General features: G+C 45.1%; 28 protein-coding genes. 13 read left to right on the top strand and 15 right to left on the bottom strand.

Annotated elements, in window-relative coordinates; all coding sequences use genetic code 11:
• The first annotated feature begins 75 nt into the window (after window positions 1–75).
• Window positions 76–912, top strand: coding sequence for an AraC family transcriptional regulator (locus AACX38_RS00140; protein WP_228862774.1), 837 nt, complete (start codon window positions 76–78; stop codon window positions 910–912).
• 133 nt (window positions 913–1,045) lie between these two features.
• Here AACX38_RS00140 and AACX38_RS00135 read toward each other — a convergent pair whose 3' ends face one another.
• A complete protein-coding gene (locus tag AACX38_RS00135) occupies window positions 1,046–1,657 on the bottom strand; it encodes a LysE family translocator (protein ID WP_228862773.1) in 612 nt (203 codons plus the stop codon).
• A gap of 68 nt (window positions 1,658–1,725) precedes the next feature.
• On the bottom strand, window positions 1,726–2,133 hold the full coding sequence (locus AACX38_RS00130) for a DUF2000 domain-containing protein (RefSeq protein WP_228862772.1): 408 nt from the start codon (window positions 2,131–2,133) through the stop codon (window positions 1,726–1,728).
• Window positions 2,134–2,527: 394 nt separating this feature from the next.
• Between AACX38_RS00130 and AACX38_RS00125 the strand changes: the two genes are divergently transcribed.
• On the top strand, window positions 2,528–5,221 hold the full coding sequence (locus tag AACX38_RS00125; RefSeq protein ID WP_228862771.1) for a beta-N-acetylhexosaminidase: 2,694 nt from the start codon (window positions 2,528–2,530) through the stop codon (window positions 5,219–5,221).
• Window positions 5,222–5,338: 117 nt separating this feature from the next.
• Here the strand turns inward: AACX38_RS00125 and fur are convergent, their stop codons facing one another.
• From fur to AACX38_RS00090, 7 genes are all read right to left on the bottom strand, one after another.
• Window positions 5,339–5,791 carry a ferric iron uptake transcriptional regulator gene (gene fur, locus AACX38_RS00120; RefSeq protein WP_099111135.1) on the bottom strand — a complete coding sequence of 151 codons (453 nt, stop codon included), beginning with the start codon at window positions 5,789–5,791 and terminating at the stop codon, window positions 5,339–5,341.
• 329 nt (window positions 5,792–6,120) lie between these two features.
• Window positions 6,121–6,654, bottom strand: a complete 534-nt coding sequence (gene fldA, locus AACX38_RS00115) for a flavodoxin FldA (RefSeq protein WP_086956021.1) — start codon at window positions 6,652–6,654, stop codon at window positions 6,121–6,123.
• Between the two features lie 174 nt (window positions 6,655–6,828).
• Entirely contained in the window at window positions 6,829–7,119 is a 291-nt protein-coding gene (gene ybfE / locus AACX38_RS00110) for a LexA regulated protein (protein WP_099121713.1), read from the bottom strand.
• Window positions 7,120–7,326: 207 nt separating this feature from the next.
• The gene (locus AACX38_RS00105; RefSeq protein WP_099121714.1) at window positions 7,327–7,917 is read right to left on the bottom strand and encodes a TetR/AcrR family transcriptional regulator; all 591 of its coding nucleotides are present in this window, start codon (window positions 7,915–7,917) and stop codon (window positions 7,327–7,329) included.
• Between the two features lie 45 nt (window positions 7,918–7,962).
• Entirely contained in the window at window positions 7,963–11,076 is a 3,114-nt protein-coding gene (locus AACX38_RS00100; protein ID WP_228862770.1) for an efflux RND transporter permease subunit, read from the bottom strand.
• Between the two features lies 1 nt (window position 11,077).
• Window positions 11,078–12,184, bottom strand: a complete 1,107-nt coding sequence (locus tag AACX38_RS00095) for an efflux RND transporter periplasmic adaptor subunit (protein ID WP_228862769.1) — start codon at window positions 12,182–12,184, stop codon at window positions 11,078–11,080.
• Between the two features lie 196 nt (window positions 12,185–12,380).
• The gene (locus AACX38_RS00090) at window positions 12,381–13,637 is read right to left on the bottom strand and encodes an MFS transporter (RefSeq protein ID WP_228862768.1); all 1,257 of its coding nucleotides are present in this window, start codon (window positions 13,635–13,637) and stop codon (window positions 12,381–12,383) included.
• A 358-nt stretch (window positions 13,638–13,995) separates the two neighbouring features.
• On the opposite strand from AACX38_RS00090, the gene AACX38_RS00085 reads away from it, so the two are divergent.
• From AACX38_RS00085 to AACX38_RS00065, 5 genes are all read left to right on the top strand, one after another.
• The gene (locus AACX38_RS00085) at window positions 13,996–14,844 is read left to right on the top strand and encodes a dihydroorotate dehydrogenase electron transfer subunit (protein WP_228862767.1); all 849 of its coding nucleotides are present in this window, start codon (window positions 13,996–13,998) and stop codon (window positions 14,842–14,844) included.
• A complete protein-coding gene (locus AACX38_RS00080; RefSeq protein WP_228862766.1) occupies window positions 14,837–15,778 on the top strand; it encodes a dihydroorotate dehydrogenase in 942 nt (313 codons plus the stop codon). The genes AACX38_RS00085 and AACX38_RS00080 overlap by 8 nt, the downstream gene beginning before the upstream one ends.
• Before the next feature lie 36 nt (window positions 15,779–15,814).
• Window positions 15,815–17,071, top strand: coding sequence for a Zn-dependent hydrolase (locus AACX38_RS00075; RefSeq protein ID WP_228862765.1), 1,257 nt, complete (start codon window positions 15,815–15,817; stop codon window positions 17,069–17,071).
• Window positions 17,072–17,310: 239 nt separating this feature from the next.
• On the top strand, window positions 17,311–18,204 hold the full coding sequence (locus AACX38_RS00070; RefSeq protein WP_228862764.1) for a helix-turn-helix domain-containing protein: 894 nt from the start codon (window positions 17,311–17,313) through the stop codon (window positions 18,202–18,204).
• Between the two features lie 83 nt (window positions 18,205–18,287).
• Window positions 18,288–18,614 carry a hypothetical protein gene (locus AACX38_RS00065; protein WP_228862763.1) on the top strand — a complete coding sequence of 109 codons (327 nt, stop codon included), beginning with the start codon at window positions 18,288–18,290 and terminating at the stop codon, window positions 18,612–18,614.
• 147 nt (window positions 18,615–18,761) lie between these two features.
• Here AACX38_RS00065 and AACX38_RS00060 read toward each other — a convergent pair whose 3' ends face one another.
• The 4 genes from AACX38_RS00060 to AACX38_RS00045 form a co-directional block, all read right to left on the bottom strand.
• Entirely contained in the window at window positions 18,762–19,754 is a 993-nt protein-coding gene (locus AACX38_RS00060; protein WP_228862762.1) for a GlxA family transcriptional regulator, read from the bottom strand.
• A 109-nt stretch (window positions 19,755–19,863) separates the two neighbouring features.
• Window positions 19,864–22,008 carry a type I secretion system permease/ATPase gene (locus AACX38_RS00055; protein WP_228862761.1) on the bottom strand — a complete coding sequence of 715 codons (2,145 nt, stop codon included), beginning with the start codon at window positions 22,006–22,008 and terminating at the stop codon, window positions 19,864–19,866.
• Between the two features lie 2 nt (window positions 22,009–22,010).
• Window positions 22,011–23,366, bottom strand: a complete 1,356-nt coding sequence (locus AACX38_RS00050) for an HlyD family type I secretion periplasmic adaptor subunit (protein ID WP_228862760.1) — start codon at window positions 23,364–23,366, stop codon at window positions 22,011–22,013.
• Window positions 23,359–25,515 carry a peptidase domain-containing ABC transporter gene (locus AACX38_RS00045; RefSeq protein ID WP_304957104.1) on the bottom strand — a complete coding sequence of 719 codons (2,157 nt, stop codon included), beginning with the start codon at window positions 25,513–25,515 and terminating at the stop codon, window positions 23,359–23,361. The genes AACX38_RS00050 and AACX38_RS00045 overlap by 8 nt, the downstream gene beginning before the upstream one ends.
• A 509-nt stretch (window positions 25,516–26,024) precedes the next feature.
• On the opposite strand from AACX38_RS00045, the gene rtxH (AACX38_RS00040) reads away from it, so the two are divergent.
• Genes rtxH (AACX38_RS00040) through rtxA (AACX38_RS00030) form a run of 3 tightly spaced genes read left to right on the top strand, consistent with a single transcriptional unit; the run spans window position 26,025 to window position 39,754 of the window.
• Entirely contained in the window at window positions 26,025–26,384 is a 360-nt protein-coding gene (gene rtxH, locus AACX38_RS00040; RefSeq protein ID WP_228862759.1) for a protein RtxH, read from the top strand.
• A gap of 30 nt (window positions 26,385–26,414) precedes the next feature.
• On the top strand, window positions 26,415–26,876 hold the full coding sequence (gene rtxC, locus AACX38_RS00035; protein WP_099109068.1) for an RTX toxin-activating lysine-acyltransferase RtxC: 462 nt from the start codon (window positions 26,415–26,417) through the stop codon (window positions 26,874–26,876).
• A gap of 26 nt (window positions 26,877–26,902) precedes the next feature.
• On the top strand, window positions 26,903–39,754 hold the full coding sequence (gene rtxA / locus AACX38_RS00030; RefSeq protein ID WP_228862758.1) for an MARTX multifunctional-autoprocessing repeats-in-toxin holotoxin RtxA: 12,852 nt from the start codon (window positions 26,903–26,905) through the stop codon (window positions 39,752–39,754).
• Between the two features lie 201 nt (window positions 39,755–39,955).
• Here rtxA (AACX38_RS00030) and AACX38_RS00025 read toward each other — a convergent pair whose 3' ends face one another.
• Both AACX38_RS00025 and AACX38_RS00020 read right to left on the bottom strand, forming a co-directional pair.
• Window positions 39,956–40,828, bottom strand: coding sequence for a hypothetical protein (locus AACX38_RS00025; protein WP_228862757.1), 873 nt, complete (start codon window positions 40,826–40,828; stop codon window positions 39,956–39,958).
• 279 nt (window positions 40,829–41,107) lie between these two features.
• Window positions 41,108–42,514: a porin family protein gene (locus tag AACX38_RS00020; protein WP_228862756.1), complete on the bottom strand. Its 1,407-nt coding sequence runs from the start codon at window positions 42,512–42,514 to the stop codon at window positions 41,108–41,110.
• Window positions 42,515–42,946: 432 nt separating this feature from the next.
• Between AACX38_RS00020 and AACX38_RS00015 the strand changes: the two genes are divergently transcribed.
• From AACX38_RS00015 to rtxA (AACX38_RS00005), 3 genes are all read left to right on the top strand, one after another.
• Complete coding sequence (locus tag AACX38_RS00015) at window positions 42,947–43,111, top strand: hypothetical protein (protein WP_228862755.1); 165 nt, start codon at window positions 42,947–42,949, stop codon at window positions 43,109–43,111.
• Between the two features lie 511 nt (window positions 43,112–43,622).
• Entirely contained in the window at window positions 43,623–43,943 is a 321-nt protein-coding gene (gene rtxH / locus AACX38_RS00010; protein WP_099121728.1) for a protein RtxH, read from the top strand.
• A gap of 135 nt (window positions 43,944–44,078) precedes the next feature.
• Entirely contained in the window at window positions 44,079–57,488 is a 13,410-nt protein-coding gene (rtxA, locus tag AACX38_RS00005; RefSeq protein ID WP_228862754.1) for an MARTX multifunctional-autoprocessing repeats-in-toxin holotoxin RtxA, read from the top strand.
• The last annotated feature ends 183 nt before the right edge of the window (window positions 57,489–57,671 follow it).

The following is a 57,671-nucleotide window of genomic DNA, read 5'->3' as shown; positions in this document are numbered from 1 at the left end:
GTACATTGCAATTAGAATAGGGTTCTATTAAGAAATAATAATTATTTTAAAATATCATGGTCATATGGAGTTAATATGCATGGATTAGCTACATCGCGAGATTGGGTATATAGAGCACCTGAAACAAGGAAAGTCGAAAGAATAGAGGCTTATTTTTTAAATCACGGTTATGATCCTCATAGACATGATACTTATGCAATTGGGAAGACTTTGTTTGGAGTTCAGAGTTTTCACTATCGTGGTAAGATGCAACACAGTCTTCCTGGCAATACGATGGTATTACACCCTGATGAAGTTCATGATGGCGAGGCTGGAACGAGTGCTGGTTTCCACTATCAAATGATATATATCGAACCATCAATGATACAAGAAATAATAAAAGGAAAACCATTACCATTTATAAAAAATGGCATCACCAGTGATCCCAATATTTTTAGGGCAACGAATGCTATTTTACAAAATATGGATTGCAGAATAGATCCTCTGGAAGAAGATGATGCTCTTTATGATTTAGCTGTCTCATTAGTTGAAGCAAGTGGATCTGCTTTAAATAAAAAAAGAAATTTTGATTATTTTGCTGCGGAAAAAGCAAGAGAGTATATTCACTCAAATTTAGATAAAAATATAACATTAGGAGAGCTTGAACGTAACGTAAATCGTGATCGCTGGAGTCTTTCGAGAGATTTTAGGTTATTATTCGGAACAAGCCCTCATCGTTATATGACAATGCGCAGGTTAGATATAGTAAAATCCTGTTTAATTGTTGGAGATTCTATTACTGATGCTGCGTTGATAGCAGGCTTTTTCGATCAAAGCCATATGGCAAGACATTTCACAAAAACGTTTGGCTTAGCACCAGCACACTGGAGAAATATAAACAGAAATAATCACCATAAAAACTTTATATGTTAATACAAACGATATAACGAAGTGCCTCCACCTTCAAATGTAAAATAAATAATTCCAAGTAGAATGTTTTATTATCACCGAAAGGTGAAATCTATTTTTCGCATTATTTAAAGATGGAGGGAATGACGAGCGTGTCTTATATTAAGTTAATGCCAGCAAAAAAATCATAAGCCATAAAAATGGCAACAATAGCCAGCATAGTTCCCATTACTTTATTTAGATGATTAAGCCATGAGGTATTTTTTATCTGTTTGCCAATAATTGCGCCAAAAAATGCATAAAGCCCTGGCGCGCCAGCTCCACCAATTGAAATCAGTACCGATACTAAAAATATCATTGGTCCTGTAATATGAGCAGCAGGAAACATAATCGTAGTGACAGGTAAGACGACAAGTGCACCCTTGGGATTTAATGCCTGAATTAAAAAACCATTCCAAAATGTAAGAGTTTTATCAGGTGTCGCTATTACCTCTTTCTTATCTAACTGCATATTAGATGTTACCATTTTAAATGAAAGATAAAATGTATATAAGGATCCAAGTAATGAAATATAGGGAAGATGTTTATGAGAGATAATAGCTTCTCCTGCATACCCTAAAAATATAAATAATATAAGCATTGCACAGCCTACACCAATAAAAAAGCCAATCGTTTTTTTAAATTGACCGGTTAAACCAGAGTTCATGCCCATAAAGTTAACAGGGCCGGGGCTATACATTACGCCAAGGGTATAAAGAAATATTTCCATACAATCTCTCTAAATAAATTTTAAATTTTTATAATCTTGAAATAGACCGCTATCCAATCAACATTGAATCATTTGTGAAGAGATAATCCTTTTATTGCTTTATCTACCGATTTCTTTGGACCATGCACAGCGAGGCCGACTAAATTCATGTTATCCGCATTTTCAGCTAAAAAAATTTCTCGGTTCGCTGCATCGTGACTTGTTGAAAACATAGTATAGACGTAAGGAACTAGAAGGAGTGAACGTTCCAAGCCTTTCCTATGAACACGTTGAAGTTCATCAAGTTCAGCACCAAAAATAAGCATAGGTTGACCACACATACTTCCATATTTATGGCCAGAAGAGTCAATATAGGGGGTACCTATAATCTCCGATGCAGATGAGGCAATGCCTGTTGCGAGGAATGCAACCACATTCATTTTTTGCCAGATATGTAAGTCATCCCGCACTATGAAAGCAATTTTCGTATCAAACATTTTAAGTCATTCTCCATACGTTGTTATGTGAACAATATATTTAATTAACGGCAGCATATTTGTCTTGTACGTTTGTGCATGGATGCATACCACACCTGATGAATATTAAAAATGCGTGGTTCCAAAGAGAGATTAAGTATGATTTTCATCACTTTTTTTATATACAAAAGAATCGTAATGAAAATTAAGCCCTTCTACCAAGATTAAAAATTGCCTTATAGTCACATGTTGTGTAGGGTTATTTTGTGTTGATGCCATGTCATTTAAATCGTGTTATTGAAGCCATATTGCTTAAATGATGTTGTTCATAACATGTTGTTTAAACGCATTTTAATATGTCAGAAACAGCCTTTTGTTCTGGGCGAAAAAATAAACTCGGACGAGGTCATTATTAATGAAAAGCATTAAATTACATACTTTGGCAGCATTTCTCATGGCGGCAGGGTTCACTGCGGGTGCTTGTGCAGAAAATATTCGTACGGAAATGACATCACAGCAGGTAGTGGATTCACTTAGCAAATTAAATGTGAATTTCAGTATCGTAGATAATCAGGCCGGAGCACATGGGACTAATTGCGCCATTTTAGGTGCAGACTGGGCAGCGTGTAATCGGGTTAATATCATATTGACCAATGGTGATCAGAATATTGATTCCGCGGATTGGTCACTCTATTTCCACAGTATCCGCCAAATCCTCAGAATTGATCATGAGCAATATAAAATCACTCACATCACAGGGGATCTGCATAGGCTGGAACCGACTGAAAAATTCAGGGGCATCAGAGCGAATGAAAAAATCATACTGCCAATTATTGGAGGATACTGGCAGGTTTATAGCACTGATTTTATGCCGCGCTGGTATGCCACATCCGGTGATGCCATCCCTAAGGTATTGGTAAATACGGATACTGAAGATCTGAGCGCATTTTTATCTCCTTTTCAGGGAGAGCAGTGGAAACGCACCACAACGGATCATAATATCCTGATGACACCTGAAAACCGTTTTGAGAAAAATCGGCAGATGGTGCTAATTAGTGAAGATAAATTACGTGGGAAGATTATTCCGACACCTAAAAAGGTGACGATTCACTCACAGGATGTCAATTTGTCCCGCGGAGTAAAACTGGAACTGGGAGGATTGAGCGGCCAATCAGTCAGGGTGATTCGGGATCGTTTTGCTGCTCACAAGATTAAATTAACCGATAACGGTTACCTGATTACAACGCAAATTAATACCGACAAATTTTCGGGTGACTCGCGGGTGAAAGGTGCTTATTCGCTGGATATCACCCCCAAGGGAGCACATATAGTTGCTTTTGATCAGTCCGGCGTGTTTTACGGGCTGCAATCGCTGTTTTCCCTGATCCCGGCTGATGGCGTACCGAAAATTGCCACACTAACAGCACAAGATGCACCTAGGTTTGAGTATCGTGGCACGTTCCTTGATGTCGGGCGTAATTTCCATAGTAAAGAAGCTGTATTGCGCCTGTTGGATCAAATGGCTGCTTATAAGCTGAATAAATTCCATTTCCATTTAAGTGATGATGAAGGCTGGCGTCTGGAAATTCCCGGTTTACCGGAGCTAACAGAAATCGGCAGTAAACGCTGTCATGATTTAAGTGAGACAAAGTGCCTGCTACCACAGTTAGGTTCAGGGCCGGATAGCAATAATATGGGAAGTGGTTACTTCAGCCGTCAGGATTACATTGATATTCTGGAATATGCTAAAGCTCGTCAGATAGAGGTGATCCCGGAGATTGATATTCCGGCTCATGCCCGTGCAGCGGTGGTGTCAATGGAAGCCCGTTATAAGAAACTGATGGCAGAAGGAAAAGAGCAGGCAGCTAATGAATATCGTCTGCTCGATCCAACAGATACCTCAAATACAACATCTTCACAATTTTATGATCGCCATAGCTATCTGAATCCATGTATGGACTCTTCCAAACGTTTTATTGACAAAGTTATCAGTGAAATTGCCGAGATGCATAAAGAAGCCGGCTCACCGCTGACAACATGGCACTATGGGGGGGATGAAGCGAAAAATATTCGTTTAGGTGCGGGATATCAGGATAAAGATGGCCCGATTGAACCGGGTAAAGGGATCATCAATAAAAAAATTGAAGATAAGCCGTGGGCAAAATCTCAGGCTTGCCAAAAAATAATTGCGAAGGGCATTATCAAAGATGTTGATGAACTGTCCAGTTATTTTGCGGTTGAAGTCAGTAAAATCGTTAATAAACATGGCATTGATACGATGCAATCATGGCAGGACGGACTGAAACATGCGAAATCAGCAAAAGACTTTGCTACACGACATGTCGCGGTAAACTTCTGGGATACGCTTTATTCGGGCGGCGCGGATTCTGTTAATGACTGGGCCAATAAAGGCTATCAGGTCATTATTTCCAGTCCTGATTATGTTTATCTGGATATGCCCTACGAGGTCAATCCGAAAGAGCGGGGTTACTACTGGGCTTCCCGTTTTAATGATGAAGCGAAAATCTTCAGTTTTGCACCCAATAATATGCCACAAAATGCTGAAACTTCGTTGGATATCAACGGAAACCATTTTAATGCAAACAGCGGCAAACGGTGGCCGGGAGCATATGGGTTGTCAGGGCTGTCATGGAGTGAGACTGTGCGCACTGATGAGCAGATGGAATATATGATTTATCCACGCTTATTACCGTTGGCGGAACGGGCATGGCATCAGGCTGAGTGGGAGCAGAATTACCAGCAGGGAAGGGAATATAAAGGCGGAATTACACGGTATGTAGACACCGATAAGCTTAATAAGGACTGGCTGCATTTTGCTAATCTGGTGGGACAGCGCGAAATGGCTAAACTGGATAAAGCTCATATTGCGTACCGTCTGCCGATACCCGGTGCAAGAATTATCTCCGGGACACTGGAAGCTAATATCGCCTTGCCGGGTCTGACTATTCAGTATTCATTAGATGATGGAAAAACATGGGAAACTTATGATGACAGACAGCGGCCGCATGTTAATGGTCATGTGAAAATTCGTTCTGTCAACACTGACGGCAAGCGTTTCAGCCGGGTGGAAGAGGTATCCTCTGAATAATCTTACAGTTGCTCCTTAATAGGATATTCAAAAGCAACCTGCCGATTAGTCTTAGCTAATCGGCAGTAGCTTCTCTGACAGGATCAGACACTAGAAGTAGCAGTAAATGCTGACTCCTTATCGTGCTTTCTCATCATGTAACGAACCGTCTTTGCGACAATCGCCTGTAGTGCAGTGACCATACAGGTATAGACTATGATTTGACAGCTTGATTCCATAACGTGTTGCGATATCTTTCTGACGTTCTTCAATGGATTCATCGCTGAATTCAATCACTTTACCGCAGTCGAGACATATTAGATGGTCATGGTGATGTTGTTGAGTGAGTTCGAAAACCGATTTACCGCCTTCAAAATTGTGGCGTGTAACAATGCCGGCATCATCGAACTGGTTCAACACGCGATAGACAGTGGCGAGGCCAATCTCTTCACCGATATCAATCAGTTTTTTGTAGAGATCCTCCGCACTGACATGATGGCATTCTGGGTCCTGTAGCACTTCCAGAATTTTCAGGCGAGGAAGTGTTACTTTAAGTCCAGCATTTTTCAATGCTTTATTGTTGTCGGTCATGCGGATTCAGTCCTGTAGCTTGAGTTTAGTGAACTTAACAATACATACCCATCGTTTTCCAAATCGCCTTTTTGTTGGCTGTACTCATTGATTTCTGTCACATAGTGACCTATGTTCCGGAGGGTGAGTACCCTTGCCATCGTGATGCGACTCAAAATCCATAAGTTATGGGTGTTATTGTGAGAGAATCATGATTTAGTTTCACGTTGTAGATTATAGGCATGGATATTGAAAATGAAAACCATGCCTATCGCGTTATCATGACACATTATTCAGGAATTATCCTGTGCAAAAGACGTTTCTTATGTCTATCAGACGCCAGAACAATTTTATGCGCCAAGGATTTCTGACAGGCTCATTTCAGCCGTGATCTGTTTTACCCAAGTTTCAACACGTTCATCAGTCAGTTCTGGCTGGCGATCTTCATCAATGGTGAGCCCAATGAAGTGTTTATCGTCTGCCATTCCTTTTGATTCTTCATGGTGATACCCTTCGATTGGCCAGTGACCAACGATAATTGCACCACGAGGTTCGATGACATCGCGAATGGTGCCCATGGCATCACAGAAATACTCTGCATAATCTTCCTGATCACCGCAGCCGAACAAGGCAACCAATTTTCCTTCAAAATTGATTTCTTCCAGTGTCGGGAGAAAGTCATCCCAGTCACATTGAGTTTCGCCGTAATACCAGGTTGGAATGCCTAGCAGCAGGATATCGAAAGCTTCAAGATCTTCTTTGCTGCTTTTGGCAATATCGTGGACTTCCGCAACATCAGCACCGCCCAGTTTTTCTTGGATCATTTTGGCAATGTTCTCTGTGTTGCCAGTGTCGCTGCCGAAGAATATACCTATTATTGCCATAAAGTGGATTAACCTCTTGTTTTATGTGTAGTTAAGTTATACACGTCACGCTGAAATCAGCAGGAGAAAAATATCAGTTTTAATAAACGAAAAAACTTTATTTTGACCAAACATCAGTGACAAGTCTGTCAGATTTGTGTGGTAGCGCCGTATCACGCTGTTGAATTAAAGCCGTTAATTGGTAAGGTTATTTTCTGTTGCTAACTGAGCCAGCAACATCTGTTCAATCAATTCACTGCGGCTGATATTGCGCTGTTTTGCCAGATGATTCAGTGCATCGACAGCTTCTTCATTAAGTTTTAGCTCCACCCGGCGAAGTCCTTTGACTTTATCCCGGCGCAGCTGATTACGTTTATTGATCCTAAGCTGTTCATCTCTGGACAGCGGACTTGTTTTAGGTCGCCCAGGCCTGCGTTCATCTGCGAACAAATCCAGTGTGGTGCGATCAGTTTGTTCTTTTGCCATAAATTCAATTGATAAAGGGCGTGTACCAATAATATAGCCGGCAATGATACCTTAGCTGGGCGCGTGTCGCTACTGGTTGATAGGAGAGATTATCAGGATTGGGTATAACAATAGTGGTTAATAAAGTATCGTGAAACAGATAAAGCAGAAAAGGAACCATTTGTACTGATTAAGGTCATTCCCTTAATCAGTACATGGATACGGGGATTACGGCATAAAAACCTTTCGTATCATATAGGTAAAAGAATCAAGACGTTGCTGCCATGCAAAATCAGGTTCCATGATTTGTCTGCCGATGGAACCATCAACGGTGATCATCAGCCAGGAAGCGGCCTGTTCAGCATTAATCTGTTTATCAATTTCCCCATTTTCAATGCCTTTGCTGATTAGCCGGGTTAAATGTTCGCGGACTTTTTTTTCATTTTCGATAAATATCTTATTAATAGCCGGATTCCGGCTGGCCTCAGCAATAATTTCGATACTGAGCCGGGCATAGCCGGGTTCGTTATAGAGTTCTACCAGCTTTGCTAACAACTTTTCGATAGTCACGGTCACTGAATTTTCATCATAACAGGCAGCCAGAATCTCATCGTAGTCATGGCTATCTTCTTCTGCAATAGCTTCAATAATGGCATTTTTGGTCGGGTAATAATGAAACAGGTTTCCGGGACTCATACCAGCCGTTTTGCAAATTTCTGCTGTCGATGTTGCATGAAATCCTTTTTCGATAAAACAGGAGATGGCTGCATCAAGAATATGCTTACGTTTTTCCCGCTGTTTTTCGGTCTGTTTTTTCACCTTATATTCCTCCACAGGCTGGGTACAGAATCAGATCGATTCCTATCAGTGATAATTAAGATCGTCTTTTGTTACCGATGACAATTTCCTGAGACGTGGAATGATATAATTTTTAAAATCATCCATATAACTATAAATAACGGGCACAAACAGCAAACTGAGTAAAGTTGAGCTGAGTAACCCGCCAATGACGGCGATAGCCATGGGAGCACGGAAATTGGTATCCGCACCGCTGGTCAGAACCAAAGGGATCATGCCGGCAATCATGGCAATTGTTGTCATGATGATCGGCCTGACGCGCTCTTTCCCTGCCTGAATGATGGCATCATTGCGTGACATGCCAGAGCGGGATTTTTCGAGAATAAACTCAACGAGTAAGATTGAGTTTTTACTGACAATACCCATCAACATTAAAATACCGATAATAACGGGCATATCAATCGTGGCATTATAAAGAAGCAAAGCAATAATGGCACCACCGATAGCGAACGGCAGGGCAACCAGAATGGTGATAGGCTGTAAGAAATCTTTGAACAGAATAATCAGGATAGCCAAAACCATCAGGATACTGAGCATTATGGTGGTGAAGAAGCGTTCGAACATCTCATTCATGTATTCAACATCACCATACTCAATCCTTTTGACTTCCGGTGGTAATTTCTCCAGCGTGGATAACTGATTAATCTGCTCTAATGCGGTTCCGATAGCAATGCCGTCAAGGTCTGCTTCAATCACGGCCTTACGTTCTCTGGAGATGCGTTCTATGGCATCAGGCCCTGAGCTGAAGGTAATATCTGCAACAGATTTAATCGGGACATTAACGCCTGATGTACTGCTGACATACATATTACGCAGCACGGCCAGATTATCCCTGTCCTCTTTAGCCAATAAAACGCGGAGCGGCACCTGCCTGTCAGGTAAATTAAATTTTGCAGTATTGGCACTGGTTTCACCAATGGTGGCGGTTTTAATGACAGCGCCAATCGCATCGGTTGTTACACCTGCTCTGGCTGCTTCCGCAATATTGGGGGTGATGATAATTTCTCGTCTGGGTAACGGTTGTAGGATCTGAACATTTTTCAATCCGTTTAACTGCATCATTTCCTGACGTAGCTGCTGTATTGTCTGAGAAAGAATATCCGGATAGTCGCTGGCTAAAACAATTGAAACATCCCTATTGCCGCTACCGCTGCCAAAGTTATATCGAATATCTGGCGTTGCACTCAGAATAGGTGCTAATGATTCTTCAAACTCTTTTTGTGACAATTTCCGATCATTAATCGGCACTAAATTAATAATAATAGTGCTTTTACTCTGACTGATATCCCCGGCTGTCCCTTCAACACCTGCGATAGAAAAGATATCTACAATTTCTGGTCGGTCTTTAAACTGCCTAATAATCTTCTGTAAAAGTTCATCACTTTTGGCTACCTGTGTTCCGGGAGGTACTTCAATATCTACTTTAGCGATACTGATATCTGATTTGGGTAAAAAACCGGAGGGCAATAGCTCAAGCAGGCTTAATGAGCCAAAAAGGAAAACAAGGGCTAAGGCCAAAGCTGTTTTACGAAATCTGAGTGTTTTATCGAGAATGGCAACATATTTGTTGATCCATTCAGGTGTCCTGACTTTATCTGCTTCGTTATGTTTTTCCGATAATGTTTTTTTAGCCGATGCCTTTTTCGGTAATAACAGGTAGGCAGACATCAGGGGAGTAACCAGTCTGGCAACTAACAAAGATGATAAAACAGCGGCTGAAACAGTAACGCCGAAAGGCACAAAATACTGGCCGACAAAACCACCGACAAAACTGACCGGCAGAAAAACGGCAACAATCGTAATCGTAATCGCGATGATGGCAAACCCGATAGCATTGGATGCTTTGATAGCGGCAATATAGGGTCTTTCACCTCTTTCAATATATTTTTCTATATTCTCTATTTCGACTATCGCATCATCCACTAAAATCCCGATCACCAGTGTTAATGCTAATAGTGTGATGCTGTTTAATGTGTAGCCAAATAAATGCAGAATAATAAAAGTAGGCAAGATAGATAACGGCAGGGCAATTGCAGCAATTAATGTTGCCCGCCAGCTTTTCAGAAAGAAGAACACAACAATGACCGTTAATATTGCACCTTCGATCAGTGTTTGCATAGTGGCATTATAACTGGCTACGGTGTATTTCACATTAGATGAAACGAGTTTGATATTAATATCAGGGTACTCTTTTTCAATTTTTTTTAATGCCTGTGTGACTCCTTTTTCAACTACGGTATCACTTGAGCCTTTGGTACGGAAGATGGCAAAACCAATAACAGGTTCACCATTCAGGCGTGCAATAGTATTTGTTTCTGCATGTGAATCTTTAATTGTGGCAATATCGCCCAGTGTTACCCAGTTATTATTATCTAATGGGAATTTTAATTGACGTAAATAATCGATTTGATTTTTAGCACCTAAAATACGGATAGCATGATTCTGACCGGCGATAACCATTTTTCCGCCGGGGATATTGACATTACTTTGGAGTAATAACCGGTTAATATCTGCAACACTGATTTTTAATGCGGCCAATTTTACTGGATCAGGTTCAACTAATATTTCTCTGCTTGTGCCTCCAGAGCGGCTGACCTTCTGTACGCCGGGAATCGTTAATAAATGCTTACTTAGTTTGTCATCCACAAACCAGGATAATTCAGTCAGACTTTTATCCTTTGACTGAACAGCGTAATTCAGAATAGAGCCTCCCTCTACATCAATACGGTTTATCAGAGGCTCATCTATAGTTTGTGGTAATTCTGCCCGTATTTGGGTGATTTGTTCCCGAATATCATTAACGGCGACATTGGGATCAACGGTCAAATTAAATTCAACAATAGTAATAGAGACACCATCAGTAATGGTTGAGTTAATATGCCGGATACCGGGTAAACCAGAAACTGCCCGTTCAATAGGCTTGGTAACGGCATTCTCCATTTCGGAAGGAGAAGCCCCATTTTGTGCAGCAGTGACCGTCACTATCGGGAAATTAATCACCGGATTGGCATTAATGGGTAACTCAGAGAAAGAGAATAACCCGGCAATTGTCAGAGCCAGGAAAATAACAATGGTGGGAATTGGCTTTCTGATGGCCCATTCTGATAATTGAAACTTCATTTTATTTTCCCTGTGGCTTAATAGAAACGGTATCCATCTCCTGTAAGAATGGAGATGCAGAAATAACAACTTTATCGTTTGCTGATAATCCTGATTTTATTTCCACCCAATTACCAAAAATACGTCCTATATTAAGTTGTTTCTTTTCGACCACATTTTTTTTACCAACAATAAAGGCACTGGCTTTATTTCCGTTGGTAATATTAACTGCACTATAAGGAATGGCATTAATATTTTCAGGCTTAAACTGAAAGAAAGCATAACCGAAATCACCCGGCCTGATATCTGCGGGAACATTTTCAAGAGCGATCCTGATAGTTCCTATCTGAGTGACAGGATTAATTTTGGGCGAAATATACCTGACTTTACCCGTTATTTTTTCACCTTCAGTGAGCGTTATTGTTGTGGGGAAACCGACCCGGATCTGTTTTAATTCAGTGATATAGGCTTCAGCAGAAAATTCGTACTGGTTATCAGCGATAAGTTTAAACAGGTAATTATTATCGGTGGTCATCCCCACTGTAGCGATGCGTTCACTGATAACTCCGTCATTAGGGGCAAGGATCGTTGTTTTGGCCCGCTGGCTTTTTTCTTCCTGCAATAGAGCCTGTAACTGTCGATACTCAGCTTTTGCTGCATTCAGGGCGGCCAGTGCGGAGTTTGCTTCCATTTTATATTTTTCAAATTCACTGGCTGAAATTACGCCTGTGCTGATCAGCGGTTTTACTCGCCTCAGTTCAGATTGTGCCTGATTGTTTATAGCTTCGTTCTGTTTTATCAGGGACAGTGATTGTTCGAGTTTAGCGCTGGCCTGCCTGACTTTCTCATCCTGAATGGGCGTTTCCAGCATAGCCAGAACATCCCCTTGTTTGACATGATCACCTTCTTCGACCAAAACATGCGTAATGATAAGTTGAGTCAGCGTAGGGCTGATGACAACCTCATTTTTGGCGACGATAGACCCTAATATATTGACGGTGGGAACAAAGGGAACAGACTGAATTGTTGTGGTTGAAACATACATCTGTTCCGTGGATGTCTGGGCGTTTGTATTGAAAATGAGAATAGAAAAACAAAAGCCAAGAAGGGGTAACAAATTTCTTGCCATTTATCGTCCTTACTAATGAGCAGAATGCCTAAATTAGCGCCTATATTTTTAGATAGATTAGTCTATCTAAAAATCGAGCGCAAACATTTTAACCACATTCTAATCTAAATTGCTTCGTACGAAATTAACTATAAGTTGTGTATGGGATTGGTGTTTTTGTTTTATGTCTGAGCATTTATGAGGCCTTGATTCAAAGCTAGTTCAATTCATTACCTTTTAGCTCAGGGATGAGATATATCGTCGCAATAATATCCATGATATAAATGGATGCCAGCAAGGTAATAGCCAGATGGAAAGAATAAAATGTCGCTATTGTTCCGATTAAAATAGGGCCAAACCCACCAATCCCACGCCCGATATTGAATAATACATTCTGCGCAGTTGCGCGAGCCGCAGTAGGATAAGCTTCGGAAATTAGTGCACCATATCCGCCAAGCATGCCATTGACAAATATACCTAGCAGGGCTCCTGCCCATAACATGGTGATGGGAACGGTTAGCTGTGAATAAAAAACGATTGACACAGCGGCCCCCATTTGGAAAAGAATAAATGAAGGTTTTCTTCCTATACGGTCTGCTATCTGGCCGAATATCCAGATCCCTGCCATCATTCCGAGAATAGTGACTGTGGTCCATATGGCTGATGTGGTCAGGTTAAATCCCAGCTGTTTTGCGAGATAGCTGGGCATCCATATTATTATTCCGTAATAGCCCAAGTTCTGCACTGAGGTCAATACAATGATACCTAAACTAATTTTGGCTGTTACTTTATCTTTTACGAGTAAACGAAATGATTCTAGTATTGACGGTTTGTGAACGATATTGTGATACACAAATACATCGGGTTCATGTAGACGGTGGCGGATAAACCAGGCAATAAACGCAGGAATTATCCCTACAATAAACATCCCACGCCAGCCGATTACTGGAAGTAAAAGCGGGGTAAGCAACGCAGCGAGAAGCACGCCTGTCTGCCAGCCCATCGCTACATAAGAAGATACACGCGAACGGTGACGTGCTGGCCAAGATTCAGCAGCTAAAGTCATACCGATACCAAACTCACCACCAAGGCCGACCCCAGCAATAGTGCGGTAAATAAGCAGTTCCCAGTAACCTCTGGCGAAGGCACATAAACCTGTAAATACAGCAAACAGCACTATCGTCCAAGTGAGTATCCGTACGCGACCAAAGCGATCGCTTAGGGCACCAAAAATGACTCCCCCCACAACGGCACCAATCAGTGTCCATGTAATCAGAGAACCAGATTGTGTTGGAGTCAGGTTAAGGTCAGCAGAAATGGTGTGTAGCATAAATCCCAGGATCAGAAGATCAAATCCATCCATTGCATAACCTACAGCTGAACCTAGTAGTGCTTTCCAGCTGTAGCTGTCAATTTCCCTTTCGGAGCTACCCTGTCCATTTTCTGTCGTACTAACATTGTTCATTGAATCCATAATTTTTCTCCTGACGATCATTATTGGTGCATGCAACACAACGCATTGAACCATCACAGTGCAAAATATGATCATCTGTGATATCAGTCTAATTTTTGATACTTGGCTGTGGTAATTTGAGTACCAAAAATTAGATGTAAAATATGAAATTGATAAAGCTAGTATAAATAAATTTAATTTTTTTATTAAAATCAATTAATTAATTGTTTTATTTTACTGTGGTGAAAACATGTGAATAGACTTTTTCAGCTGAAAACCGGATATCTTCAGTTGTTAAAAAAATACGTGTATCTTTTTTGATATTTGTGTCATATATAATACTCAACATTTTATTTACAACGATGATGGGTATCACAAAATGAGTGACATAGTCTGTTTCGAACGTAATGCCGAGCAGGTAGCCTCATATCGTTGCCTGGTTTCAGAACATCACTGGGTTAATAAACGTTATAAATATCTGCGTTTGAGCGCGAATGCTGACTTGAATGGCTCAACTCATCCGGGGCAGTTCTACATGCTTAAATGTCCTGATGTAGGGGAATTACATCCCTTTCTGCTCAGACCAATGAGTGTATATGGCACTGGGCCTGAGCCGGGAACAATCGAGTTTTTATACAATGTCTCAGGAGTAGGCACGAAGGCGCTTGCTGACCTGTCGTCAGGAAATGAAATGGAAATTGTCGGGCCACTCGGTAATACCTTTACGCTCAGGGCTGGGTTTCATCGGGTAATGATGGTTGCCCGTGGCGTGGGCCTGGCTACGATGGCCCCTTTGATACAGAAGGCTGCCTGTGTCGGTATAGAACTCACGGTGGTGATGTCTGCCAGAACCCCGGAAGACCTTATGCGGGATGCTTTTTTGCGTGGTGTAGATGCTGATGTGTACTGCCTTTATGACAATGATGGAACCTCTGCAGTAAGCTCTCTGGATAAGCTGCTGCGCGAAATACTCAGCAAAAATCATCATGACATGGTTTATACATGTGGTTCGCATCGTATACTTCGGCTACTTCAATCTGTTCTTACTGACTTTTCTGAAACTGAAGGTGAAGTCGCGCTAGAACAGCGTATGGCTTGTGGTATGGGCGTTTGTTTATCCTGTGTGAGGCCTATCCTACAGAACGGACAAATTGATTTTTTGCGTGTCTGTCGTGAAGGACCGGTGTTTCCCATTCGCTCAGTCATCGGGGAGGTGGAATTTGCCTGAACTTAATGTGAGTCTTGGAGCACTCGAACTTAAAAATCCAGTCATGCCGGCTTCTGGCTGTTTTGCTATTGAGTACAGTGAATCACTTGATTTTAACCAGCTCGGAGCACTGGTGCTTAAGAGTGTTTCTCCGGTAAAACGTTCTGGTAATCCCATTCCACGTGTGTGTGAGACTCGCGGGGGGATGATGAATGCCATCGGTATCCCAAGTCAGGGACTCGAATATTATCGAGAGAAAGTTATTCCAGCATATTCAATATATTCCACTCCACTGGTCGTATCTATTTCTGCTGACACAAAGGAATCATTTGCCAGCGCAGTAGCTGAGATGGCATTACCTTCTGTAGCGGCGATTGAAGTAAACATTTCCTGCCCGAATCTTGAAGCGGACGGGATGGCCTTCGCGATGTCCCCAGACACGACGTTTGACGTAGTTAGCGCTATTAGAAAAAAAAGTGATTTTCCGCTCTGGGCTAAACTGACACCTAATGCGGGGAATGTCGTGGAAGTCGCTTTGGCTGCAGAAGCTGCGGGTGTGGATGCAATTGTTATGGGTAATACTTTTCTTGCCATGTCGATAGATATTTACACACGTAAACCTCGCCTTGGAAATGTTATGGGGGGGCTATCAGGACCAGCGATCAAACCTATCTCACTACGTATGGTTCATCAATGTTATCGCGCATTAAAAATCCCGGTAATTGGTTGTGGAGGTATCTCCAGCTCAGATGATGCAATCGAGTTCATGCTGGCTGGAGCAACTGCCATTCAGGTCGGTACCGCGTCCTTTATTGATCCGGGCATCATGCAGAAAATTATAAATGGCATCGATGATTATTGTGTGAAGTACGGCGTCAGTCATATCAGGGACATAGTTGGTCAAGTCAATATTGATGAGCAGATTTTCTCCCGCTGGAATAGGTTTGCTCAGTAATCCGATAACACACCCATTAAAGGTTGCAAGCTGAAAATGTCTATTTTTGATTACAGGCAGTTAGCAGAAGTTTTATTTTCTGATATTTATCAGTTGAGCTTCGATGGTGTTGGAGTAAGCCGGGCTAGCTTTGGGTTGGGCGAGTCTGCTGCTGGTGAATATCTTAGCCGGTTCGCCAAAAATGAGGGGCTTATAGTCCACACTGACCGTGCGGCAAATATAATTTTTAGTCAGACATATGTCGGTGAGAACACCCCAGCGATTTGGGTCGGTTCTCACATCGATTCTGTTCCTCAGGGGGGGAATTTCGATGGTCTGGCGGGTGTTATCGCCGGACTCATTATTCTCGTAGCCAGCCAGCGGGAGAATCGAAAACTGTCTGTACCGATGAAAGTCGTCGCTTTAAGAGGAGAAGAAAGTGCCTGGTTTGGCAGGGCTTATATGGGATCCAGTGCGATATTTGGTCGTTTGACACCTGAGGATCTGGAGCGTAAACAGCGTGTAACCGGCGAGACACTAGGCAGGAGTCTGGAGAAGTTGGGCGCTGATGTTACTGCAATCCGCAACCAACAGGTATTGGTCGAGAAAAAAAATATTCTTGGCTGGCTTGAATTGCATATTGAACAAGGGCCGGTGCTGGTTGAAAAGGCATTACCTCTTGCCGTTGTCAGCGGTATTCGGGGAAATATTCGCTATAACCACATTCATTGTATTGGTGATGCCCAGCATTCAGGGGCTGTGCCACGTGAGCTACGCCACGATGCGGTTTACGGGGTGTCCGATTTAATCATGCGTTTGGATGTTCGCTGGAAGTCTCGGTTGTCAGCTGGAGAAGATCTTGTCGTTACCACCGGGATATTTCAGACTGATTCAGAAGAACATGCTGTGTCCAGAATTCCTGGACATGTTAGCTTTAGTCTTGAAGCGAGAAGCCTTAATACAGATATCTTAAAAGCATTCTCCGAGGATATTTTCACTGAAGTTCAGGCGGTAAGTCAGGCACGCGGAGTAAAATTTATATTTGACAGTCCGGTCTTTACGGCCCCGGCGACTCTTGATGATACAGTGCTTGCTGCGATTAAGCGAAGCTGTCACTCTCTGTCTGTTAAACACCTTGAGTTAGCTAGTGGAGCAGGCCATGATTCGGCTAATTTTGCAAATCAAGGAATCCCGACCGGAATGCTGTTTGTCCGTAATCAGAATGGTTCACACAATCCCCATGAAGCTATGAATATGGATGATTTCATTCAGGGAATACGGGTTATTAAGCAGACAATTGAGAACTGGGTATGAAAGCGTGTGTGACACTCGGCTCGACGTTAACATACATGACAGGACTCTGTGTTTTTTATTGAAGAGACAGTATCAGTCTCAGACGTGATTATCCGCAGTTGAAAATTGCACTGGAACATATCACGACTGAGAGGGCTGTCCAGAATTGTTATACCACAACAGTTTATAGCTCAGACAGTTGTTATTCTTGAAATGGTCTGTATTCTCTTTTTTAATACTAAAGACCTGAATTAAGAAAAATGGCTGATAACTGGAATTCATCGATTGATTATACTGCTATAGGGGATCGCCTCAAGGCGTACCGGATTGGCGCGTCCCTCCAAGCAGAAGATATTGCGCAGCAACTGGGTGTATCTCGGGCGGTGATCTACCGTATTGAGCGGGGTGAAATTGTCAAAATTGAGACGTTGGATCGCCTAGCTCATTTACTTGAAACCTCACTGGCTTCATTGCTGGGGGTGGAGTCAGAATACTATCCAACCGCACTGGGGTTATTTGAAAGAATGCGTCAGCTTGAAAGCGTGAGTGATCGGATTCTTGCACACTTCGAGCCTGTTTCGTTATTGCTTACTTCGGATAGCTATCTTGAAGTGCTCACGGAAATGCTAAAAGAGGCTAATAGCAATAAAAGTAATGCAGAATCTGAACAGCGGAATATAGACTCCATCATCAACATCCTTATTGAACGCCGTGCTTACTTTGAGCGGCGTAAGCCCCATATCATCAGTCTGGTCGGATTACGGGAACTGGAACGTTTCGTTCATACCGGTATGGTTGGACGGCTAGATTTACCCAGTGATGTCTATTCGCGGCGGATAAAAGCTGCACGTCATGAGGTGCTGAAACTGGCAGAGCTGATGGAAAGTGAACCACTTGATATTCAAGTCGGTATTATTGACGAGGCAATGCCGTCCTCAACGTTTCAGGTATTGTCTGGTGTATCTCACAGTGTACTCGTAACAAGCCCGTTCAGACTGGGAGAGATGCCTAATATTTCAAATGGGATAGGGACTGTGACATATGCACCGGAAGCAGTAAAAAAACATGAGGATCTCATGGTTAGACTGTGGCGAAAAGCTCATAAAGGACAGGAAGGTGCTGATTTATTGAGAAGAATGCTAAAGAATATCTGATGTAAAATAAGGAGTAAGTCCTCTCAGACAGGGTTGCAGACCTGCATTCATGTCAAATAAAAAATTATAGTATTGGAGGAATTATGATATTTGATGAAATTAAAGACCGTTTTGCGAGTGCGGGAATTGGCACTGATGCTTTTAGAGAGTTATATAGAGAAACTTTCGACCTGATGAATGAAGATAAGGATAATGCAGTCATCTATTTTTTGGTCGGAGTGGCGGCTAGATCGTATGTTCTCAGGTATGATGATCAGGAGGTAGATCCTGATTTTGCGGAGCAGTCCAAGATATTGATGGAAGGCTTCGTAGAAAAAATCGCTCTATCACTGAAACAATCCTTTGAAAAAAGAATAAAAATAGCCAGTGAAGTTGCCTCTGACTATCATTGGAAAACATCCAGCTTCTGAATTAATGGATATAATGTCGCTTTATTAAAACATTATATGTATTAGTGTGATTACTGAACAACAATACTGAAACAACAAAGCCCTTCGGTAATTAATCTGCCAGTCTGACTCGGTAATCACACTACTACGGATAAAGAGAGAAAACTATCACTCAACCGAAAATCGGCCGGTATGATGGTGATACTTCTGTCGATACTCTTTGGGCGTCAGTCCATTACAGCGTTTAAATAATTCCCTGAAATAACGGGTATCTTCATAACCCACTTCATGGCTGATCTCTTCAATGGTTTTTTGTGACTTTTCCAGCCAGTGTTTGGCCTGTGACAACCGTATTTTCTGAATATACTGGATGGGGGTTTGCCCTGTGGCAATTTTGAATCTGCGTTTCATCTGCCGTTCACAAAGGTGAATTTTACTGGCTAAATCAGCGACGGATAAAATCTCAGAAGGGAAAGAGTGCATCCAGTCCTGTAATTTGTGGATGAGCAGATCAGAATGCTGGCGGTAAGGAACAAAGCTGACTGAATCATACGAACTTTGGTTTTCGTTTTCCCCGAACAGAAAGTGCGCGCAATGCTCTCTGGCACATTTACCATAGAGTAGCTCGACAATATTCATCATGGCGCTGGCGGTGCCATAAGCGCTGGAAATACAAAAACGGTTATTGTCACAAGTGATTTTTTTATCCATATACAGGGGAATATGGGGAAATAATGCCTTAAATTCAGCAGAAAAATGGGGATGAATGGTTGCACTTGTTTTCAGTAGACCGGCTTTTGCCAGCATGAACGTGCCAGAACATACGGAAACGATAGGAATATGTTTTTCATCCATCGCTTTAAGCCAGTCTATTATTTCCGGTGAGCAGTGTTGTGGTTGCCATTTTGGAAAACCCAGCGAGCCTATCAGGATGAGATCGGGATACTCTACCTGATAAAGGCTGCTGTGAGATACCGGGATAGATTCAATCAGCCTATCATGGATTTCATCCATTTTCTGAAGGGAGGGGGAAATAACATGAACGTAAGGAGTGGGGCCGCCAATAGCATTGGCGGCGATAGTCAGTATTTCAATCGGCATGGTAACCGATGTGACTGATGAATGTGAAAAAACCAGGGCTGTGATAGAGATTTGTTTCATAGTCGTATTCTCTTCCTTAAGAACATCTTACAATGCTGTGTTAATTTCGTTATGAAATTAATTTTAAGATGAAACAATCCACATCTTCAATGAATTCCTGCCGTAATAATCACTCAGTTTGCTGATGCCAGAGTTGAGCATAAAGCCCATTTTGTTGTAACAGGTCGGCATGTGAACCGGATTCAATAATTCTTCCCTGATCTAAGACGAATATTTTATCTGCATGACGAAGCGTATTCAGCCGGTGGGCAATACTAATAATAGTCCTGTTCTGGCGGATCTCATCCATATTACTCATAATGGCGGCTTCGGATTCATAATCCAGTGCAGAGGTTGCTTCATCCAGGATCAGGATCTTGGGATCATTCAGTAATGCCCTTGCCAGAGCGATACGTTGCCGCTGTCCGCCGGACAGGTTACCGCCTTTTTCCCCGACCGGATGGGCGAATTTATGGGGAAACTGATTGATGAAATCGATGGCACCGGCCAGAGTCGCAGCGTGATACAGTTCTTCATCGGTGGCATTGGGTTTACACAGGCGGATATTGTCAGCAATGCTGCCGGAAAACAGGATGCTTTCCTGTAAAACCACGCTCATGTTACGTCGCAGCGATACCGGATCTGCAATAGCCAAATCCATACCATCCACCAGAACCTGACCATGTTGTGGTATATAGAGGCGCTGTAATAAACGGGTCAGAGTGCTTTTCCCTGAGCCGGATGGCCCGGTAATCCCGATAAATTCCCCCGCGCTGATTGATAGTGACAGGTTCGCCAGTACTTCAGGGGTATCCTCATGATAGCGGAAGCGAATATTTTTAAATTCAATCTGTCCGGCCAGTTCAGGGGAAGAAACTAACCCTTGTTTACTGTTTTCCATCGGCTCATCAAGAATATCGCCGACACGTCTCAGGGCGATCAGGGTATGCTGAAAATCCTGCCATACCTGTGCCAGACGCAGGATTGGCTGGGTGACATGCCCGGCCAGCATATTAAAGGCAATCAGTTCTCCGGGAGAGAGTTCTCCGGCCAGCACACTTTTGACACCCCACCACAATAATAATGCGGCCACAATTTTCTGGATCAGTGTAATCCCTTGCCCAGCCGCAAGCCCGCTTTTCTGGGCGGAAAAACGCTGAATTAACTGTCGGCTGAGTACGGCCTGCCACTGGTGCAGAAAGCGCTTTTCTGTTGCTGTGGTTTTGATGGTTTCGATACCGGTAACCGCTTCAGTCAGGAAACTGGTTGCTTGAGCATCTGCTTCATATTCGGCTTCCACTTTATGCCGGATAATCGGGCCGACGGTTACCCAGAGCAGGAAATAGAGAACCAGTGATCCGGTTACAATCCATGTCAGCAGGCTGGAGTAATGGAACATGACGCCGAGAAACAGCACAATGAAGATCAGGTCGAGCAATAACATCAGGGTAGAACCGGTCAGAAACTGGCGGATCTGGGCCATTTCTCTGACGCGGGCGATGATTTGCCCTGTCTGACGCTGTTTGAAATAGGGCAGTGGCAGTCCTACCAGATGACGGTAAAGCCGACCGGAAAGTTCAGCATTGATTTGGCTTGCCATATGCCCGAATACGGTATTACGCATAAACCCGTACAGAGGTTCCGCAATGGCGAGCGCCAGCATCGCCAGACCGAGAACATGCAGGCTGGAAAGGCTGCGTCCGACTAATACCTTATCAATGATATTTTCAAACAGTAAAGGTGCAGCCAGTGCAAAAAGCTGCAATACAATAGCCAGCAGGAAAATATCCTTTAACTGTTTTTTCTGCCTGAAAATGGAAGGATAAAACCAGCTTAGGCCAAATTCGACGTGTTTTTTAGTCAGGCTTTTTTCGGCAACCAGCAGGATCTTATATTGATCGCACAGACCGTGTGCTTTTTGTTCTCCCGTAATGGGATTAAGTACGGTGAAACGGTCTGCATTAATACTCAGCAATACCCACCAGCACTGCTCCAGCTCAATCAATGCAGGCAGTGGCAGAGTCGATGCAGTTTCTGCTGACAGGGAATCAAACTTACTGTGCAGCCCGATGGCATCCACCGCTTCCCGTAGCTGCCAGTCAGTCAGTTCCAGCGAATCCAGCCCCAGCGCATGATGCAGTTGCCCGGCATCGGCAACTTTATGAAATTTTTTCCCCAGCCAGACGGTACACTCAATAGCTTGATTATTTAAGCGATTTTCTGTATCAGTGCCGTTTGTACCTGAAAAACGTTTATCGGAAAAAACATTTACCATGATTATTTTTCCCTCAGCGCTTCAGACTGATATTCGCGAATCGGGCTGAGCAGGTAATCAATCACTCGTCGCTGGTCAGTTTTGATATCCGCAACAATTGACATCCCGGCTGTCAGTTCAACCGGTTTGCCGTCAACCATAATATTGTTCTGGTTGAGACTGATTTGTGCCGGAAACACCAGCCCCAGCCGTTCATCTACCGTGGAATCGCGGGAAACACTTAACAATCGGCCTTCAATGGTGCCATAGCGGGTATAAGGGAATGCATCGACTTTTACGGTGACCTGCTGCCCCGGACGGATAAAACCAACGTCTTTATTCAGGATCTGGACTTCAGCCAGCTGTATATGGTCGTCAGGAACAATCACCATCAGATTTTGTGCCGGTTGCAACACTGCCCCCAGCGTATGGACGCTCAACTGCTGGACGGTACCTGTTACCGGAGAGCGAACGACTGAAAGCTCTTCCCGTTCTTTCATTTTTGACAGCTCCTGTTTCAGTACAGAGAGCTGCATATCCGCCTGCTTGATTTTTTCAAACCATTCGCGATCTTTTTGCGTTTTCAGGCTCTTCAGCCGTTCTTCCAGACTCTTGTTCTGCGTCATCAGGACGCCAAGTTCCGCCCTTTGTTGCGTCAGCAGACGTTCTGTCTCCAGAAACTCTTTTTCTTGCTCCAGATATTCCACCCGGCTGATAACCTGCTGCTGGCTTAATGTTTTTCTGGCTTGTAAGCGCTGGCTGATATTCTGGCGCAGGTTGCTCAGTGCCTGAATATCATTCTCTTTGGCTTTCTGTGAAGAGAGATTGACATTCATTTCAGCATAAATATTGGTTACAACCGCATCGAATTCCTGCTTTTCATGCTGGTAATGTGTCAGAATTTTTTTCTGACTAACAGCGGATTGTTGCTGAAAAAGTTCGGATGATTCAGGGGCGTGATTATCTAACAATGCCTGATAACGGATCTTTTCTTCGGTGAGATATTCACGCTGTTCAAGCATACGGGTAATGTCCTGATTGACACCAAGTGTGTTCAGTGTCAGCAGTTCTGCGCCTTTTTCAACGTGTTGCCCGTTGGCGACATGAATAATCGCCAGACGGCTCTGCTCATAGGCCTGAATCACCTGTGAACGACCGGATACTATCAGGCGTCCGGTTGCCGTGGCTTGTACATCCAGTTTTCCCAGATACGCCCACAGCAGAAGCACCAGTACACCGATACTGAGCGCGATTGCGGTATAGCGGGCAAACGGCGAAGGCGGACGTTGCGATAATGCCAGATGCGTGGGTAAAAAATCGTAATGTTGAGAAGGAGAACGCAGGCGTTTCAGCCCTTTACGCAAAATGGCCTTAAACATGGGAAGAACCCTCCTGTTCCTGTTTTAGTTCCTGTTGCAATTGCCAGAGTTTTTGGTAATGCCCGCCATGCTGTAAAAGCTGTTCATGGCTGCCCTGTTCGATGATCTGGCCGTGATGCAGCACAATAATCCGGTCACACTGACGTACAGTGGAGAGCCGGTGTGCGATAGTGATGACGGTTCTTCCCTGAGCAATACCCGCCATATTGGTCTGAATAATGGCCTGTGATTCATCATCCAGCGCGCTGGTGGCTTCATCGAGGATCAAAATTCGCGGATCGGAGAGCAGGGTTCTGGCAATCGCCAGACGTTGTCGCTGCCCGCCTGACAGTGACTGACCACCTTCTGCGATAACTGTGTCATACCCTAACGGCAGTTTAAGAATAAAATCGTGTGCGCCTGCCAGCCTTGCAGACTCAATAACATCAGACAGCGGTGCGTCAGGCCGTGATTGGGCAATATTTTCCTTGACGGTTTTATTGAACAGGAAATTTTCCTGTAACACGATCCCGGCCTGTTGCCTTAATAATTCCGTATCCAGTTGTTGTAGCGGAATACCGTCCAGCCTGATTGTTCCATGCTCCGGGGTATACAGGCGCAGTAACAGACGGGCAAGGGTACTTTTCCCGGAACCGGATGTGCCAACAACGCCAAGAGTTTCTCCTGCCCTGATATCCAGTGTGAAATGGTTAATGGTCGGAGGAATATCAGGCTGATAACGGAAAACGACATCAGAGAAGGAAATCGCACCGGTTAGTGCCACCTGTTTCTTCTCTGCCTGTTTTTCTACGGATTGCTTTGCGACAGATTGTTTTGCAACAGACTGCTGCTCTGTCGGTAAATTCAGCATATCTGCCAGCTTATCGACGGCAATCCGGGTACGGATAAATTGCCCCCAGAGCTGAACCAGTTTGGCTAACGGCTGTTGGGTATGATTAACCATCATATTAAAGGCAATCAACTGACCGATAGTCATATGCAGGGAGAGGACTTCGGATGCGCCAAGCCAGATAATAACGGCACTGGTGACTTTCTGTAACAGCATAACCAGATGACTGGAGCGGTTATCCCATTGCTGAACCTCATAACTGGTACTGACCATATTTTCAGTCTGGCTGTCCCAGCGTCGGGTGAAACGTGGTTCTGCTGCGAGGCTTTTCAGCGTTTCAGCGCCTGCGACAGTTTCTGTCAGAAATGACGTATTGAGCGCCGCATGAGTGAACTGTTTTTCTACCGATTTTTCGAGTTTCGGTGTAACCCACCATGCCAGCAGGGCATAGAAGGGGATGGTAATCAGAAAAATCAGGGTTAATGTGCCGGAAATCAGGCTCATAACATAGATGAAAACAAACATAAACAGGACATCAATGCATAATGTAAACATCGATCCTGTTAAAAATTCCCGGATGGTTTCCAGTTCCCGTACCCGTGTGACAATCGCGCCCACCTGACGGGTTTTGAAAAACAGTAAAGGCAGTCCAAACAGATGTTGAACCAGTTTCAGCCCCAGTTTGATATCAATCCGGTTGGCAGTATGAGAATACTGATACTCGCGCAGTCCTCTCAGGACAACTTCAGTAATTCCGGCGAATATAAGACCGAATACCAGTACATCCAGTGTGGATAGCGCCTGATGTACCAATACCTTATCCATCACGACCTGAATGAATAAGGGGGAGATCAGGGCTAAGATCTGCAAAACGAAAGAAAATAGTAGTATTTCAGTCAGATTTTTCTTCTGCCTGATAAATTCGGGAATGAACCAGTGGATATTAAATTGGCTACTGTTTTGCTTTATTTTCAGCCAATGACCGTTCCATAAATTGATAAAATCTTCCTTATCCAATATTTCCGGCTTTTCCTGATGGGGCTTTTGTATTAGTACCCGATGTTCATCGCATTTTGCTAAAATAAAAGGATTTCCATTATTGTCAAACAGAATTGCCGGTAAAGATAATGTGTTAATTTTCTTCTTTATCGAACGCTTATTTTTAATGGATACATTGTGTTCTTTCTTTAATTTATTTAAAGCGGCAGGGTAATCATCATTATTGTTTATGTTTTTATCAGATATAACCGAGGGCTTGCCATTAGATATCATTATTATTAATTTAATTAATGATAATGTTGTTTTTTCTATTTCATTCATGCATGGAAGTCTATTTGTAACGAAAGTCAAAACTCAAATTAAAGAAACAACCAGAAAAAGAGTGTGGTATTTCTCGATGAAATATTTTTAATAAATCTAATAACAATTATTATCTGTTATGATTGTGGATATTAGCGTGGGTTATTGGGACAAAATGCGGTGTCTAAACAGACATTTTAATATTTATATGTTGATTTTAAAGAGCAAATAGATATATTTTCGATCAAAGTGGCCGGTAATTTATTTGTTTTTTTTCTCTTATTTTGTCTGCCATTACAGATTATGTTGAATTTTATGTATGTTTTAAATCTTCATTCTGATTATTCACTCATGTTGTAATGGTGTTTTTGATACGCTTTAACCAACTGATTTTTTGTAATCAATTTACGGCAAAAACGGAATTTAATAATAAATGAAATTCTGCGGAGTATAGCATTCATTTATCATTTAATTATTTCAATTTAATATACCTTTAACATTGGGTTAATATTTATTTAATGGATAGTGATATGTCTGAAAAATTTGTTCAAACAATTTCAAGCGTTAATTACAATAAAGGCGTGTTCTCTCTTTATTTTGTTGGTCAGGATCCTCAGCGAATGGCAAATGGTGTACTGGCCGAAAACGATCAGGAGCTGGAGTTAAAACAAGTTATCCATATGCCGGCATCCGGTTTTATGTATATGGTTTCTATGGTGAAAGGTATGCTCGAAGATCCGCGTATGGAAGCCGAAATCAATAAACTGATTGCAGCCGGTTTTTTGCCGATGCCGGAAATAAATGAAAGCCCCGCGACGGCTGAAGCTGACAATACAGTTGCAGAAGCTGAACAGCCGGAAAAACGTGCTGCACGGAATACTAAAAAATAAAAATAAAATCAGCCGGATAGTTGCTTTATTATGATGATCACACATCAACCGGCAACCCTGAATCAGACTGAAATACAGGCCATCATTGGCGGGGTAATGTTACTTTGCCAACATTCCCCCCTGCATCGCCGTTATTTAGTTGCCGAATGGCAACAACGTATCTTACCGTCATTTCAGCTCAATCAGTTTTGCTATTACGAAGATGAACACCAGCGCCCAGTTGCTTTTTGTAATTGGGCTTTTTTGTCTGACAGCAGCCGCGCGGCAATTCTTTCCGGTGAAAGGGAGATATTGCATGAAGACTGGCGCTCTGGTCAGCATATCTTTTTTCCAGAAATGATAGCCCCATTCGGGCATGCACATGATATCGCCCGGGATTTGCGCCGCCGTGTATTTGCGGCCTGGAAAGGCCAGAGAGCCTGTACTGTCCGGGGTATTCTGGATGTTAAAAATGACCGCTGTATCCGCCGGATACAGTGGTTTACTGTTTAATTTTTTGCCCAACACCAGGAATATTTATGGGGAAATCATCTAACCGAAGTACGGAATACTTCTTTACCGGGAGATATGAGGATGATAATGACGGTAACACAATACATGCGATAGGCGTTGGCGGCGTTATTAATGCTTATGGCGGTAATGACTATATTGTCGTCGGGTCAATCGGTGCCACAGTCAATACAACATGGGGTCATGATACGGTTGTCGGTGGTGCCGGTTATCTGAACATCAATGATACAAGTGGCTCCCTGACGGTCAAAGGCGGGTCAGGATATACCGCCATTAATAAAACACATAACGGTACGATAGAGTTTGCCGGTGCTGCTGGTGGGCTGAACATCAATCACACCGGTGATAACGGTGCTATCAACTACGCGGGGGTTTCCGGTTATAACGGGATCACCCGTAAAGGTGTAAAAGGTGATATCAGTTTTAAGGGAGCCGGTGGTTATAACAGCCTGTACTCCGATGTAGAACAGGGGAATATCCACTTTGCCGGAGCGGGCGCATATAACCGGATTATCCGTAAAGGCGCTGACAGTGACTTGAGCGGCGAAGGCATAGAGTACGCTGATGCCAAAGAGATTATCCTGAAAAGTGCGACCATGAATGGGTCATGGATTGGCAGCGATAATCAGGTGTCAGGCATTAAGTCAACACGGGAGCCGAACACTTACCTGTTTGCCTTTGCTGACAGCACTTACACTAAAATTCATAAAATCCAGCTTCGCAATGATCCCGCAACCGGAAAACTGACCTACCACTCTACCGCCTGGTATAAAGAGGGTAATCACCTTCAGGGGCTTGAAAAACAGGATATCTCTGCGCAGAACGGTTTTGTGGATGTGGGGATTGACGGAGCCTATACCCTGTCAAATCTGGTTGTTGAACACCAGCAAGCCACCACGATTCAGGCAGTAGAGCAACAACTGACAGAAAACGAATGGGTGACATATGGTAGTGGTGTGCGTATTAAGGCCGCCGATGTCACTTTATCTGATGCCAGAATGGGCGGCTATGCGGTTTATCAGGATGGCACCAAGGTTGATGTAACAGCGGTTAAATCCCATCGCCAGCCAAACACCTATGTGTATGCCAAAAAACTGGGTGTTTATACCAAAATTGTGGTGATCGAGTTAAGAAACCATCCTGAAACCGGAATACTGCAATACATTGCCCGCCCCTGGTATAAGGAAGGCGACCATACGATCAATCTGGCAGATAAAATCATCTCAGAAAGCTACGGTTATACTCCGATGGGAACCGGCGGTTATTCACTGAGTGATCTTCATTACAGCGCCAGAATGGTACAGACAACTACCGAGCGTGTTGCCAGTACACACGAATACAGTGACCAGTCACTGTTTCCGGTGACTGAGCGTCGTGAAACTTCAGGTGATGTCCGTTTTGAAGGTGCTGGTGGCGGTAACGTTATCAAATCCAATGTTACAAAAGGCAACGTTTATTTCAGTGGCGCAGGTATTGCCAATGTTATTGAACACACCTCTGCATTCGGTGATACGGAATTTAACGGTGCCGGTGGTGCAAACGTCATCATCAAAAAAGGCAAGGAAGGCAATCTGAAATTTAATGGTGCCGGAATTGCCAACGTGCTTCTTCATCAAGGGAAGCGCGGGGATATGGAAGTCAATGCCGGTGGTGCAGCTAACGTGCTGGTTCGTGTCGGTGACGGGCGCTATCTTGCCCATCTTCTGGCTGTCGGTAACATTTCCATTCACAAAGGAAATGGGAACAGCCGCGTCTCAATGGGCGGTGGTTTCAATACTCATACTCAGATTGGTCATGGTGATGCGGTCTGGTCGGGTGTTGGCGGTGCCAATGTTCTGACTCAGGTGGGACAGGGAAAAGTGTCTGCCATTCTGGCCGGAGGCGCCAATATTCTGACCAAGATTGGCGAAGGCTCTCTTGAATCCGGCATGCTGGGTGGCGCGAATATTATTACCCACATCAGCAATCACTCAGATGCGACCAAATCTGATAATACAAAAGTCATTGCTCTGGGTGGTGCTAACGTTCTGACCAAAAAAGGCAGAGGTGATCTGCTGTCTGTGATGGGCGGCGGGGCTAACGTTCTGACTCATGTCGGGGATGGAAACACTTCCGGCATTCTGTTGGGCGGGGCGAATATCCTGACCAAAGTGGGTAACGGAGATACCACCGGCATCATGCTGGGGCTGGGCAATGTCCTGACTCATGTCGGTGACGGGCAAACTCTGGGCGTGATGGCGGGAGCAGGAAATATCTTCACCAAAGTCGGTGATGGCGAAACCATTGCCGCAATGCTTGCTTTCGGCAATATTTTTACCCATGTCGGTGAGGGCAATGCGTGTGCACTGATGGCGGGTGGCGGCAATATCTTCACTAAAGTGGGGAATGGTGATGCGCTGGCACTGATGCTGTCATTCGGCAACGTATTCACCCATATCGGTGATGGTATGAGTGTTGCCCTGATGATCGCCAAAGGTAACATTGCGACTAAAGCCGGTAACGGTGATGCACTGGCGGCCATGATCGGCAAAGGGAATATTTTTACGCAAATCGGTCATGGTTCTACTTTTGCCGCCATGATTGGCGGAGCCAACATTCTGACAAAAGTCGGTAATGATTTGACTGCGGCATTAATGATAGGCAAGGCCAACATTTATACCCATGTCGGAGAAGGCACCAGCATCGGTTTGTTTGCCGGTACGGCCAACATTATGACCAAAGTCGGTGATGGCACAACACTGGCAGCGATGTTTGGCAAGGCCAATATCATGACTCACGTCGGCGATGGTATGACGGGTGTACTGGCGCTGGGTAAAGCAAATATCGTGACCAAAGTCGGTAATGACTTTATGGGTGTTGTAGCGTCCTCAGAGGCCAACGTAGTAACCCATATCGGGGAAGGCACAACAGCCGCCCTGCTGAACGGTAAAGGGAATATTCTGACCAAAGTGGGTGACGGAACCGCTGTTGGCCTGCTGGTTTCCAAAATCGGTAACATCATGACTCACATTGGTGATGGTGACACGATCGGGTTTGCCAAAGGCGAAGCCAATATCATTACCAAAGTGGGTGACGGTACAGGCGTGAATGCGGTCTGGGGTAAAGCCAATATTCTGACTCACTATGGTAACGGAGATCGCTACAACTTCGCCAAAGGGGAAGCGAACGTCATCACTAAGGTGGGTGATGGTCAGGAAATTACCGTTGTTCAGGGGCAGGCCAATATTATTACCCATATCGGCAATGGTGATGATTACACCGGCTCGTGGGGCAAAGCGAATGTCATTACTAAAGTCGGTGATGGGCGCAATGTTGTACTGGCTAAAGGTGATGCCAATATCGTGACTCAGATCGGTGAAGGGGACAGCTTCAACGCATTATGGAGTCAGGGTAACGTTGTCACCAAAGTGGGTGATGGTATTCAGGCAACCGTCGCCAAAGGTAAAGGCAATATCACCACAACCGTGGGTGATGGTTTGAGTGTCACCGCTGTTCATGGTGATCTGAATGTTAATACCAAAGTGGGTGATGGTGTCTCTGTCAACGTGGCATGGGGCAAATATAACGTTAACACCCGCGTGGGTGATGGCCTGAATATCTCTGTCATGAAAGGCGCAGGCAATGCCAATATCCGAGTGGGTGACGGCCTGAACATCAACGCCTCTTACGCCCGGAATAATGTCGCCGTTCAGGTTGGTAATGGTGACTTTTATAGTCTGGCTGTCGCAACCAGCAATACCCAGAGTAACAAACTGGGCGCACTGTTTGATAACGTCAAACAGACATTGCTTGGCTCAGCAGGCAGTCAGGGCATCAGCTATCTGGTAAACGGTGATGAGGCCAACACATCAGGAACCCACAAAGGGCGCGGAGCCATTGATCTGCCGGAAGTTTCCTCACTGGATGGCTTTAAACTGACAGAAGTGGATGAAGTCACTTCTGATCTGAGTGAGAGCCTGCAAGGTGCGGTGTCGGAGGTGGATACACCGGATACTGAGGCAATGCAGCGTAGTCTCAGCCATGAAAAACGTCAGGCCGGTAATCTGATTGTTAATGGTGATTTTGAGCAAGGTTCTGCGGGCTGGCATTCCACAAACGGGATTGAAGCTCACACTTCCGCTGTTTCTTATGGTTTAAGCAAAGAGGGACATGGCGAGCGGGTCAGTGAACTTGATGTGGATATCAACACCCGTATTTATCAGGATATCAACGGACTGGTTGAGGGAGAGCCTATCAGCGTCAGTTTTGATTACGCCATGCGTGCTGGTCTTTCTGATGATAATGGCATAGATGTACTCTGGAACGGAGAGCTTGTTTTTTCCATTTGGGCAGATGATAGCGGTAAAGCGGAATGGAAAAATAAAACGTTAACTCTCACCGCACAGGCAGGTAGTAACCGGCTCGAATTTGCCGGTACTGGTGTGAGTGATGGCTTAGGCTTTGTGCTGGATAACGTCGTTGCCCGCTCTGAATGGTCGGACAAGGATATTGCTGATTACGTGGAGCAGGATCAGGCAGCCACAAATGCCTTGCAGGACAAGGAAAACGCAGAAGCTGATCGCCAGCGACTGGCACAGGAAAAAGAGAAACAACTGGCGGCAATTTCCGATACTCAGGCACAACTGGAAAATACTGATCTGACGGCGTTGAATGCCAATGGTCAATCGCAGCGTGAAGCCATCAGGGATGAAGCCCAGTCAATCACACAAGAGTTGATAGCAAAAACCAAAGGGCTGGAAGCGCTGAATGATTACTCTACGTATCATGGGCAATCCGGTCAGCAGTGGCGTGATCAGTATGCTGATGGTTTATTAGGTAACATCCAGACTCAGCTCGACAGTGCAAAAGAGACGGCACAACAGCAGCTGGAACATTCTCAGCAGGCCTCAGCGGAGCGTCTGGGAGAAGTGAAAGACGCCGTTGCTAAATCTGAATCAGGTGCTAACAAAGGAGAGCAGGATCGTCAGCACTCCATGCAGAGGATTGAAGATGCCCGTGCTGATATTGAATTCAGGGAGCAGGAGGCTATTGCTCATCAGCAGCAGGCTCAGAAGGCAGGCCGTGACGGAAAATCGGCAGCACAGAAAGCGGAACAACGTGGTCAGCATGCCGTATCTGCGGCAGAAATAAAAACAGCTCAGGTGCAGTCAGATGCCAAAGCTGCAAAACTTGATAGCGACAAACTACCGAGCCGTGAGAAAGCGGCGGGAAGTGGGTTGTCAGGACAGATCCCTGCTGATACCGATACTAAAAAGCAGGCTGAAAATCAGGCCGGGAAAACGCATTCCTTTATTGATGCTGAATCTGCTGTTCAGACAGAAAACGAATTTGCTCCGGAACTGCAATATCTGGAAGAAGATCTGGGCGAGCTGGATAATGCAAAAGCAGCATTGGATCGCTTGCAGATTAATGCGGGCATACGAGCCAGAAAGCAGCATATAACTCCGAACGTCGATAATACAGGAATAGCGCAGCCGTCTGTCAGTAAGCCATCATCCACTGTCAGTACGGATGAAACACCAGCCGCGCCTGTCAGAAGAGAGCTATCAATTTCCGGTCTGGATCTCAGTGGGCTGAATGCACTGGGAGCAGGCAAAAGCCAGCCGGAACATACTGATACGCCAGAAAATTCCGGTGCAGCGCTGAGGGCACAGAAAGTCGCTAATATTTATCAGTGGCTGGATAGCGATAATAACCTCGCAACGGAAAATTATATTCCGGTGCCGGGTTTCGAGCGTGTGGATGCAGATATTCCCGATGTGCTCAGACAAAAAATGGTGACGTTTGTTGAAGGCTACCTGAATGGCACGGAAAACAGCATCCCGAAAGAACAGAGAACCTCGCTGGCAAAACTGTTTGTTGATGCCACCATTGATTATAACTGGGATAAGCGGGTCGAATTCGTCTCAAGGCTGGAACATTATGGTTATAGTTTTGAGCCTGTTCATGGCGATAAAAGCATTGTCTCGTTCTGGTCAGGCAGAAATTTCAAACAGTACCGTAATATTCTCGATGCTGCCCAGACGGATGGCAAAAAGGTTGTTTACGATATTGATGTAAAAGGTAATTCATTTGCCATCGAACTCAACAAAACCCTGATGCGCTGGGGAGGCATATTCCTTGATCCGGATGTTGCTGAGCAGAATGCGCTGAAATCAGTGATTAACGCATCGGCACGGAGTAATACCGGTTTCTGGAGTTCCCTGTACGCAACCGGCTCACGTGATGATGTTTATGTCATCGCAGAAGGTGGCCTGCGTCTGGGTAACTATTTCTGGAATGTTGAACTGCCGGTATTGCGCCAGTTGCAGCGTGAAGGACTGGTAGGGGAAATTCGTCTGCTGGACAAAGCAGCCAAAGAATATCAGGGCGTATTACCGGAAAATATCGGGCGCAGGCTGACGGATGCCGGTGTTTCTGTCAAAGCACGTTTTGATTCACTCAGCTTTGAAGAACAGGAAAGGCTGCTGGCACAGAACCCTACCGGCTATAAGCCGGATACCCTGATTGATCTGGATATCAAAACCAGTGCCATCGATACGCTGCTGAATCAGGCACTGCCATTCTACGGGTTGCGTACTGAACGTAATCTGCTGGTGCGTGAATCTGATGATTACGATGGTTTTGAAATCCGCCCGTGGCCGGGCAGGAACAGTGATGGCTCTGAAATCACCGGCTTCAAAAGCATTATTGTGGAAGACACGGATAATGCTGAACAAGTCAAAGCGGTCGAACGTTTTATTCTCGCCAACTATGATAACTACCAACAACTGCCTGATACGCTGTATCTGGTAGAAGATCGCATTGTTTCTCATGATAACGGTCGTACCCGTATTCTGGCTGAAAAAACAGACGGTAGCTGGAGCTATAAACCAAAAACTGAGCTGATGTCTGCTGATGAGTTGCAGGCAGCGGCATACGTTAAAGGTAAGATCCGGGGAGACAGTTATCAGCACGTACTGGATGCACTTGAAGGTTATGAAAACGAGCTGAAAAACAGCCGGGATTATGATCTGGAAGCCATTGAAAAACTTTCCGGTCTGCGTCAGCAGGTGGAAGGCTATCTTCTGGGGCACCCTGATTCAGAACGTACTCCGGCACTGAAAAACCTGCTATCACAAATTCAGGTGCGCCTGAATGAAACACTGGCGATTGCCGAATCCGCTGTAGAAAGCACCGCGAAAGGCAGTTTCAGTGATCTGTACAATAAACTGAGCAATGCCAGCCTGAAAGAATCCAAGCATCTTTATATTGATGAACAGGGGAATTTCGTTACCCGTGGAAAATCCAATATTCAGACTGTGGTGAAAACGGAATGGGCGGAAAAAGCGGTTGAACAGGTTAAAACCTCGGTTGCTAAAGAGTATGGTCAGTCAGTGGCGGAAGCGGTTTTCTCCAACCTGCATCCCCGTGATTTAGCGAAAGATGGTAAAGGGCTTGATGTCTCCGGCCTGAAAAAAATCCACAAGGCAATTGAACAGCAATTGTCTCCGGTCAGTGCCACACTGTTTATCTGGAAACCCAGCGATCACAGCCGATTGGGGCATGCAGCCCTGCAAATCGGGCACGGGCGTATGGAAATTACGGCTGAAAATGCTGCCGAATTCAATGAAAAACACTATGTCAGCTGGTGGCCGAAAGGTGGTAAATCAACCAGTGTCCGCCGTATTTTTGATGTTTCCACCGCAGAGCATCCGGATGTAAAACTGCGCTGGCGTGATCTCAGCCAGCCGGCGGGACAAAATGACGCGCTGGAGCTGGATGTTGCTTCCGAGGAGAAAGATAACTTCGGCCTGCACGATGGCTCACGTAAGCTGGAGCGGTTTATTGAAAAATTACAGGCCGCAAAAGGCGTTGATGCAAGATTTGAGGAGATCAGCGAAGGTTTTGCGATGGCAGCCCTTGCCAATCCTAACCTGCTGAAATCTGCCGGTGTGCCGGAACATATCTCCCGCCCGTTCATGCAGCAGTGGGAAGACGGCAGCATAGATATGCTGGAAGTGGGTAAAAACTTTGCCGAGGCATTGCGGACAGCGGCAAAACAGCAGACACCAGAGCTGACTGAAAAACGAGTGGCTAATGTGATCCGCCAGTTTGCAGAACGTGAGCTGAGCAATATTCAGGATTTCAAGGCCAGTGAACCGGATCAGGGGCGTGTTTTCCGCATTAATCTGGCGGGGCTGGATGTGGCCGCAATGCAGGCTGAGTGGCATAAAATCAGCCAGAACCCTGACGCCCGTTACCAGCTGTTGACCGGTAACTGCTCAAGCATTGTTGCCAAAGTGCTCAAAGCGGGCGGTGCGGATCAGGTTATCGGGCATAAATGGCAGCCTCATTTTGGCGTCTGGACACCAACCGAACTGTTCAATTATGCGCAGGCTCTACAGGAATCACAGGCAGCACAGGCGGAAAATACGGTCAGGAAGCAAAACCGTCGCATTGGTGAGGATCTGACAGATCAGGATCAGGCTGAAGGTAACGACAAGAGCCAGATACCGGAAATCGTGGAAGCGAAAAGAGTGGAAAAGGTGGCTATTGAGAATGATGGCACACCACCACAGGATCAGGAACCTTTTAACCCGGTGAAACGTTTCCTGAATCATGAACTTTTCGGTGCCAAAGATGCCCGTCGCAATATCAATGAAGATACACAAATCCTGCTGGATTATGCAGTAGAAAGCGGCACGGCGGAAAAAGTCACGCTAGGTGGAGATGCCGGACGCCTGACAGGTTATTATCACGTATCTGATCAAGGGCAGGCTGAACAAGGGAGTGATGCAGCCACTAGCCAGAATCCATCCAGAAAAGTGATTCTTTTCATTCATGGTTCCGGTTCATCAGCGGAAGAACAGTCAGGTGCTATTCAGAATCATTACCAGAAGCAAGGTATTGATTTACTGGCGGTGAACATGCGTGGTTATGGTTCCAGCGATGGCCGCCCGAATGAAAAAGGGTTGTATCAGGATGCCCGTACGATGTTCCATTATCTGGTTAATGATCGTGGTATCAAACCAGAAAATATCATCATACATGGTTACTCAATGGGGGGCGCGGTTGCGGCCGATCTTGCCCGTTATGCAGAACATCATGGTCAGCCGGTATCCGGTTTATTGCTGGACAGACCGATGCCAAGTATGACCAAAGCGATAACTGCCCATGAAGTACCAAACCCGGCAGGTATCACTGGTGTACTGGCAAAAGCGGTGAATGGTCAGTTCTCAGTTGAGAAAAATCTACAGGGTATTTCGAAACAGACACCAATCATGTTGCTGACTGATAACGAAGGGCTGGGTGACGCGGGTGAAAAACTCCGTACTAAACTGGTCACAGAGGGTTATCAGGTATCGGGTGAACAGACTATCTATGATCATACAGCCAGCAACCGGTTAATGAACCAGTATGCTGAACAGATTGTATCAGGTCTGCTTCCGGCAAAAGATTATAACGATACAGCTATCAATGAGGTGAAAAAACCGCTTAAAGATAATACGCCAGAAGCTGTTGAACGTGTGGTTAACAATCAGCATGTCGAAACATGGGAGAAAGTTGCGGTTAAACCTCATGCTGAAGGCGGAGAAAGCCGCTTCAACAGCCAGGTCATTATTCAGACGGAAAACGATCCTGTTGCTTTGCAAGCCGCTGCGAGTCTGGCAGGGAAACACCCTGATACCAGTGTTATTGTCCAGCTTGATGCCAACGGTCAGTATCGTGTGGTTTACGGCGATCCGGCTCAGCTTTCCGGTAAATTACGCTGGCAGATAGTCGGGCACGGGCGTGATGAATCAGCCCAGAACCTGACCCGTATGGGAGGATACAGTGCCGATGAGCTGGCGTTGAAACTGAAACAGTTCAGCGCAGACTTCAGACAGGCAGGAATCCCTGAACATATCAGCCTTGTTGGTTGCTCATTGATTGGTGATGACAAGCGTGAGGGTTTTGCCCGTCGCTTTATTTCAGCACTTGACGATCAGGGACTGCGTACTTCGGTATCAGCCCGTAGCAGCGAAGTTGCGGTAGACAGCGCCGGCCGCAAACATACACGGGATGCTCAGGAACAGTGGGTTCACAAGCTGGTGGACAACAAAATTGTGTTGGGCTGGAATGACAAGGGTGAACTGGAGTCATATTCTGAACATATCCGCCGTGGTATCTCTGAAAATGACATTGCGCTGTCTCTTGTCGGTCACTCCGGTGCTGAAGCCGGGGCGAAAGGGGCAATCGCTGAAAATACCGAGACATTCCATGCACCCGAACAGCGTGAAAAAGAGAATGACAGTGCTCCGAATAGCAATGCCCCGAATGATACGGCTTCTGATCGTCATCTGAGTTATTCCGGCAATATTCAGGTACAGGTTGGTGAGGGTGAATTTACCGCCATTAACTGGGGAACCACGAATGTGGGGATCAAGGTGGGTAACGGTGGTTTCAAATCGCTGGCTTTTGGTGATAACAATGTGATGGTTCACATCGGGAACGGAGACAGCAAGCACAGTGTTGATATCGCCGGTTATCAGGCATTTGAAGGTGCACAATTGTTTGTGGGGAACCGTAACATCAGTTTCAATCTGGGGCGCAGCAATGATCTGATTGTGATGCTGGAAAAATCCATTCCGACCCCGCCATTAATTAATCCATTTGATGGCGCAGCCCGTATTTCCGGGGTATTGCAGAGTATTTCATCACAAAACGTTGCAGCACAAAGTTCGAGTGGGCTGTTTGGTTCAGCAGACTGGCTGACAGCGCAGGAACAACAGTGGACACTGGAGGGCGCGAAGAAATATGTCCGTGATTTATCCGGTCTTGATCTGACCAGCAGTGTCAAATATGAAACTCTGACGGAACTTAACACAGAGAATGAGCGCAGCAGCCGTGGGCTGAAAAATGATCTCGAAAACACGCTGAATAAGAAATACAACCAGTGGCTGGGAGGAGAAGGTAATAAACCTGAACTGAGCCAACTTAGTCGGGCGGATAAATTCCGTCAGGCGAATGAGAAACTGGCCTTTAACTTTGCCGTGGGCGGGCAGGGTGCGGATATTCAGGTGACAACCGGTAACTGGAATTTCATGTTCGGTGACAACATTCAGTCGATACTGGATACCAATCTGGGTTCAGTGTTTGGCCTGATGACGCAGGAATATACCGCCACAGGCATGGCAAAAACCACGTTTACATTCAGCCCGACCGATTTGCCGCGCCAGATTAAAAATAAACTGCTGGGAAATCTGGCCGGTGTCAGCGCGGATACCACGCTGGCGGATATTTTTGGCGTGGATTACACACCGGACGGACGTATTGTTTCCCGTAGCGGTCAGCCAGTGGATGGCGTTGCCATCATGCAGGAACTGCTGGAAATCATTGGTGAATTCAGTGGTGATCAGCTGAAGTCATTTACTGATCCGCAAAAGTTACTCGACGGCCTGAAAGCGGGGTTGAACACCGGTACTGATGGCATTAACTCCTTTGCCGAAAGTCACGGGCTGAAAGCGAAAGCCCCTGATGACACTTCAGAAGATAAAATATCCCTGAATGAAGGAGATAAACCTACAGAGCAAACTGAAAGTGAGCAGCCGGAACGCGCATTCGGATTTAATGCCCTGAACCTGCCAAACCTGTTTGCGACGCTGTTCAGTCAGGATAAACAGACAGAAATGCAATCACTGGTGAGTAATCTGAAAGAAAACCTGACGGCAGATCTACTGAACATGCAGGATAATACATTTGATTTTCTGCGTAACAGTGGGCATCTGCAAGGTGATGGTGATATTCACGTTTCCCTCGGTAACTACAATTTTAACTGGGGTGGTGATGGCAAGGATCTGGGCGCGTATCTGGGCGATAACAATAACTTCTGGGGTGGCCGTGGTGATGATGTCTTTTACTCAGTAGGAACCTCCAACATCTTCGCTGGCGGCGAAGGTAATGACCTCGGAGTTCTGATGGGGCGTGAAAATATGATGTTTGGGGGGGCAGGCAATGATGTTGCTGTGCTGGCCGGACACATTAATTATGCCTATATGGGAGAGGGTGATGATCAGGTCTTTGCTTTTGGTGAAGGTGGCGTGATTGAAGGTGGTAAAGGACGTGACTATATCGTGGCTTCCGGTAATTTCAACCGTATTGATGCAGGTGAAGATCAGGATTATGTCGTCACCATCGGTAATCACAATCAGGTCTTACTGGGCGCGGGTGATGATTTTGCAACCGTATTCGGCAACTATAACCGGATAGATGGCACCGCAGGCAATAATGCTATTAAGCTGATGGGCTATCACGCAGTGATTAACGGTGGGGCTGGTAATGATCATCTGATTGCAGATGTGGTTTCTAAATTCAGCCGGTTTAATGGCGGTGAAGGTAATAATCTGCTGGTGTTGGGCGGCTATCAGAACCACTTCAAAGGTGGTTCTGGAGTCAATAGTTTTGTCGTCAGTGGTGATGTGATTGATAACGTCGTTGAAGATATTAAACTGGGTGACCGGATTATTTTCAACAATATCAACTGGCAGAACCTGTGGTTCCAGCGCAGCGGCTATGATCTGGTATTGCTGACTAATCGTAATATTTGCGATACATCGGGACAAGGGCAGTTTGAAGCGTTGGGGTCTGTGACTTTCACTGATTACTTTAATGGCAATCGTGCGGATATCATTACCCGGATGGGGAATAAAGATACTCAGGGTGAGTGCGAGTATACCGCCCTCTCAGCCAGTGCAGTGGATACATTAGTACAGGCTATGAGTGGGTTTGCACCTGATATTGGTGACAGTGGTTTTATTGATTTTCTGGATAGCCAGACAAAATCAACCATTATCGCTGCCTGGGCAGACACAACAAGCGGGAAATCTAAGTTAACCTGATGACTGGCAGTATTTTATTGTTCCGGTGTTTTGCTTATCAACCAGATAACATCGACAATTAATCTCGCTTTACTCGTTAGCAAAATCCGCCGTAAACCCTCTATGGGGCGGGGAGCAGTTACGTAGATATATAGTTATTTAATAAAAATGGCTCACATTAAGTGAGCCATTTTTATTAACCTTACGGAAAGGCCTCTTTATTCACCCCTTATTCAGAAGGAAAGCACCGTACTGATCATTGTTCTTTGGATCGCCAATTATTCCGCTTACACTGGTAGCATCTTTATCAGTATACCCCCATGATATCGTCTGACCATTCAAAAAACCGAAACCTTCCTGCGTGGTATGAAAAGAATTGACACCGTTAACTATAATTTTATTCTTCAAAGCCTGAACTTGTTGTTGTAACAACGTAGCTACCACCTTGCCATCAAACTGAATTGAGGCATCAAATGTCATATTATCCATATCTTGTTTGTGAGTATTTAGCGTCATAGTTAAATCATCGCGAATCATGTTTTGTTTAGTTTTATCTTGCTGGAATACTACATTACCATGATAAGTGTTGCTACCATCATTCTGATGCTCCACCTTCATCCAAGGGCTTGCAAGATATATATCCTTATCTGTATGCCCTAACGTTGCGTTATTAGCTTTGTTTTTAAATAATTTATAACCGGGCTTTCCGAGGTCTTTTGCTATATAGACATAATCACCCGTTTGACCAAATTGAATATAATCATACTGTCCCGGATCCTTTTGGTTTTGTCCATAATCTATTTTATTCTGGTTCCTGTTCTCTTGGCTACCGGCGTCCAAAGAATAATCACCAGAAAGGGCAAACCACACATTCTTCCCAACGTAATTAGCTAAATCAACACTTGTACTATCAGACGGATTCGGTTTATAAGCTATATAGGTGTTATCTTGCGTTGGTAATGGTATAATACGAGTATCATCATCATCAGGATTCTTATTAGTCGCTAAAGAAGAATGGGATCCCCCACCTTTAGAACAGGCTGTAACAGAAAGAACTAGAGCGAGAGCTAAAAATATTTTAGACTTTGCGTTCATATAATGACTCCAATCTGTTTTTTAGGAAAAACTAAGGAGATACTGTTGAGATTAAGTTTAAGTTAAATATTTTTTTTTTCAAATTTTAGAAGGATTTTATTTTTCAAATTAAAACAAGTAGATATCAGCGATGGAAAACTTTGTTTCATATTTACTGTTGGCGTTTTCACTCCGTTCACACGATGATAACGTATAACCGGAGTATATATTGATGACAATGGTTGTTCATTTTATTAAGTCGGCGTGTTTCTATCTAAACCTCTCTGTTCAGTTAAACCATTAAAAATGACTCCTGAAATCAACAAAAATATCTTTTTCATTATAGGAATAAAGAGAATGGGTACTTTTATTTTTTATATAAGAAAAAGTAAGAGTTGGGTAAATGCCAAATAAATTAATATTTTCATTTGAGAGTGAAAGAGAAATGGAATCAGTAACATCTTTTCTTTTGAATTTATATAGAATAGGCAAAGGATAATTATCTTTCCATAGAGGGAATGCAGTATTACCTTGGTAATTTGTTTTCATCCTTCGATAGCTTAACTCGACTAAATAATCATCTAAAAACAGTTTTCTGATTAGAAGACCAGCCCCCTTGTCATGATGACTATCTTTTTTAGATTTTCTGTCTGTTATGCCATAGCTCCCGGATAATGACATATATAAATCATTAAAAGGTATAAAGATTAATGAGCTGCTAACGAAATTAACGTCTCCGTTAAGTTCTTTTCTCTTGCTATAATAATCATTTCTGTTTTCATAAAAAATAGAGTATTTGAAGTTATCATTTAAACTCGATAACTTAAACAGGTTAAATCCAATTGCGTCATAATAAGGTTTTAAACTTGCTTCTTTAGATGAACCACCACCACCATAAAATGCCTTCATATAAAAAGGTTTGAAGTATAAATAATTTGAATAATCTTCAAAGCCGAATTTATTGCCTATTCTGGTGTTGAGGTAATTAAATCTCTTTTCTTTCCGATAATTAATTCCATAAACATCAATGTCAAATTCAGAGAATAAGCCAGAATCAAAGAAATATTTTTTGCTCATGCCTGGGCTGTAGGAAACCCCGACATCTTTTTTCCTTATATTGTCGTGGAGACCCGTATATGTTCTTTTATCAGTGATTCTTGTGATATTGGAATCTCTTTTGAAGGAGAAACCCATATCAAATTTAACTTCTTTTCCCTTTTCGATATGTTTTATATAATCATTTAAAATTTTCTTTTCTTTTTCATTATGGGTTAATAGTAATAAGTCATTGAAAACTTTTTCGGATTCATTGTATCGTTTATTGAGTAAGTAAAGTATGGCCAAATCAAATTTGGCGGTTGGGTTATCATACTTTTTGATAAATTTCTCTAGCTTATTGATAGCCTCCTGATATTCTCTTTTTTTCATGAGAATTTTCGCCTCAGCCCAAAGGATCAGATAGGGGTCTTGACTGTGCGATCTTTTATAAAGATTAAGTAATTTCTCAAGGTTATCATTTTGTTCATAAATAAAAGAGACAATTGCATTTTCAAGTAGTCTGGGTTGCCTTAATATTTCATCTTCCGTATATACATTTGGGTTTTCTATTAGGCCTTGAGGTTTTGTTTCTTCGGCTATTACGACATGGCTTATAGGCATAAACAGGGTGGTAACAGCAGTTATAAGGATAGCTTTTATTTTTTTCATAGGATTTTCATTGGCAATGATAGCATGTTAAAGGGTAACCAAATGACCTTTGCCTTAATTGTAGTTATGTACAGCATCTACAATGCCGCTAATACTGTCATTTTCCGGTTAATCTAATCCAGAAAAAAAGGATTGACCTTCAGAGAAATAACTGCTGAATTACGGTCTTATCCTCCCTTCTTTTAAAATAAGCTACTACAGAGAGAATCAAAGAAATGGATACGATGACTTTAGATTTCATATAATGATCCTAGCCTGCTTAATTAAAATTAATGGGATAGTTTTAAGCTTAATTTAAAATTAATTTTTTTCAAACAAAGAGTAAATCTGAACAAAAGTATATGGATTTTTTCAATAAGAGCAGGGACATCATAGTTCTGATATATTCCCGGAAGGAAGAACAGCGTACATTTTAGTTGCCAGCAGAGTTCGGTGATGGAGGTAATCCGTGCAGATGGATTAATTGATCTGGATAGCTATCCTTTTAAAGAAGCGAGTCTTCACCGGCCAGACGACGTTGTGGCACTTGTTACTACACCGGATGCGCCAGACGGAAACTGCTTGCTCAGTTTATGGGGCTATCATTGGTATCGGTGAGTTATAGGTGACAATAAAGATGGCAGAACCCTCTTACAGCAGGGATGCATACTTCAATCCATTCATCCATTGTTGGCTGTTTGAAAGCAGGTTAAAAATAATAGAATGTTTTTTATTCTTATTGGGTGAGGTTATTCGGACTCACTATAGTGGTTAAACGGACTTTGTCTCTACCGTATGTTGATTTTAAATCTAAATTTAAGATATTTTCATTTGAAGTGATAAGTTCACCATTCTTTATTCTGGTTGTTATCAATTATTGAATTATACACTTCGTCTTTCAGGTTGCCTCTTTGTTGGCTGCGTTCGTTCACCCCGGTCACCGTTTTTATAAACATACGGTTATCTATGCTCTTGGGGGTTTATTCCCTTGCCGCCGCGACGCATCTTGAAATCCATTGTGTATAGAGCTTATCCCGTTAGGCTCTGCGTAATATTGATACAACTAAATGTGGTTAATTATTAACTGATATTGAAACATTTTAAAACCTATTTAACGGTATTTAGTTGTATGTCTGAAAAATTTGTTCAAACCATTTCCAGCGTCAATTATAACAAAGGCGTGTTCTCCCTCTACTTTGTCGGGCAAGAGCCTAATAAAATGGCAAATGGTGTATTAGCTGAAAACGATCAGGAACTGGAGTTAAAGCAGGTTATTCATATGCCTGCGTCTGGTTTTATGTATATGGTTTCTATGGTGAAGAATATGCTGGAAGATCCTCGCATGGAAGCTGAAATCAATAAATTAATGACTGCTGGCTTTCTCGCTGTTCCTGCTGAGGTTGCAGGGCCTTCTGATACGACGACTCCTTCCAATACCGAAAGCAAATAAATGGCTGTCGAGTATTTTTTCATCATTTTAATTTAACCTGTTTTATTAACACTGAGATAAACATCAACGCCCAGTTGCTTTTTGTGATTGGGCGTTTTTGTCTTTAATTCTGGCATTTAATTTAGAGATTGAACTATGGGAAAACCGTTCTGGCGAAGTGTTGAATACTTTTTTACAGGAAACTACACCGCTGATGATGGTGATAATAATATTGTTGCTATCGGATTTGGCGGCCAAATTCATGCGTATGGTGGTAATGATCATATCGCGTTAGGTTCAATTGCTGCCTCGGTTTATACCGGTTCAGGCAATGATACTGTAGTCGGTGGTTCAGCATATCTGAAAATCAGCGATACCAGCGGTAACCTGAATGTAACAGGGGCATCCGGGTATGCGGAAATCGAAAAAGAAGGTGAAGGTAATATTGTTTTTTCCGGGGCAGCCGGTGGTGCGGTTATCCAGCATAATGGCCGATCCGGTCATCTGAACTATTCAGGCGCGGGTGCTTACAATAGCCTTAATCGTCATGGTGAAAATGGCAATATCACATTTTCCGGCGCTGGCGGTTATAACCATTTCTACTCAGATGTTACCCACGGCAATATCCATTTTATGGGAGCGGGTGGCTATAACCAGATCACGCGGAAAGGCACGGATGATAATTTCGGCGGAGAAGGGATGGCCTATGCAAAAGCAGAAGAGATGGTTCTGATGTCGGCAACGCTGGCAGGCAACTGGATCCAAAACCATCAGAAAGTCACCGCCGTTAAATCAGCATGGGAAACCAATACCCACCTCTTTGCACTTGTTGATGGAAACGTAACCAAAGTTAATAAGATCCATCTGAGCAATGATCCGCAAACCGGCAGACTGAAATATTTCACGACATCGTGGTTCAAGGAAGGTAATCACCTTAATAATCTGGCATCACATGATATCTCCGAACGTAACGGTTTCCAGATTATCAACCTTGATAACGCCTATACCCTGTCTGGCCTGAAGGCTGAATATCATCAGGCATTTACGATACATGCGATAGAGAAAGAACTGCCGGAAAATGAGTGGGTAACTTATGCTGACGGTGTTCAGATCGCGGCAGAAAATATTTCGCTGTCAGATGCCCGAATGGGGGGATATGCCATTTCTACCGATGGCTCAACGGTTGATGTAAAACCGGTAAAATCCAATCGGATGGAAAATACTTATCTGTATGCCCGTGTGTTGGGGGAATATACCAAGGTTGTGGTCGTTCAACTGAAAAACGACCCTGAAACCGGGAAGCTGAAATACATTGCCACACCGTGGTACAAAGCCGGTGATCAAACGGCAGTAATGGCTGATCAATTTATCGGCCCTAATTACGGTTATTCCTCTTTGGGTAAAGGCAGTTATACGCTGAGTCATGTGCATTACAGCGTCAATACCGTCAGGGTAACATCCGGGACTATTGCTGATGTGAGCAGTGTCCGTGAACAGGCATTATTCACGTCTGATATAAAAAAAAATGACAGCAGCGGTGATGTCCGGTTCGAAGGCGCGGGAGGGGGAAATGTTATTAAATCCAATGTGGCCCGTGGCAATGTTTACTTTAAAGGGGCCGGTCTTGCGAATGTTATTCTGCACAACTCGGAAATGGGTGATACCGAATTCAGGGGCGCTGGTGCGGCAAATGTTATTTTCAAGAAAGGCAAAAAAGGCCATCTGAATTTCAACGGTGGCGGTATCGCCAATGTTATTACCCATATCAGTACGTCTCATCTTACCTCCGATTCATCCCCGTCTGATTTACCACAAACCGATGACAGCCATAGTCGGGTTATCGCTTTGGGTGGCGCTAATGTTCTGACCCGCAAAGGTCATGGTCGGGTCTTTTCTGTGATGGGAGGGGGTGCAAATGTACTGACTCATCTCGGGAATGGCGAAACAACCGGTGTCATGATGGGCGGTGCCAATGTTCTGACCAAAGTGGGTAACGGAGATACCACCGGCATCATGCTGGGACTGGGCAATGTCCTGACTCATGTGGGTAACGGCAGAACGCTGGGTACGATGGGGGCTGTCGGTAACGTCTTTACCAAAGTGGGTGACGGCGAAACTATTGCCGCGATGCTCGCTGTCGGTAATATTTTTACCCATATCGGGGACGGTGAAGTCTGCGCAATGATGGCTGGCGGCGGTAATGTTTTTACCAAAGTGGGTAACGGTAATGCGCTGGCGCTGATGGTGGCACTGGGTAATGTGTTTACCCATGTAGGAGATGGCCTGAGTGTTGCCCTGATGGTGGCGAAAGGTAACCTTGCCACTAAGGTGGGGAATGGCGATAGTCTCGCCGCCATGATTGGTGTGGGCAATGTGATGACCCATATTGGCAATGGTAATACCTTTGCCGCGATGGTGGGGGAAGCCAATATTTTCACCAAAGCGGGTAATGATCTGACAGCAGCAGTGATGATTGGCAAGGCTAACATTTATACCCATGTGGGTCAGGGCACCAGTCTCGGGTTGTTTGCTGGTAATGCCAATATCATGACCAAAGTCGGTGATGGCACAACACTGGCAGCGATGTTTGGTCAGGCTAACGTGATGACTCACGCTGGCAGCGGGCTGACCGGCGTACTGGCATTAGGTGAAGCCAATGTGGTGACGAAAGTCGGACATGAGTTTATGGGGGTTTTAGCCGCGGCTAAAGCCAACGTGATCACCCATGTTGGTCATGGCGTTACTGCCGGCGTCTTACTGGGCAAGGGGAATATCCTGACGAAAGTCGGTAACGGGACAACGGTTGGCCTGCTTGTTTCCAAATTCGGCAATATTATGACTCATGTCGGGGATGGCAATACCGTGGGTTTTGCCAAAGGCACGCTGAATCTGATGACCAAAATGGGAGACGGTCTGGCGGTCAATGCAGCCTGGGGTGATGCCAATATCATGACTCATGTGGGAGCCGGGGATCACTATAACTTTGCCAGAGGGAAAGCCAATCTGGTGACCAAGATCGGCGATGGACGTGCGGTTAGTGTTGTACAAGGCTCGGCTAACATTTTGACTCATGTAGGCCGTGGTGATGATTACACCGGCGCGTGGGGTAAAGCGAATGTGATCACCAAAGTGGGTAATGGCCGTCAGGTCACACTGGCGAAAGGCGATGCGAATATTGTCACGCACGTGGGTCAGGGCGACAGCTTTAATGCGCTGTGGAGCCAGAGTAATGTTGTCACCAAAGTGGGTGATGGTATGCAGATTACCGCGGCGAAGGGTAAAAGTAATATCACAACCAGCGTGGGGAATGGCCTGAGCGTGGTTGCTGCCCACGGTGATTTGAACGTGAATACCAAAGTGGGCGATGGTATCTCGGTCAATGTGGCCTGGGGTAAGCTCAATGTCAGCACCAAAGTGGGTGACGGGCTGAATGTCTCAGTAATGAAAGGCACCGGCAATGCCAACATCCATGTTGGTGACGGGATGAATATCCACGCTTCCTATGCCCGCAATAACGTCGCTATTCAGATCGGTAACGGGGATTTTTACAATCTGGCGCTGGCCTCCAGCAACACGGAAAGCCATAAACTGGCAACGCTGTTCGGCAATATCAAACAGACGTTACTGGGAGCTATGGGCAGTCAGGGAATTAACTTTCTGGTGCAGGGTGATGAAGCTAATACATCAGGCAGTTACCGTGGGCGGGGTGCCATCAATTTGCCGGAAATAAACAGCCTGAAAGGCTTTGAACTGACGGAAATCGGTGAAGTCAGCTCCACGCTTTCCGCCGATCTGCATGCTTCGGTGAGCCAGCTGAAAACACCGGATGTCGGCAGACTGGAATCCATCATGAATGGAGAAGAGCAACCCACGAAAAATCAGAAGCCTAATCTGATTACCAACGGGGATTTTGAGGCCGGTACACAGGGTTGGCAAGCCACCAACGGGATTGAAGCCCAGCATCCGGCGGCATCTTATGGGCTGGATGACGCAGGCCACGGTAGTCATGTGACTGAACTGGATGCTCATGCCAACACCACCATTTATCAGGATCTCCACCAGTTGAAAGCGGGAGAAGTTATTACCCTTGATTTTGACTTTGCACCGCGTGCAGGCAGCACCGATGATAACGGTATAGAAGTGCTCTGGAATGGTCAGGTTGTTTTCTCATCTTCGGGCGATAGTATCGCCTGGCAGCATAAACAGCTGGTACTCATTGCACAGGCCGGTAGTAACCGGCTGGCATTCAGCGGCACCGGCAGAAGTGATGGCCGAGGTTACATTCTGGATAACATTGTTGCATGCTCAAATCGTTCTGGAAGTGTCAAAGTGAAGCAGACACCACAAACCTCAGTGGCTGGTGAGGTGCTGGACGATAAGGAAAATGCTGAAGCCGACAGTGAACGACTGATGCAGGAAAGAGATCAACAGCTGGCGGCCATTGCGGATACTCAGAATCAGTTGGCAGCAACCGATCTTGATGCTCTGAATACGAACGGGCTGGCACAGCGTGATGTCATCAGGCTTGAGGAGCAGGCTATCACTGATGATCTACTGGCGAAAGCTAAGGCACTAGAGAGTCTCGATAATCTGCCAAACGGGCATCATCAGGGAGATTCCGGTACACAATGGCGTCATGATTATGCGGGCAGGTTGTTGGATGATCTCCAGTCACAACTGGATAAAGCAAAAAACATTGCCGAGCAGCAACTGAAATCTTCGGATTCATCTATTCTGCAACACCGGAATCAAATCGATACAGCTCTGGAAAAGTCAGAAGCGGGTATTGTCAGAAGTGAACAGAATCAACGGAATGCGCAGAAGGATATTACAGATGCCCGCAACCGGGCAGAATTCCGGTCGCAAGAGGCACAGTCACAGAAGATACGGGCCGCACAGGCTGCCTCTGATGGATATAACGCTGTCCAGCAGGCAGAGCAGGATGCTGCAATTGAAGCGAAAAACAGCAGCCAGAAAACCGCCCGCAGAGAAAACAAGGGGAGTGGTTTATCCGGCCCGGCTTATGAACCAAATGGTGCAGAACATACCGGCAGCCATATTACTCAGGATATAGCGGCGCAGGGTGAGGGGCGTTTCAGGCTGGATCTCCCGGAGTCAGACGATAGTCTGGTGCCATTGGCTGATGCAAAACAGGCGCTGGACCGTTTACAAATTAAAGCAGGCATTATTTCCAGAAAGACAAATATTGTGCCCACCCGGCAGCCAGATGAGCAGCCTCACAATATCACTCTTCCTGATGAAGTTAGTCGGGAAATTGATGCGTCTGAAACACTGCGCAGGGCATTGCCTGATATTTCAGCGACGGTGACAGATAAGCTGGAAGCACTGGGAAATGAGCGTTTAGCTGCAGATTATGGTTTACCGCAAAACAGACGGATACCGTCAAACTCTGCCTCATTATCCACGATTACTGCAAGGGCACAAAAAGTCGCGGATATCTATCGCTGGCTGGATAGTGACACTGAGCGCCTGATGGATTTTTCAGCTGATGATTATATCCCCGTACCGGGAATTGCCCGTATTGATGCCGAGTTTTATGAGAGTAACCGGCAAAAGATGATCGATTATATCGAAGGTTATCTCAACAGCATTAAACACACTATTCCTCAGGTTCAGGTATCCTCACTGGCAAAATTATTTGTGGAATCCACCATTGATTATGACTGGGATAAGCGTGTCCGTTTCATGGCTCAGCTGGAGCAGTACGGCTACCATTTTGATCCGGCTGACGGTGAACAGAGTGTGGTGACATTGCGTTCGGGGAATAATTCCCAGCAATACCGTGAATTGCTGAATGCTGCCCAGCCTAATGGAAAGAAAGTCGTTTATGACACTGATTTACCGGGGCATGCGTTCAGTAACACATTGAGTGAACGATTGCTGGATTGGGCCTCACATTCGCTTGACCCTCATGATATTCGTCAAAAAGAGCAGCAATCAGCCATTGAGGCCTCTGTCCGGAGCAATATGGGGCTTTGGAGTTCAGTATATGCAACTAAAGCCCGCGGGGATGTCTATGTGATAGCAGAAGGTGGCCTATTGTTGGGCAGCACCTTCTGGAACCTTGAATTACCGGTACTCCGCCAATTACAGCGTGAAGGGATGGTCGGTGAGATCCGTTTACTGGATAAACCCGCTGCCGAATATAAACATCTGCCATTGAAACAGATAGGCAGCCGGCTGAACGATAATGATATTGGCATGAAAGTACGTTTCGATGCCCTGAATCCGGTTGAGCAACAAAAATATCGGGAGATAAATGCCGATCATTATCAGCCGGATACATTAGTTGATTTGAACGTCAGGCTGGGTGCTATTGATAGTATGCTGAATAAAGCACTGCCGTTTTATCGGCTGCGTTCTGAACTGAATATTCTCATCCGTGAAGGGGCAGATAATACTTTTGAAGTGCATTCATGGCCGGAAAATCGTCATTCTCCGATTAAGATGATTAAGGTGGAAAACCCGAAAGATCCGGCACAGCTTAAAGTCATTGAACAATTCATTCTGGCTAATTATGAGAGTTATGATCAGTTCCCCAAAGAACTGCATTTCATCGAAAATAATATCGTTTCTTATGATCAACGGCGTACGCAGATTTTGGCTGAAAAAATTAACGGTCGCTGGAGTTACCGTCCCTCTGCTGAATTGATGTCAGTCGATGAATTGCAACAAAAGGCTTACATAAAAGGTAAGCCAATGGGGGAAAGTTACCGTAACGTCATTGATGCGCTGCAACGTTATGAGCAGGCACTGATGGAAGACCGGGATTATTCACTGGATGCCATCGAAAAATTAACCTACCTCTGCCAGCAGGTTGAAGGTTACGTGCTTGGGCACGCGGATTCAAAACGGACTCCGGCGATGCAACAGCTGTTATCCCAGATTTATGGGCGCCTTTCTGAATCCATGACTCTGGCGGAGCCGACACTGAGAAGTTCAGGTGAAGGCAGCTTCAGCGAACTGTACAACAAACTCTCCAACTCTAAGCTCAGTGATTCCAAACACCTCTATATTGATACGCAGGGTGATTTCGTCACGCAGGGCCGATTCAGTGTGAAGATAGCCAAAGACACTGCGGGCAAGGGAGTCAGACTGGTTATGGAGGCCGTTACCAGAGAATATGGGCAGGACGTCACCAACGCCATTTTCTCCAAACTGAAAGCCAGTGATCTGGCAAAAGATGGTATCGGGATTGATATTTCAGGCCTCAAAAAAGTCCATCGGGAAATTGAGCGTCATTTATCGCCGGTCAGCGCCACCCTTTATATCTGGAAACCGAGTGATCACAGTAGCGTGGGACATGCTGCGCTGCAAATTGGTCACGGGCGTGTGAAAGTCAGCCCTGAAGAAGTCAGGGATTTCAATGACATGAACTATGTGAGCTGGTGGCCGGCAGGCAGCAAATCCCTTAATTTACAGGAACTGATGGAGACAAATAATAGTCAGTCTGATTTTCGGATCCGCTGGCGTGATCTCAGTATGCCTGCTCATCAGAATCCGGCTTTGAGATATGACGTTGCCTCCGAAGAAGATGATGATTTTGGTTTGGTTGATGGCTCAGGTGAACTGAAAGAATTCGTTGAAAAACTGAGAGCCGTAAAAGGCGTGGATGCCAAGTTTAAGGATGTCAGTGAAAGTTTCGCGATGGCTGCACTGGCTAATCCTGAGATGCTTAAATCAGCTGAGATACCGCCTCATATTTATCAGCCATTCCTTGCTCAATGGCGGGATGACAATATGGATATGCAGGAAGTGGCTCAGCGTTTTGCCGAAGTACTGCGTATGGCAGCAGAATTGCAGAATTCTAAACGCATGGAGCATTTAATTGGCAATGTGACGCGCCAGTTCGCTGAGCGAGAATTAGCTGACATTAACGCTTTTAAAGATGGCAAAGCCGATCAGGGACGGGTATTCCGCATCAATCTGGAAGGCCTTGATGTAGCGGCAATGCAGGCTGAGTGGGAAAAAATCAGCACAGACCCGGATGCGCGCTACCAACTTTTCGCCAAAAACTGCTCAACGGTTGTTGCCCGTGTTCTGAAAGCCGGCGGCGCAGAAAACGTTCTCGGTCATGCGTGGCGTCCCGGATATGGTATCTGGAAACCTAACGATCTCTTTCAATTTGGTCAGGCATTGCAGAAGGCGACACAGGCTGAGCGGGTCAAAAATAAATATCGTCGGTTAAATAGTGATGGTGTGGGACGGATCCTGGACCAGCCGGATGATCTTTATGAAGAGATACTGGAAAAAGTGGCGATTGAAAATGATGGCTCACCATTACGTGACAGTGAGCCACGTAACCCGCTGGCTCGCTTTATGAATAATGAGCTGTACGGGATGAGAGATGATCGCCGGCGTATCGGTAAAGCAGTGCAAATAGGGCTTAGCCGGGCAATTGAGCGAAAGATGGCAGAAAAAGTCACGTTGCGTGGTGAGGCGGGGCGTCTGGAAGGTTATTACCATCTGAGTGCTGTGGAGCCGTCAGACAAGGTCGTGCTGTTTATTCATGGTTCAGGTTCTTCCGCAGAAGAACAGGCCAGTAAAATCCAGACGCATTATCAACAGCAGGGTGTTGATATGCTTGCTGTCAGTATGCGCGGTTACGGTACCAGTGATGGTCGCCCCACTGAAAACGGCCTGTATCAGGATGCGCGTACCATGTTCCGTTATCTGGTCAACAATCGTGGTATTAAACCTGAAAATATTGTGATTCACGGCTATTCAATGGGGGCACCGATTGCGGCTGATCTGGCCCGTTATGTTGGACGAAGAGGGCAACCTGTTGCCGGCCTGCTGTTTGACAGACCGATGCCCAGTATGACCAAAGCCATTACAGCTCATAATATCCTGAATCCGACAGGCGTCGTTTCTGTACTGGCAAAATCGGTTAACGGAAAATTCTCAGTGGAGAAGAACCTACAGGGTATTAGCAAAAAGACCCCTATCATGGTGCTTACTGGCCGGGACGGGCTGGGAACCGAAGGCGAAAAACTGCGTACTAAGCTCATTAGCACCGGTTATAACATCTCTGGTGAACATACTTATCTGGGGCATGATTCCAGCCGCCGGATGATGGAGCTGTACGCTAATAAGATCGTTACCAACTTGTTTGAAAGCAGTTTGTCTGAAAGCAATTTGTCTGCAAGCAATTTGTTTGAAACTAACATGCGAGAACAGGAAAGTGCTGCTATCAAAGGCATCAGGAACGATTTGAAGCGTTATATGCAGTTTTTACAGTCCCATACAGATAAAACCGGCAGAGTGTACGATCTGCGGGCGACAAAAAAATTCCTGTCAGGCTACGGGCATAATCAGGCTGAACATCTGGTTGAGAGTTTCCATGCTGATATGGGAATTAAGCAACTGGTGGATCTGCTGCTGAAAGGCAGCTGGACAGCGGAGCAGAAAGGTGCGTTATCCTGGGAAATTGAAAACCGGGCACTGAAACTCAGCTTGCGGCCAAGAATAGAAAAACACAGCCGTCTGTTCCGGGATGTCGCTTCTACCGGTGCTGAGGATTTACAGGCAAACGAACATCTGGCTCCTCAACTGATGTTGCTGAATCTGTCCAACGATGGTTTCGGTGGGCGTTGCATGCCGCTGTCAGAACTGGTTCTGCTGGCAAAACATCTTGAGAATGACGGGCAGGATAATGTCAGCAATGATTTTCTGAAAAAACTCTACTCTGCGGCTTCTGTCCTCAGCCATCCGGAGCTGTACGCCGAATCGGAAAAAGCTAACGCCAGTAAATTACTCGGTGCACTTTCTGCACTTTATATCCGCGCACCAATGTATGACAACACGTTCAGGGCATGGAAGAAAAAACTGAGTGGTAATCAGGCATTAACCGTGAAGGATGTCATCGACGAAATTACGGTATCCAATGCGGATGGCCGGGCGATTTTACTTGAGCTGAATACCTCGGATCATGCTATGGCGGCGTGGTCAAAAGACAACAGCGGAACGCGGATGTATGGGTTCTATGATCCTAATGTCGGTATTGTGGAATTCTCCTCGGCAGAGAAATTCAGTGCTTATGTTAAGCGTTTCTTTAGCCGTTCTGGCATGAATATGGCGCAATACTACGGTATGCCCAAAAATGAGCATCAGGAAAGCTTTTTCAATCAGGTGATTGTTGTGGATGGACGGGCGCTGGCTTCTTATCGTCCGGTCATTGATGACAAAATGAACCTGAGAGATATTCTGGCAATGGAAATTTTTGATGGCTCCCCCATGAAAAATGCTTTAGGCACAGAGCGCCCGCTACATAATCAAAATGTTGCTTCGTGGGAAGACATTACCGTTACACCGCAACCGGAAAGCGGCTCCAGCCGTTTTGACAGCCAGATCATTATCCAGACTGAGAATGACCCGGTTGTTGCCAGAGCTGCTGCCAATCTGGCAGGGAAACACCCTGATTCCAGTATTGTTGTTCAGTTTGACTCAACTGGCCAATATCGGGTGGTATACGGTGATCCAGCCAGACTGACAGGTAAACTACGCTGGCAGATTATCGGTCACGGGCGTGAAATTACTGAATTAAATCATACCCGCATGGGGGGCTATAATGCGGCTGAATTAGCAATCAATTTAAAACAGTTCAGCCGTGATTTCCGCTATGGCGGAACACCGGAGCATATCAGCCTGGTGGGATGCTCTCTGATCAGTGATGATAAGCGCGATGGCTTTGCCCGTCATTTTATGACTGAACTTAAACAGCAGGGCATCCGTGCTTCAGTCTCTGCACGCAGTAGTAATATTGCCGTGGATAATACGGGGCGTAAATACACCCGAAGAGATGCACAGGAACAGTGGGTGCATAAGCTGCATGACAATAAAACGGTTCTGAACTGGAATGCTAACGATGAACTGGAAACCCGCTCAGAACGGGTACGTCATGGTATCTCTGAAAGTGACATTGTACTTGCGCGTATCGGCAGCCGAAACACCAGTACAGCCGCCACCGGCGCGATTGCCGATAACAGAGAAACCTTTCACTCATCACGTAAACGTCTTGTTCAGAATAACGATGATGCGAGCAGACTATCAAAAAACAATCAACTCAGTTATTCCGGCAATGTGCAGCTGCAAATTGGTGACGGAGAATTTACCTCCATTAACTGGGGAACCACAAATGTCGGCCTTAAATTAGGAACGGGAGGCTTTAAGTCTCTGGCGTTTGGCGATAATAACGTCATGGTTCATCTGGGAGACGGTGACAGCAAACACAGCGTGAATATTGCCGGTTATCAGGCACTGGAAGGTGCACAGTTGTTCATCGGCAACCGGAACATCAGCTTTAATCAGGGACGCAGTAACGATCTGATTGTCATGATGGATAAATCTATTCCGACACCGCCAATGCTTAACCCGTTTGACGGCGTATCCCGTATGTCAGGCGTTTTGCAGGATATCTCCGGCTCGTTCTCTTCTCCGGGCTGGCTGGCTGTTCAGGAAGAGCAATGGACAATCGCCAGTGTGAAAAAATACCTACAGGATATGTCAGGGCTGGATTTGACCAGCAGTGTGGATTACCGTTCACTGACTGAGATGGGTTCTCAGGAATTACGCAGTGGCCGTGGCCTGAAGAACGATATCGAAAGCGCACTGAACAAAAAATACAACCAGTGGCTGGGAGGAGAGGCGCCGAAAGTCAGTAATCTCAGCCGGGCAGACCGATTCCGACAGGCCAATGAAAAACTCGCCTTTAACTTTGCTGTTGGCGGGCGCGGTGCGGATATTCAGGTGACAACCGGTAGCTGGAATTTTATGTTCGGTGACAATATTCAGTCGCTGCTGGATATTAATCTGGGATCGCTGTTTGGCCTGATGACCCAGCAGTACACAACAACAGGGCTGGCGAGAACGACATTCACTTATAGTGTTCTGGATTTACCGCGCCAGCTAAAAAACAAACTGTTGCGGAGCCTTGCCCGTGTTGATGCAGATACCACTTTAGGAGAAATCTTTAATGTGGATTACACCGCGGAAGGTCACATTATCTCCCGAAACGGTCAGACTGTGGATGGCGTTGCGGTTATACAGGAGATGCTGGAGGTTATCAGCGGCTTTAGCAGTGATCAGTTAAAGGCGCTTATTGATCCGCAAACCCTGAAAGATTACATCAAAGAGCATTCGGCGGCAGATACCGATGCCCTGAATTCTTTCCTTGAAAATCACGGGCTGAAAACGAAAGCCCCTGTTGATGACCAGCCAAAACAGGTTGAAGAACAGCCCGGAGACAATGTACAGCCAGAACGCACAGCCGGTTTTAACTCATTTAATCTGCCAAACCTGTTTGCAACCTTGTTCAGCCAGAAAAAACAGCAGGACATGCAAAATCTGGTCACCAGCCTGAAACAGAACCTGACCGCAGATTTACTGAATATGCAGGACAAGACCTTTGATTTCCTGCGTAACAGCGGTCATCTGCAAGGTGACGGTGATATTCACGTTTCTCTGGGTAACTATAACTTTAACTGGGGTGGTGACGGTAAAGATATGGGCGCTTATCTTGGCGATAACAACAACTTCTGGGGAGGCCGTGGTGACGATGCGTTCTACTCGCTCGGTACTTCAAATGTTTTCACCGGCGGTGAAGGTAATGACATGGGTGTTCTGATGGGACGGGAAAACATGATGTTCGGCGGAGCCGGAGATGATGTTGCCGTGTTGGCTGGCCGTATTAACTACGCCTATATGGGCAAGGGTAACGATCAGGTCTTTGCCTTTGGTGAAGGCGGAGTCATTGAAGGGGGAGAAGGACGTGATTATATCGTGGCCTCCGGTAACTTTAACAGTATCGATAGCGGGGAAGGGCAGGATTACGTCGTTGCCATCGGTAACAACAATCAGGTGGCACTCGCAGAAGGCAATGATTTTGCGACGGTATTCGGCAATGAGAACCGGATTGAAGGTAATGAAGGCAATGATTCCATCAAACTGATGGGTTATCACGCCCTGATCAATGGCGGAGAAGGAAATGATCACCTGATCGCCGATGTGGTTTCCAAATTCAGCCAGCTCAATGGCGGTGACGGTGATGATTTGTTGGTACTGGGGGGATATCAGAACCGCTTTACGGGGGGGACAGGTGTGAATAGTTTTGTCGTCAGCGGTGATGTGATTGATAACCTCGTTGAAGATATCAAATCCAGCGACAAAATTATCTTCAATAACCTGAATTGGCAGAACCTGTGGTTCCAGCGCAGCGGCTATGACTTGGTACTGCTGACAGCTCGTCATGTCACCGATACCTCTGCTCAGGGGCAGTTTGAAGCCACCGGTTCGGTCACTTTCAATGATTACTTCAATGGTAATCAGGCGGATATTATCACCCGGATAGGGGATAAAGATGCGAGAGGAGAACGTGAGTTCACCGCGCTATCAACTCATGTGGTAGATTCACTGGTGCAGGCCATGAGTGGATTTGCCCCGACTGTCGGAAACAGTGGTTTTATGGACGCCCTTGATAACCAGACAAAATCCGCGATTGTCGCCGCTTGGTCAGATACAACCATCGGCAAAGACAGACTGATTTGATGTTGTTTTATACCCAATGAATTTACTCAGCTAAAGGCTGGTTTCCGGTGAGAGGCAGAAGCCTCTCACTTATTTTTCATGAGAATAGACGCAGCATGTTTGATTGAAGTGAACGAAATTAACAAAGAGACAATATGAAAGATAATAAACATGTTAATTATCTTTCATTATTAAATGGTTTTA

The organism is Xenorhabdus sp. PB30.3 (assembly GCF_963895965.1).
Taxonomy (GTDB): domain Bacteria; phylum Pseudomonadota; class Gammaproteobacteria; order Enterobacterales; family Enterobacteriaceae; genus Xenorhabdus; species Xenorhabdus stockiae.
Note: the sequence above shows the minus strand (reverse complement) of the source record. Positions and strands in the feature narration are given on the sequence as shown.

Bases quoted from the DNA above. Each gene is read 5' to 3' on its own strand.
- fldA (WP_086956021.1), bottom strand. From the start codon at position 6,654: ATGGCAATAATAGGTATATTCTTCGGCAGCGACACTGGCAACACAGAG.
- rtxC (WP_099109068.1), top strand. From the start codon at position 26,415: ATGATGATCACACATCAACCGGCAACCCTGAATCAGACTGAAATACAG.
- AACX38_RS00075 (WP_228862765.1), top strand. From the start codon at position 15,815: ATGTCTATTTTTGATTACAGGCAGTTAGCAGAAGTTTTATTTTCTGAT.
- AACX38_RS00130 (WP_228862772.1), bottom strand. From the start codon at position 2,133: ATGTTTGATACGAAAATTGCTTTCATAGTGCGGGATGACTTACATATC.
- AACX38_RS00055 (WP_228862761.1), bottom strand. From the start codon at position 22,008: ATGGTAAATGTTTTTTCCGATAAACGTTTTTCAGGTACAAACGGCACT.
- AACX38_RS00060 (WP_228862762.1), bottom strand. From the start codon at position 19,754: ATGAAACAAATCTCTATCACAGCCCTGGTTTTTTCACATTCATCAGTC.
- AACX38_RS00070 (WP_228862764.1), top strand. From the start codon at position 17,311: ATGGCTGATAACTGGAATTCATCGATTGATTATACTGCTATAGGGGAT.
- AACX38_RS00095 (WP_228862769.1), bottom strand. From the start codon at position 12,184: ATGGCAAGAAATTTGTTACCCCTTCTTGGCTTTTGTTTTTCTATTCTC.
- AACX38_RS00025 (WP_228862757.1), bottom strand. From the start codon at position 40,828: ATGAACGCAAAGTCTAAAATATTTTTAGCTCTCGCTCTAGTTCTTTCT.
- AACX38_RS00050 (WP_228862760.1), bottom strand. From the start codon at position 23,366: ATGTTTAAGGCCATTTTGCGTAAAGGGCTGAAACGCCTGCGTTCTCCT.
- rtxA (WP_228862754.1), top strand. From the start codon at position 44,079: ATGGGAAAACCGTTCTGGCGAAGTGTTGAATACTTTTTTACAGGAAAC.
- AACX38_RS00140 (WP_228862774.1), top strand. From the start codon at position 76: ATGCATGGATTAGCTACATCGCGAGATTGGGTATATAGAGCACCTGAA.
- AACX38_RS00045 (WP_304957104.1), bottom strand. From the start codon at position 25,515: ATGAATGAAATAGAAAAAACAACATTATCATTAATTAAATTAATAATA.
- AACX38_RS00100 (WP_228862770.1), bottom strand. From the start codon at position 11,076: ATGAAGTTTCAATTATCAGAATGGGCCATCAGAAAGCCAATTCCCACC.
- rtxH (WP_228862759.1), top strand. From the start codon at position 26,025: ATGTCTGAAAAATTTGTTCAAACAATTTCAAGCGTTAATTACAATAAA.
- rtxA (WP_228862758.1), top strand. From the start codon at position 26,903: ATGGGGAAATCATCTAACCGAAGTACGGAATACTTCTTTACCGGGAGA.
- AACX38_RS00065 (WP_228862763.1), top strand. From the start codon at position 18,288: ATGATATTTGATGAAATTAAAGACCGTTTTGCGAGTGCGGGAATTGGC.
- rtxH (WP_099121728.1), top strand. From the start codon at position 43,623: ATGTCTGAAAAATTTGTTCAAACCATTTCCAGCGTCAATTATAACAAA.
- AACX38_RS00085 (WP_228862767.1), top strand. From the start codon at position 13,996: ATGAGTGACATAGTCTGTTTCGAACGTAATGCCGAGCAGGTAGCCTCA.
- fur (WP_099111135.1), bottom strand. From the start codon at position 5,791: ATGACCGACAACAATAAAGCATTGAAAAATGCTGGACTTAAAGTAACA.
- AACX38_RS00020 (WP_228862756.1), bottom strand. From the start codon at position 42,514: ATGAAAAAAATAAAAGCTATCCTTATAACTGCTGTTACCACCCTGTTT.
- AACX38_RS00125 (WP_228862771.1), top strand. From the start codon at position 2,528: ATGAAAAGCATTAAATTACATACTTTGGCAGCATTTCTCATGGCGGCA.
- AACX38_RS00135 (WP_228862773.1), bottom strand. From the start codon at position 1,657: ATGGAAATATTTCTTTATACCCTTGGCGTAATGTATAGCCCCGGCCCT.
- ybfE (WP_099121713.1), bottom strand. From the start codon at position 7,119: ATGGCAAAAGAACAAACTGATCGCACCACACTGGATTTGTTCGCAGAT.
- AACX38_RS00090 (WP_228862768.1), bottom strand. From the start codon at position 13,637: ATGGATTCAATGAACAATGTTAGTACGACAGAAAATGGACAGGGTAGC.